Below are 53,870 nucleotides of genomic sequence, written 5' to 3'. Positions count from 1 at the left end.
GTTGACAAGCCCCGGATCGCGTCGCCGCGGAGGCGTCTCAGTGGGTGTGGATCCGCTCGCCCGACGCGCTGAAGATGCTGACGACCTCTGCCGGTCCGGCTTCGCTCGCGCAGATGCTGTGCGGGATGCGCGTGTCGAACTCCGCCGCTTCGCCGGCGGCGATGTGGTGCTCGACGCCGTCGAGGCGCAGCCGGATCACTCCGCTCAGTACGAAGAACCACTCCGATCCGTCGTGCGTGCGGGGCTCGGGCGCCGTCGCGCGAGGCGGGAAGGTGATCTTGTAGGTCTGCACCGGCGAATCCGCGAGCGTCAACGGAGCGACGACCATGCCCTTCCGCCGCTCGATCGCCCGGCGCACCCGGGGATCCGCGGGCTCGGGCCGCACGAGGTCGTCGATGCGCACACCGAGGAGGCGTGTCAGCGGGACGAGCAGTTCGAGCGACGCCTGCCTCCTCCCCGACTCGAGTCTCGAGAGGGTGCTGATGGACATGCCCGCCCGCGACGCGAGGTCGGCGAGCGTCCACCCGTGATCCTGCCGCGCTGTGCGCAGACGGGGGCCGATCCGATCCAGGTTCGAGGTCATGGATGCCAGTTTGCCATTACTGCAAACCTGTTTGCTATGAGTGGACTCCGGCGCGCACGCTGGAGCCATGACACCGGAGACCTGGGACGCGATCATCATCGGCGGCGGCACGGCGGGGCTGAGCGCTGCGCAGATGCTCGGACGGGCGAGGCGCCGCACGCTCGTCATCGATGCCGGCGACCCGCGGAATCGATTCGCCGAGCACATGCACGGCGTCCTCGGCCACGACGGGAAGACCCCCGCCGAGCTCCTCGAGATCGGCCGCCGGGAAGCCCGCGCGTACGGCGTGACGGTCGAGCCCGGACGGGTGGTCGGGGTCGCCGACCTCGGCGAACGCCTCGAGGTCGAGTTCGACACCGGACGACGGGACACCGCGCGGGCGCTCCTGCTCGCGACGGGGGTGTCCGACGACCTGCCCGACATCCCCGGCATGCGCGAGCAGTGGGGCACCGGCGTTCTCCACTGTCCCTACTGCCACGGCTTCGAGGTCGCCGGGCGGCGCCTCGGCGTGCTGGCGACCTCACCTGCCGGCATCCACCAGATCGAGCTCGTCCGACAGTGGACCGACGACCTCACCGCCTTCACCGCGGCCGCTGAGCCGCTCGATGCCGCTGTGCGCGAGAGGCTCGACGCCCGCGGCATCCGGATCGTCGATTCCCCCGCGACCGCGCTGACGACGGCGGCGGGCGTGCTCAGCGGACTGACTACCGCCGACGGCGCCCATCACCCGCTGGACGCGCTGTTCACTGCGCCCGTGCCCCGCCTCCGCGTGGACCACGTCGCCGCGCTCGACCTCGCGCGCAGCGACCAGCCCGGCTCGCCCCTCGCCGCCGACGCGCTCGGCGCGACCAGCCACCCGCGGGTGTGGGCCGCCGGCAACCTCGTGGCTCCGTACGGCAACGTCCCGCTCTCGATGGGGCAGGGCTCCTTCGCCGGCGCCGCGATCAATGCGGCGCTGGTGATGGAGGACGCCGCGCGCGCCGCCGCGGCTCGGAGATCAGCCGCCGGCTGAGGCGGCGGCCGCGGCAGCCCGCGCCACCCACGACGGCGTGGTCCCGTACTTCTGGAACGACACGAGGCCGCCGGCGGCGCAGGCCGCGACGAGCTCTGCGAGCCGTCGCTCCCTCGTCTCCTCGCGTTTCGCGCTGTTGACCCAGTGCGTCACGGCGCGGCGGTACGACGGGATCGCCGCCTCCCAGAACGCCTGAGCCGCCGGATCCGCCGCGAGCACCGCCGCCTGAGCGGGCGCCAGCTCGCCCGGCCGCTCGTGCGAGTAGACCCCGGTGCGCTCCGGCGTGCGGCGCTCGTACGCCGCGATCCCCGCCGGTCGCATCCGGCCCTCGGCGAGCAGCCGCTCGACGTGCGCGACGTTGACGGCGCTCCAGATCGACCCGGGCCTCCGGGGCGTCCACCGCTGGCGTCTCGAGTTCTCGTCGATGCCCTTCGCGATCGAGTCGATCCATCCGAAGCAGAGCGCCTCGGGCACGGCCTCCGCCCAGGTCAGCCCCTGGCGTGGATCCCCCTTGCGGTAGAACCCCATCCAGAGCTCGGTCGCCGTCTCGTGGTTCGCGTCGAGCCAGGCGCGGAACGCCGCGGCATCCGCGAAGAACACCACCTCCGGCTCGCCCGCCCCATCGCTCATGCCCGCGACGCTAGCACCGCCCGCCGACGCGGCCGCGCCCCCCTTGCGCCACGCATGGCATGCGGGGCTAGCGTGACGGGGTGGACGGTTTCGCGGCGGTCGACTTCGAGTTCGCGCGGCAGGTGCTGCAGCGGGGCATCGCGGTCCTCTACGTCGTCGCGTTCGTGTCGTCCTTCCGTCAGTTCCCCGCTCTGCTCGGCGAGCGCGGCCTGCTGCCGGCACCGCGGCTGCTGGAATGGGCTCGTCACGCTGCACGGACCCGCCGCCTGCTGCGCCCCACCGTGTTCACCCGCATCCGGTTCACCGACCGACGGCTGCGGATCCTGTGCGCCGGCGGGGCGACGCTGGGCGTCCTGCTCGTGGCAGGCGTCCCGCAGGCCGGCCCGCCCTGGGTCCCGATGCTCTGCTTCCTGGCGCTGTGGTTCGGCTACATGTCGATCGTGAGCATCGGGCAGACGTTCTACGGGTTCGGGTGGGAGATGCTGCTGCTCGAGGCGGGCTTCCTCGTCGCCTTCCTCGGCTCCGATGACCAGCCGCCGCCGACCGTGGTGATCGTGCTCCTGTGGTGGCTGCTGTTCCGCCTCGAGTTCGGCGCCGGGATGATCAAGATCCGGGGCGGCCGGGAGTGGCGCGACCTCACCGCCATGGCGTATCACCACGAGACCCAGCCGATGCCGGGTCCGCTCAGCCGGCAGGCCCACCTGCTCCCCCGGTGGTTCCACCGCGCGGAGGTGGTCGGCAACCACGTCGCGCAGCTGCTCGTGCCGTGGCTCCTGTTCGCGCCGCTGCTGTCGCTGTGGGTCCCCGGGCCGTGGCCGCTGTGGGTCGGTGCGGGCGCGGGCGCCGTGATCATCGGCACCCAGCTGTGGCTCGTCCTCACCGGCAACTTCGCGTGGCTCAACGTCGCGACGATCGTGCTGGCGTTCTCGGCGGTGGGACTGCCCGCATCCGGTCACCCGACGGTCACCGACCCGCCATGGGTCGTCCAGGGCCTGCCGCTCGCATGGCTCGCCGTCACCGCTGCGCTCGGTGCGGTGCTCGTCGTGGTCAGCGTCCCTGCCGCGAGGAACCTCGTCGCGCGCCGGCAGCTCATGAACGCGTCGTTCAACCGGTGGCAGCTCGGCAACGCCTACGGCGCGTTCGGCACCGTCACGCAGGAGCGGATCGAGTACATCATCGAGGGCACCCGCGATGCGGACCCCGACACCGCGGACTGGCAGGAGTACGGGTTCCACGGCAAGCCCGGCGACGTGCGGCGGCGGCCGCCGCAGGTGGCGCCGTACCACCTGCGGCTCGATTGGCTGATGTGGTTCCTGCCGCTCGGACCCTCGCTCGAGGACTGGTTCGCGGTGTTCCTGACGCGCCTCCTCAACGCGGATGCGGCGACGCTCGCCCTCCTGCGCGACGACCCGTTCGACGGCGAGCCGCCGCGCTGGATCCGCGTCGTCGGCTACCGGTACCGCTTCGCGACGCGCACCGAGGGGCGACAGCACGGGGTCCACTGGATGCGCGAGTCGCCGCGCGTGATCGTGCCGCCCCTGACGCGGAGGGGCTGAGCGTCAGCGCAGGTCGAGGTGATTCCAGACCCCGGCCTCCACCAGCTCGCCGTAGACGACGTCCGCGTGCGAGCCGGCGACGGATGCCGCGCACACGAGCAGCGACAGGGTCGGGTACCCGTGCGCCCGGTTGTCGCGGATGATGGCGCGATCGTCGGTCGGCGCCACCGCGGTCGTCTCCTCGAGCGCCGTGAGCCAGGGCTCCCACCACCGCGGCCCGTCGGCGGGCGCGCCGAACGCGTCCCGCCATGCCGCGATGCGGGCGGTGTCGGGGTCGTCGACGTCGCCGTGGGCGATCATGTGCACGCCGGGGCCGAGGGGGACGGTGCGGACGGCCGCCCCGTCCCAGTGGTGCACCCGGGCCGTGCCGCCGCCGATCTCGACCAGGTTGAACCCGTGCGTCCGCGGCTCGTCGGGGAGCTCCCGTCCGGCGACGGCGTCCAGGACGATGTGCCCCCGGGACCCCGTGGCCACCTTCTCGGGCAGCAGGTCCGCCCGGTTGAGCACGACGGCGAGGCGCCCGGCATCCGTGTCCGCAGCCAGCCACGCGCCGCCGGCTCGGCTGTCACGGACCCCGACGACGTCCGGAAGCTCGGGCCACCAGCGCCCGAGCGGGTCCCAGGCGCGGCCCGGGTCCTCGTCACGCACGGCGAGGACGCGGATCGGGTCGTCGGGGCTCTCGGGCACGGAGACGATGACGGTGCACATCGTCGGCCTCGCCTTCCGGGTCCGCCGCCGTGGCAGGATCGGACCATGTTCGTCGTCGTGGGCGTCTCGGGCGGCATCGCCGCGTACAAGACGGTGCAGGTGGTGCGTGCGCTGGTGACCAACGGGCACGAGGTGCACGTTGTTCCCACGCCGGACGCGCTGAGATTCGTCGGCACGGCCACATGGGAGGCGGTCAGCCGCAATCCTGTCACGACCAGCGTGCACGATTACGTCGACGAGGTGCGTCACGTCGCGCTCGGCACGCACGCCGACCTGGTCATCGTCGCCCCGGCGACCGCGAACACGCTCGCGAAGATGGCGGCGGGGATCTCGGACAACCTGCTCGGCGTGACGCTGCTGGCGACCACCGCACCGGTCGTCGTCGCCCCGGCCATGCACACCGCCATGTGGGAGCACCCGGCGACGCAGCGGAACATCGGAGTGCTGCGGGAGCGCGGCGTCCACGTGGTCGGTCCGGCGGACGGCCCGCTCACGGGCGGCGACTCCGGCCCCGGCCGCATGGCCGAGCCGGACGAGATCGTCGCGGCCGCCCTGGCCGTCGTCGCCGGCGGCGCCGGCGGATCGGATGCCGGCCCCGCCGGCGACCTCGCCGGCCTGAGCGTCGCCGTCTCGACCGGCGGCACGCGCGAGCCGATCGACCCGGTCCGCTTCCTCGGCAACCGGTCCAGTGGACGACAGGGCGCCGAGGTCGCGCTCGCGGCCGCGGAGCGCGGCGCGCGGGTGCATCTCGTCGCCGCGCACGTCGACGACGGCGTGCTGGCGGACGCGGCGCGGCATCCGTCGGTCACCGTCGAGCGCGTGAGCACGGCCGCGGAACTCGACGCCGCGATGGGCGAGGCCGCGGCGGCCGCGGACGTCGTCGTCATGGTCGCGGCGGTCGCGGACTTCCGGGTCGCCGAGGTCTCGCACGAGAAGATCCGCAAAGAGGACGGCGCCGCGCGCCTGGACCTCGTGGAGAACGCCGACATCCTCGCGCGGCTCGTGGCATCCCGACGGGACCGGCAGACCGTCATCGGCTTCGCCGCCGAGACGGCGCGCGACGACGCGGAGCTGCGCGAGCGTGGCATCCGCAAGCGCGCCCGCAAGGGCGTCGACCTGCTGGCCGTGAACCGCGTGGCGTGGGATGCGGGGTTCGAGACGGCCGACAACGCCGTCCTGCTCGTCGACGGGACCGACGCCGTCGTCGGCGAGGTCGCCGGCAGCAAGCGCGCCGTCGCCGATGCGCTCTGGGACGCCGTCCGCGCCCTGCGCTGAGCGCCCTCCGCCGCCGGCCGGCCCGGCGACTGCTCGAACGGACGCACGACCGGTGGTGCCGGTGTCATCCCCTGTGGCCGGTGTGGCACCGATCCGGCGGTCGGTCGTGCGGCCGTGCGGTCGGTCGTGCGGCTGGGCGGTCGGTCGTGCGGTCGTGCGGCCGTGCGGCCGTGAGGCCACGCGGCGCGCGAGGCGGCTAGGCGGACGGGCGCGCGCCGCGGTCAGCCGGCGAGGAGCTCGGCGGTGGATGCGACCGTCGCGAACTCGCCGTGCAGGTTGGCGGCCGTCACGGCCGTCAGCGTCGCGGCCGGGACCACCTCCCGGTCGGGCCCCACCCGGTCGAAGGTGGCCGTCGCGTCGAGCGCGAAGTACGTGTCGTAGCCGAGGTTCCCGGCGATCCGCGCCGTCGTCTCACAGCAGTGGTTGGTGGTGATGCCGGCGATCACCACCTGCCTGACGCCCTCCTCACGCAGCCACGCGTCGAGGTCGGGCGTCCCGTGGAAGGCGGAGTTGACGCTCTTGGTCACGAGGAGATCGGGGACGCCCGTGATCACCGGCGCGAAGTCGTTGCCCGGAGTGCCGGGAGCCAGCGGCGATCCCGGCGACGCCGAGTCGTGCCGCACGAACACGAGCGGCCAGCCCCGGTCGCGCCAGCGCCCGATGAGCGCCGCGATGTTCTGCTCGCAGTCGGGGTTGTTCCGCGGGCCCCAGTACGCGGCGTCGTCGAAGCCCGCCTGCACGTCGACGACGACGAGGGCGGGCCGGTCGAGCAGGAGGTCGGATGCCATGACTCGAGCCTGACACGCCCCGCCGCCGCAGGACGGTCGGATGTCGACGGGATCCTGCCGGTCAGTCCGCGAGCCGCGCTCCCAGCGCGAGCGCGTCGTGCGGTGCGAAGCCGCGCGCGTCGTTGTCGAAGTAGACGTACACGTCGGGCGGGATGCCGTCTGCCGCGCCGGCCTGCCAGCCCCGGATCCGATCCGCCCAGGCGTCCAGCTGCTCCGCCGAGTAGCCGCTCGCGTACAGGTCCTCCGCGCCGTGCAGCCGGACGTACGTGTACGCGGCCGTCTGCTCGCCGAACGCCGGGAACCGTCCCGCCGTGTCGGCGACCACGAGGGCGACATCGTGACGGCGCAGGATGTCGGCGGCCGCGGGGTCCTCGAACGAGGTCGAACGCGGCTCGAGGGCGTGTCGGATCGGCCGGTCCTCGTCGATCTCGAGCCAGGCCCGGCCGTCCAGCCGCGCGTCGTGCGCCGACGCGATCGTGAGCGCCTCCGCCGTCGTGCGGGGCAGGGCCCCCAGGAACGCGTCGAGCTCGTCCGCATCGAAGGCCACCCGCTCGGGCAGCTGCCACAGCATCGGCCCGAGCTTCGGGCCGAGCGCCAGCACACCCGAGGCGAGGAAGTTCGCGAGGGCCGTCTCGATGCCGCGCAGCCGGAGCATGTGGGTGATGTACCGCGATCCTTTGACGGCGAAGACGAAGTCATCCGGCACCGCATCACTCCAGCGCCGGTAGCTCTCGGGCCGCTGCAGCGAGTAGAACGAGCCGTTGAGCTCGACCGTCGGCATCCGCTCGCCGACGTACTCGAGCTCACGACGCTGGACGAGGCCGGGCGGGTAGAAGTCGCCGCGCCAGCTCGCGTAGCGCCACCCGGAGATCCCGACGCGCACACGACCCGACATGGCCCCAGACTAAGCGGCTGTCAAGGGTGTCCGGCACGTCCGCGCTGCCGACGATGCTGGACGCATGAACGAGCACGAGACGTCCTCCGCACCGGGCGAGGGTCACGAGACCGCAGCAGCACAGGGCGGCGGCGCACTGGACGGCGACGACTTCACGGCGCAGATGAACGAGAACGAGGCCGAGGCGGACGAGGCGAGCGGCGCCACGCACGGTGGCCGGGTGGCCGACGAGTGACGGGGGTCGCGTCGGCGCCCGTCGCCGACCGGTCCGAGATCCGTCGCGTCGCGCACGCCGCCTTCGGCCTGGACGATCTGCGCCCCGAGCAGGTGGAGGCGATCGAGGCGTCCGCGCAGGGCCGTGACGTGCTCGTCGTGTGGGCGACGGGATCGGGGAAGTCCGCCGTCTACCAGGTGGCGGGTGCGGTGCGGCCGGGCATCACCGTCGTCGTGTCGCCGCTCATCGCGCTGCAGGAGGACCAGCTCTCGGGCCTCGACGAGGCGCCGAACGCCCCGAAGGCCGTCGCGCTCAACTCGAACCGGGGCGTGCGCGCCCGCGCCGAGGCCTGGCGCCGGCTGCGGGAGGGCGAGGCGACTTACGTGCTGCTGGCGCCCGAGCAGCTCGCGAACGACGAGGTGGTCGCCGACCTGGCCGAGCTCGACATCGCGTTGCTCGTCATCGACGAAGCGCACTGCATCACGTCGTGGGGTCACGACTTCCGACCCGACTACCTCGGGATCGGCGCGGTGGCACAGCGGCTCGGTCGTCCGCCGATCATCGCGCTGACCGCCACGGCATCGACCCCGGTGCGCACCGAGATCGCGGAACGGCTCGGACTGACGGACCCTGCCGTGCTGCTCGGCGACGTCGACCGTCCCGGCATCCGTCTGGACGTCCGCCGGCACCAGGAGGACTCCGGCAAGCGGGCGGCGGTGCTCGAGGAGGTGGTGTCGCTTCCGGGTCCGGGACTCGTGTACGTCGCGACCCGGCGGTCGGCCGAGGAGTACGCCGCGCAGCTCGCCGAGCGGAATCTGCGCAGCCGCGCGTATCACGCCGGACTCGGGCGGAAGGAGCGCGCGGCCGTCCATGAGGCGTTCCTCGACGATGAGCTCGACGTCGTCGTCGCGACGTCGGCGTTCGGGATGGGGATCGACAAGGAGAACGTGCGATTCGTCGTGCACGCCGACATCCCCGATTCGGTCGACGCCTACTACCAGGAGCTGGGACGCGCCGGCCGTGACGGCGGCGCGGCTCAGGCGACGCTGCACTACCGTCCCGAGGACCTCGCTCTCCGCCGGTACTTCGCGACCAAGAATCCGGATGCCGCGGAGTTCCGTTCGGTCGTGACCGCGATCCAGGGCGGTGCGAAGCGGAAGGCAGAGCTCAGCGAGGCGACGGGCCTGTCGCCGCGACGCGTCACGGCGCTTCTCGCACTGCTGGTCGACACCGCGTCGGTGCGCCTGAACCGCACCGGCGCCGTGCTGCGGCGCGGTGTCGATCCCCGGACGGCGGCCGAGGCGGCGATGGCGCGCGCCGAGGAGCGAGAGCGCATCGACCGTTCCCGCATCGACACGATGCGGGAGTACGCCGAGACCCGGCGCTGCCGTCGCCAGGTGCTGCTGGGCTACTTCGGCCAGGAGGTCGCGGAGCCGTGCGGCCACTGCGACACCTGTGCGGACGGCTCGGCGTACGGGCCGGTCGCGGCGGAGGCGTCCGACAGTCCGTTCGCGGTCGACGACCATGTCACGCACCGCGAATGGGGCGACGGCACGGTCGTGTCGGTGGAGGACGACCGGATGCGCGTGTTCTTCGAGTCCGAGGGCTACAAGGTGCTCTCGATCGAGATCGTGGCGGCGGAGGGGCTGCTCACTCCCGCGGGGTGAGCAGCCCGCCTGCTCAGACCTCGAGGCCGACGGCGGCGGAGCAGCGGGCGAGTTCGTCCGCGCTCAGCTCGAGGTCGGCGGCCTTGGCCGAGTCGGTGATGGATGCCGCGCGCCGCGCCCCCGGGATCGGGATGACGGTGGCGCTCAGCGACAGCTCCCAGGCGAGCACGACCTGCTGCGGGCTGACGCCGTGCTCCTCGCCGATCTCGGCGAAGGCCGCGAATCGGGAGCCGACGTCGCGGGCGCCGCCGCCGGTGCCGCCGAGCGGGCTCCACGGCAGGAAGGCGATGCCGCGGTCGGCGCAGTACTGCAGCTCGTCGTAGCTGCCCGGGTGCCGCGGCGAGAACTCGTTCTGCACACTGACGAGGCCGCCGTCGCCCAGGACCTGCTCGGCGATCTCGATCTCCTCGACGCTGGCGTTCGAGATCCCGACGGCGCGGATCTTGCCCTCCTCCTGCAGCGTCTTCAGGTTGTCCATGATCTCGCCGTAGACCATCCACCGGTCCGGCCGGTGGTACTGGTACAGGTCGATCGCGTCCACCTGCAGGTTCCGGAGCGACGACTCGACGGCGCTGCGGAGGTAGGCCAGCGAGCCGTCGCGGCCCCACTTCTCCCCTTCGGAGCGGGTGATCCCGCCCTTCGTCGTGACGACGACCGAGCCGCGGTCACCGCCCCATCCCGCCAGCGCGTCGGCCACGATCTTCTCGTTGTGGCCCATCGTGTCCCAGCTCGGCGCGTAGATGTCGGCCGTGTCGATGAGGGTCACGCCGGCATCCAGCGCCGCCCGGACCGTGGCGACGGCCTCGTCGTGGTCGGGGTAGGCCTTGTCGTTGTTCATCGACACCGGCATCGCGCCGAGGCCGATGGCGGAGACGGTGTACGGGCCGAGGGTGCGCTGCTGCATTGTTCTCCTTCGAAGGTGCGGATGTTCGCGGGATCCACCCTGCCACCGGTTCCGTGCCCTCGGAGCGGGCTTGACAGCATCCGCTGCCGGGTCGGTCAGCGCGCGGCGACCCGGTCGCGGACCTCGCGCCGCAGCACCTTGCCGATCTGCGAACGCGGCAGGTCCTCGACCGGCACGACCCGCTTGGGGACCTTGTACGAGGCGAGGTGCGCTTTGGCGAAGTCCTTGAGCGCCGAGGCGTCGAAGACGGCGCCCGGCGCCGTCACGACGGCCGCGACCACGTCCTCGCCGCCGGCGGAGCGGGGCACGCCCACGACCGCCGCCGCCTCGACATCGGGATGCAGGACCAGCACCTGCTCCACCTCGCTCGGGCTCACGTTGAACCCGCCGGTGATGATGAGCTCCTTGACCCGGTCGATCACGGTGACGAAGCCGTCCGGCGACACCGTGACGATGTCGCCCGTGCGCAGCCAGCCGTCGTCGAGCATCACCGCGGCCGTCTCGTCGGGGCGGCGCCAGTACCCCTGGAAGACCTGCGGGCCGCGGATCAGCAGCTCACCCGGCTCGCCGGCCGGACGGTCCACGGTCGGCGCATCGGGGTCGACGACACGGATCTCGGTGCTCGGGAACGGCACTCCCACGGTTCCCGGCCGCCGCGTCGGCCCCATCGGGTTGCCGAGGGCGACCGGCGAGGTCTCTGTCATCCCGTACCCCTCGACGAGAAGCCCGCCGGTCGCCTGCTCCCAGCGGTCGACGGTCTTGACCGACAGGCTCATGGCTCCCGAGATGGAGAAGCGGATCCGGGACAGGTCGACGCCTTTGCGGGTGCTCGCGCGCGACAGGGCGTCGTAGATCGGCGGCACGCCGGGGAGGAAGGTGGGCGGAGAGGTCCGGGCGGCGGCGACCGTCATGTCGACGTCGAACTTCGGGAACAGCACGACCCTCGCGCCGATGGAGACGGCGAAGGTGAGGCAGAGGGTCAGCCCATACGCGTGGAACAGCGGGAGGACCGCGTAGAACGTCTCCTTGCCCTCCTGCAGGCCGGGCACCCAGGCCCTGCCCTGCGCGGCGTTGGAGCGGAGGTTCCGGTGCGAGAGGATCGCCGCCTTCGGCGTGCCCGTCGTGCCGCTGGTGAGCTGCAGCAGCGCGGTGTCGTCGAGGCCGGGCGCCGGGTGCTTTCGCGGCAGGCGCCGGCTCTCGACGAGCTGGTTCCAGCGGATGAGGCCCTTGGACGTCGGGGTGCCGGTCATCGCCTCGCGCGTCGCGCGCGCGGCGGGGACGGGCAGATGCAGAGCGAGTCGCTTCGTCCACGGCAGGGCGTCCGGCATCCGCACCGAGACGATCGCGGCGGGCGCGATGTCGGCGGGGAACCCGGCGACGATGTCCGCCACCTTGTCCCAGACGATCGCGACGACCGCTTCGTGCACCTCGAACTGGTGACGCAGTTCCCGTGCCGTGTACGTCGGGTTGTGCTCGACGACGATCGCGCCGAGCCGCAGGACCGCGTAGAACGCGATGACGTGCTGCGGGCAGTTCGGGAGGATGAGGGCGACGCGGTCGCCCTTCTCGACCCCGAGCCTGCGCAGCGCGTTCGCCGCGCGCGAGACCTGGTCGCCGAGCTCGGCGTAGGTCGTCTCGGCCCCGAAGAACTCGCACGCGACCTTGCCGCCGTACTTCCTGACGGACCCCTCGAGCAATCCCACGAGCGTCTCGGTGACCGGCGTGATCTCATGCGGCACGCCGTCGGCGTACGAGTTCAGCCACGGCCGGCTCTGGAGCCAGGATGCGTCGTCGGTCGGGGTCGTGCTCATCGGTGTGTGCCTCCAGGATCGCTGCATCTCAGCGTAGGACGGCGATCCGATGCGGCTCCTGAACACGGCCGGGACTTGACGAGGACGCGGGCGCTGTGCACGGATGCCGGCTGTCAAGTCCCTCCGGGCCCTCCGGGAGACGGTTCTAGCCTCGCCGCATGAGCATCGAACTGAACCGTCCCGCCCTCGAGCAGGCGCGTGCCCTGGTGCGCCGAGGAGACGTCGTCCGCGACGAACGCGACGACTGGTCGGAAGCCGCGCCCGCGGCATCCGACGAGAACGAATTCATCGAGAAGCACGGCTGGACCGAGTTCTCGCACTGGCACCTGGGAATCGATAGGGACGAGAACCCCGAGACCAAGGGCGCCTACAGCTTCCCGTACGGGGACTTCGAGAAGGTGCGGCGCTCCGGCGTCATCTCGGGCGAGAGCCGGGCGGGCCAGTACGACCACGACGAGATCCGCGACGAGCTGCGGAAGCTGCTCGAGCTGATCGACGACGAGTGACATCGACCGCGACCGGCCGCCCGGTTCGGATCAGACGGTGAGCAGCACTTTGGTGGCGCGGCGCTCGTCCATGGCCTTGTAGCCCTCGGCGGCATCCTCGAGCGGCAGGGCCAGGTCGAACACGGCACCCGGGTCGATCCTGCGGTCCCAGATCAGCTGGATGAGTTCCGGCAGGAACCGGCGCACCGGCGCGGGACCGCCGTGCAGGTGCACGCCGGAGAAGAACAGCTCCAGCCCTTCCAGGGACACGTCGTGGGAGACGCCGACGAAGCCGACGTGGCCGCCGGGGCGGGCGGAACGGATCGCCTGCTCCATGGACGCCTGGGTGCCGACGGCCTCGATGACGGAGTGCGCCCCGAGTCCGTCGGTGAGCTCCTTGATGCGTGCCACGCCCTCGTCGCCGCGCTCTTCGACGATGTCGGTCGCCCCGAACCGGCGGGCGAGAGCCTGGCGGTCGGCGTGCCGGGACATCGCGATGATCCGCTCCGCGCCGAGTTCCCGGGCCGCGAGGATGCCGAGGAGGCCCACGGCACCGTCGCCGACGACGACGACCGTCTTTCCGGGGCCCGCTTCGGCGGCGACCGCGGCGAACCAGCCGGTGCCGAGGACATCCGATGCGGCCAGCAGCGACGGAATCAGGTCGGCGTCGGGCTGGCCGGGGGTGGCGACGAGGGTGCCATCGGCGTGCGGGATGCGGGCGTACTCCGCCTGCGTGCCGATCTCGCCCATCAGGGCCCGGTGCACGCAGTGCGACTGGTAGCCGGCCCGGCAGATCTCGCAGGTGTTGTCGGAGGCGAAGAACGACCCCACGACGAAGTCGCCGACGGCGATGGTGGTCACCTCCGCGCCGATCTCGGTCACGACGCCGGCGTACTCGTGGCCCATCGGCGCGTCCTGGACCGGTTCGGCGCCCCGGTACGGCCAGAGGTCGGACCCGCAGATGCAGGACGCAGCCAGCTTGATGATGGCGTCGGTGGGCTCGAGGATGGTCGGGTTGTCCCGGTCCTCGACCCGGACGTCGCCGGGGGCGTACATGATGACTCCACGCATGATGGTGTCCTTTCCTTCGGTGTGGGGTATCAGGAGACCGATGCGGTTTCCGATGGGGTGGCCGCCGCCGCGGGGGCCGTGACGGGCGGGCGGCGGTGGATCAGGAGGAGGCTGGCTGCTGCGGCGAGAGCGACCGAGACGACGGTGACCAGCCCCAGCGGCAGGATGCTGAGGGCCCCGGCGACGCCGACGAGCGGTGCGGCGATCCCGCCGAACCCGAATCGCACCATGCCGAGCAGGGACGAGGCGGTGCCCGCCATCTGCGGGTAGTCGGACATCGCGAGGGTGGTCGCCGGGGGTGCCGTGATCGCCACACCGCTGGACAGGGCGAACAGCGAGAGGATGACCATCCACAGCGGCATCGGAGTCAGCCCGGCCACCAGCAGGCCGAGCGCGCCGACACCGGTCACGACGACGCCGACGGTGAGCGTGCCGAAGACGCTCCACCGCTCGGCGGTGCGCCCCGCGAGGTAGCCGGCGACCATGTGGCCGGCGGAGTTCAGCCCGAAGGCGGCGGCGTACCACTGCGGCGACAGCCCGTAGACGTCCTGCAGCACGAACGTCGACCCGGCGAGGTACGCGAACAGCGCCGCGTAGAGGAACCCCTGATTGAGGACCGCGCCGAGGAAGACGCGGTCGCCGAGCAGGGTGCGGTAGTCGCGGAGCGTCTGACCGAATCCCCCGCGGGTGCGCCGGTCGGCCGGCAGCGTCTCACCGAAGATCGCGAGGGTGAGCGCGAGGATGACGGCGCCGATGACGGCGAGGAAGACGAACAGGCCCCGCCAGTCGGTGACGGTGTTCAGCATCCCGCCGAGGAGGGGGCCGACGATCGCCGCGAGCCCGCCGATCACTGTCAGGCTGCCGTAGAACCGGATCAGCTTGCGGCCGGTGAAGATGTCTCGTCCGGCCGCCGTGGCGATGACGATCCCCACGCCGCCGGCCAGTCCCTGCACCACGCGGCCGAGGATGAGCACCTCGATGCGAGGGCTCAGCGCGCAGAGCGCTGACGTGACGATGTAGGCGACGATCCCGACGAGAAGGATGCCGCGCCGCCCGTACCGGTCGGACAGCGGCCCGGCGATCAGCTGGCCTACGGCGAGTCCGAGGAGGCAGGCCGTGACCGTCAGCTGCGCGACCGAGGTGGCCGCACCCATCTCTCCGGCCAGCGCGGGAAGCGCCGGCAGATACAGGTCCATCGAGATCGGGCCGAACACGGTCAGCACCAGCAGCAGCGCCGGCAGTGCCCGGCGTGCGGCGGGAGCGATCGGAGTGGGAGCGGTCATCCATCCAGGCTCCCCTGCTCCCCGCCGGCGCGGGAGTCCCTGAGGAGAGGTGTACCGACAGGGAACCCCTCATCGGGGTGCCGGCGGCTTCGCGTCGAAGGGTGCCCTCGCAGCGCCTCCCTCATCCGGCACCGCGGATCTAGCCTCGTCGTATGGACAACCGAGCTGATGTGCGCGAGTTCCTGATGAGCCGCCGCGCCCGCGTCACTCCCGACGCGGCGGGCATCGCGGTCGGCAGCAACCGCCGCGTCGCCGGCCTGCGTCGCAGCGAGGTCGCGGCCCTGGCGGGAGTGAGCGTCGAGTATTACGCCAAGCTCGAGCGTGGCGCGATCGCCGGCGCGTCGGCATCCGTCCTCGACGCCGTCGCCCGGGCGCTGCAGCTCGACGAGACCGAGACGGCTCACCTGCTGGACCTGGCGCGCACCGCCGACGGCATCCCCACCAGCGGCCGCGCACGCAAGCGCAGCGGCAGACCCGCCGCACCGCGACAGAGCCTGGAGTGGGCACTCTCCTCCATCACCGAGGGGATCGCATTCGTCCGCGACCCGCGGCAGAACCTGCTCGCCGTGAACGATCTGGGTCGCGCGTTCTACTCGCCGGTGATCGGCGACGGCGGCCGCACACCGAACCTGGCGCGGTTCCAGTTCCTGGACCCCGCCGCCCGCGAGTTCTACCCGGACTGGGAGATATTCGCGGACATGTGCGTCGCCATCATGCGCGCCGAAGCCGGCCGTGATCCTCACGACAAGGGCCTGCAGGACCTCGTCGGGGAGCTCTCCACCCGCAGCGAGCACTTCCGGCGGCTGTGGGCAGCACACAACGTCCGCACCCACGGTGCCGGTACCAAACGTTTCCAGCATCCCGTCGTCGGCGAGCTGACCCTCGCATACGAGGAACTCGCCCTCACCGCCGAGCCCGGCAACGTCATGCTCATCTACACCGCGGAACCCGGCTCGCCCTCCGCGGAGCGGCTCCGGCTGCTCGCGTCATGGAGCGCGGAACACCCTGCCGAGACGGCGAACGCTGTCACGCTGTCGGCTCCCGACGGGGGCGACGGCGCCCGCGCCGGCGAGCCCTGATCCGGAGGTCTGCGGCTCCCCGCCGGAACATCACAGATTCATAACAAGAAATCCTTGCCACCGTTATCTGGTCGTTATAGAGTCTCAGCACGGTAGATGTTTTGCTGTGGCACCTACCGACATGTGATTGCAGGACACTCTTGGTGCAAGGGACAAGGGCCGGCTGGATGCCTCTCCAGCCGGCCCTTACTTTCGCCCTCAGCGAGGTGTTCGGCGCAGTCCTCTCCACAGGTGGCCCTGCGGGCGGGTTGTCCACAGGAACCCGCGCTGATCTGGGGTTGTGTCGGGTCGATGTCGGACCCCCTGGTCACAATAGGGGGTATGGCAGCACTGGTTCCGGAGCCCGGTTCGGGGGCTCGGCGTCTCGCGGAGATCGTCGACGCGGTCGCGGCGGAGCGTCGGGAGATCGCGCGTCGTCAGGCGGCGGAGGCGGCGCTGCTGTCCGAGGCGATGGATGTCGCGTTGGGGCAGATGGGTCCGCCGTCGCGGGACCTGGATGCGCCGTATGACGTTCCGGTCCGGTCGGCGGCGGCGCAGATCGCGGTCGCGGTGCGGGTGTCGGATCGGACGGTGCAGGCGTGGATGGATGCCGCACACACGCTGTGCGACCGGTTCCCGGCAACCCACGCGGCGCTGGGTGAGGGCCGGATCGAGCGGTCGCATGCGCAGGTGATCGCCGAGGCCGGGGTGAACATCCTCGACGGGGAGTCGCGGGCGGAGTTCGAGGGGGCGGTGCTGCCGGTCGCGGAACGGGAGTCCGCGAACAGGTTGCGGCCGATCGCACGGTTGCTGGCGCAGCGGATCCACCCGATCCCCCTCGCGGACCGGCACCGGGCGGCCGCGACCCGCCGCGGCGTGTGGCTGCGGGAAGGCGTCGACGGGATGGGGGAGCTCGGGTTCAGCGGGCCGATGGTCCAGGTCACAGCGATCAAATCCCGCCTCGACCTCCTGGCCCGGGAGGTCATCGACGCCCGGCACGGACGGTCGGGTGGTGATCCCGGTGATGCGCTCGAGGGACTGAACGAGCCGTGCTCGCGAGATACCCGGTCGATGGGTGAGGTCCGGTTCGACGTCGCGGCAGATCTGCTCCTCACCGGGCACGCCACCGCCCAGGACGCCGAGAACTCCATCCCGGCAGCCGATGCGATCCGTGCGCGGGTGCAGATCACGATCCCGGTGCTGACCCTGCTGGGCCAGTCCACCGAACCTGCGGAACTCGCCGGGCACGGACCGATCGACCTCAACACCGCCCGCGACCTCGCCGGCCACGCGCCCGGATGGGACCGGGTCCTCACGCACCCGGTCACCGGGTGCGTGCTCGCGGTCGACCGGTACCGGCCCACCGCCGAGCAGCGTCGCTTGCTCGCGGTCCGGGACGAGCACTGCCGGTTCCCCGGCTGCCGGCAACCCGCGCACCGGTGCGACATCGACCACACCATCCCCGCCGAACACGACGGCCCCACCGAGATCTGCAACCTCGCCCACCTCTGCCGCAGACACCACACCCTCAAACACCACTCCGCCTGGCGGGTGAGACAACACCCCACCGGGGTCCTCGAATGGACCAGCCCGAGCGGCCACACCGTGCCCGACACCCCGGCCCGCACCCTCGTCTTCACCGCGGTGGATCCGCCACCGTTCTGACCCACCGGTGACCGGCGGCCGCGATCAGCAGCCGCCGGAGGTCAGGACCCGCCGACGCGGACGCCGCGGAGGTCGCAAGCCGCCGACGGTCAGACGCCGCCGCCTCCCCCACCGCCACCGCCGCCCCCCGCGGAGCCACCGCCGGTCGAGCCGCCCGTCGGCGAAGACGAGGCGGTCGCCGCCGACAGCGAGCCGATCCCCGACGAGAAGGCCGCCGCGTTGAAGGCGCCCGACCCGACGTACCACGACGGTCCGGCGACCCGGTTGTCCTCGTAGAGGACCGCGAGGCGCTTCGACCACTCGCTCTCCTGTCCGAACACCACGGCGTACGGCAGCAGGGCCTCATACAGTCTCAGCATCTGCCGCGGGTCGTCCACGTCGACGGCGACCCGCTCGGCACCGGCCGGTGACTGCAGGGTCCGGATGCGGTCCGCCTCTGCCCACTCGATGAACACCCGCAGCCCTGCCAGGTGGTCCCGCAACTCCGCACCCGCCGCGGTCAGCGGGCTCTTCGCGAGCACCACGATGACGGCCACGACGAGCATGAGCCCCAGGACCAGCGCGATGACCGGCCAGAGTGGGTCGATGGCGGCATCCAGCATGACGATGCCCGCCAACAGGACGAGAGCCCCCAGCACGACCGAGAGGAGCCCCGGAACGAGCCTGGTGCCCAACCGCACCGACCGCCGGAGGCCCCTCTTCCCGAGCGCCGATCCGGCGCTCGACAGGATCTTCTGCGCCGCCTTCGACAGGCGCGTGTCCGAGCTGCCGAACTCGTACCTCTCGCCGGGCCGCCCACTCGGGAACAGGCCCTCGAGGAGCATCCGGCCGTCGCCGTCCGCCCGGGACGGATCTACCAACTCGGCCACGAGCTTCGCCGAGCCCCAGCGGGGCTTGTCTCCCTCGGAGATCCGGATCGACCCGACGACCGCCTGCTCGAGCACCTCGGCGGGGATCGCCTTGGCCGGCTTGGAGAGGAACACCGCCGCTTCGAGGGCATCGATTCCGGCGGGCGGGGAGTACTCCGCGATCACCGTCGGGCGCCCCGCGGCATCCGCCAACCGCGTCCTCCGCACCGCCACCGCCCAGCCGAGGACCGCGATCATCGCGGCCAGCGCCGCAAGCTGGATCCACGCCCACACGGACCCGAGGTACGACGTGTCGAGCGGCTCGAACGTGTCGTCCGTGAACCCGACCGCGAACGTGAGCGTCTCATGCGGAGCGAGCTGCTCCTGCTCGACCGTGAGGACCGGTCCGGTTCCGGCCGCGGTCTCCTCGATCCGGTCGCAGGCGACTGTCGAGTCGGATCGCCCGGCATAGCAGGCGCTCGCGCCGACGGCATGCCTCAGTTCGGGCGCCACGTTGAGGCGCGCCGTCACGCGGCCGAACGGCTGCTCCCAGTCGAGCCCGTTGACCTGCCAGTAGAGCTCGGCGCCGGTGTCGGAGAACTCCCGAACGACGTTGTCGAGGCTGTAGCGGAAGACGAACGTCTGCCGCCCGTGCAGGTAGTCGTCGGAGCGAGCGACCACCTCGAGACCGGCGTCGCCGTCGTCGGTCTCGACCTCCCACTCGTCCCCATCCCCATCGACGACCGTGTCCACCGACGGACGCACCGGCTGGCCGCGGAACTCGGTCGCGATGACCCGCCGCATGCCGCGGTTCTGGTCGGCGTCCGGGAACACCGCGACGAACGTCTCGACGACGTCCATCCGGCTCACGCCGCTCGCATCGCGCGTCAGGGTGAAGTCCACGTCGAGGCTCTCGAAGACGAAATCGTCGACGTCGGCCGAGGCCGCCAGCGGCGGCGCGATCACCGCCATCAGGACCACCAGTGCAGCTGCCGCCACTGCGCGTGCTGTGCGTCTCGAAGTCCTCACGCTCCCACCCTACGAGCGGCGATACAGTGGACGCCATGACAGACCGCCGCCTCGCCATCGCCGCGTGGGAGAGTCTGTTCCGCGCTCAGCACGAGCTCATGGAGGAATTGTCGGTCGACTTCTCGGCCGACGGCGACCTCACTCAGGCCGAGTACGACGTCCTGCTCACCGTCACCCGCGGCGAAGACCGCTCCGCACGCCTCCGCGACGTCACCGCGAACGCGCTCATCAGCCAGCCGAGCGTCTCGCGACTGGTCGACCGGATGGTCTCGCGGGGACTGCTGACCAAGTGCCCCGACCCCTCCGACGGCCGCGGCGCCATCGTCCGCGCGACCGATGAGGGGGCGGCCGCCTTCCGCCGCGTCGCCACGGTCCACGGCCGCACGATCTCGCAGCGCATGTCGGTCCTCTCCGACGCCGAGCTGGCAGAGCTCAAGGCCATCACGGCCAAGCTCCGCGGCGTCTGATCCCCCTGGCGCGCGGAACCGCCCCGCATCCGAGCGGACGCGGGGCGGTTCTCAGCGGTCAGCGCCGGCCGGCGGTGGCGATCACTGGTCGATCGGCTGCGGCTGGTCGCTCTCGGATGCGGTGATCGTCGACGGCGACCCGTCGGCGACGACCTCGATCTTCCGCGGCTTCGCCTTCTCGCTCACCGGGATCATGACGCTCAGCACTCCGTTGCTGTAGTTCGCGGTGATGCCGTCCGTCGCGATGCCCTGGCCCAGGTTGAGCTGGCGCAGGAAGCTCGCCGCTTCGCGTTCGCGGGTGATCCACTTCACGCCCTCGCCCGACGACAGCGTGCGCTCGGCACGGATCGTCAGCAGCTGGCCGTCCACGTCGATGTCGACGGAGCCCGGGTCGATGCCGGGAAGATCCGCGGTCAGGACGTAGTGGTCGCCATCGCGGTACAGGTCCATCGGCATCCGACGGGGTCCGCGGCGGGTGTCGAAGAGGGTCGACGCAAGGCGGTCGATCTCACGGAACGGGTCATACGTGGCCATGATTCTCTCCTTGGTGGATGGTGGTCTCAAACTTGAGCCGGTATGACTCAAGTACCTTCAGATTAGCACTCTGCCTATGCGAGTGCCAACGATTCTCCGTAGGCGAACACCGTCGGATCCCGGCCTAGGCTGGCGGGATGACGCCCCGCGAGATCGCCGTTGAACCCGCCGACCCGTTCCGCTGGCTCGAGGAGATCTCATCTCCGGAAGCGCTCGACTGGGCAGCCGTGCGGACGGCGGAGACCGAGGCGCGCTTCGCGGGCGGAGACCGCGACCGGCTCGAGGCCCGGCTCAAGGAGATCCTCGACGACCCCGATCGCCTCATCGTCCCGAGTCGCCACGGCGACCTCATGTACGACTTCCGGCGCGACGCGGAGAATCCGCGCGGGCTCTGGCGGCGCACCACCCGCGCCGCGTTCGCCGCCGGAGCGCCCGAGTGGGAGGTCCTCCTCGACGTCGACGCGCTCGGTCACGCGGAGGGGACGGCGTGGACGTTCGCCGGAGCCACGCACGGACCCGCCGGAAGCGGCCGCGCCCTGGTGCGCCTGAGCCCGGACGGCGGCGACGCCGCGGTCGTGCGCGAGTTCGATCTCGACGCGGTGCGCTTCGTCGACCACGACGCCTTCCGTCTGAACGCGCACAAGCACCGCCTCGCCTGGCTGGATGACGACACGCTCCTCGTCGCCACGGCACTCGAGGGCGGCGACGTCACCGACTCGGGCTATCCGCTCACCGCACGCGCCTGGCGCCGCGGAACGCCCCTCGCGGATGCCCCGCCGATCATCGAGGGCGTCGCATCCGACGTCGGCGTGTTCGTCGCCGTCGATCGCACCGAGGGGCGGGTCACGCCGATCGTCGTCGTCGCGCACGACTTCCACGCCTCCGAGCAGTACGTCTGGCGCGGTGGCGAACCCCAGCTGATCGCGGCACCGCAGGACGCGGTCGTGGACGTGCACGGCGACCTCGTCGCGGTTCGGACGACCACGCCGTGGCGCGTCGACGGCGTCACGCACCCCGCCGGCACACTGCTCGTCGGGCCGCTCGAGACGCTCACGACCGGCGACGGGACCGACCTGCGTGTCGCGTACGCGCCCACCGACGTCGCGGTGCTCGAGTCCTGGGCGTGGACGCGAACCCGGCTCGTCCTCACGGTCCTCGAGAGCGTGCAGAGCCGCATCCTGTCCGTCGACCTCGAGACCGGCAGCGCGGTGGAGCTCGACCTGGCGCTCAGCGCGGACGACCTCTTCACGGCGAGCGTGGCGACCCTCGACGCCGAGGAGGACGACGAGATCTGGATCGTGGCGCGGGGCTTCCTCACCCCGCCGACGCTCCTCGTGACGGATGCCGCCTCCCCCGCGGTCCGGCTGGTCGGCCACGGCCCGACCGCGTTCGACGCGACCGGCCTCGTCGCGTCGCAGCACTGGGCGACCTCGGCGGACGGCACCCGCGTGCCGTACTTCCAGATCGGTCCGCGTAGCCGCTCCGGCGCCTCGCCCGTGCTCATGAGCGGCTACGGCGGCTTCGAGCATGCACTCACGCCGGAGTACCCCGCGATCGTCGGACCCGCGTGGCTCGAGAAGGGCCGGATCCTCGTCGTCGCGAACATCCGCGGCGGCGGCGAGTTCGGCCCGGCCTGGCATCTCGCCGCCCTGCGCGAGAACCGGCACCGCGCCTACGAGGACTTCGCCGCCGTCGCCCGCGACCTCGTCGCGCGCGGGGTCTCGACGCCGGATCGCATCGCATGCCACGGGCGGAGCAACGGCGGTCTGCTGGTGGGCAACATGCTCACGCAGTACCCCGACGACTTCGGCGCGATCGTCTGCGGCGTCCCCCTGCTCGACATGCGCCGCTACACGCGCCTGTCGGCGGGGGCGAGCTGGATCGCCGAGTACGGCGACCCCGACGACCCGGCCGACTGGGAGTTCCTCCGGACGTTCTCCCCGTACCACCTGATCGAGCCGGGGCGCGCCTACCCGCCGTCACTGATCTACGCGGCCGCCAGCGACGACCGGGTCGGTCCCGTGCAGGCGCGGAAGATGGCGGCACGGCTGGCCGACGAGACGGATGCCGCAGTGCACTACCTGGAGCCCGTCGAAGGCGGCCACGCCGGCACGATCGACTCGGCCGCGACCGCCGCGCTGCACGCCACCATCCACGCTTTCCTCGACGCGACGGTGGCCCGGGGCGACTGAGCGCGGGTCAGGGCTTCTGGAACGCGATGAGGCCGATCGTGTTCCCTTCGCTGTCCCGGATGAACGACTGCCACTCCTCCCGCCCGGCCGGAACGAGCCGGTCGTCGGGGTGCGTGTAGGCGATGTGCGGCTCCGTGATGACCTCGGCGAGCCCGTCGAGTCGTTCCAGGCTCTCGTGGACGTTGTCGACCTTGAGGAAGATGAGCGACGAGGGCGCCCCGCGATCGAGCATCAGGCGGGCGCCGTCGAGGTCGAAGTACAGCAGCCCGGGCGGATCGATGCGGGCGAGCGGACCGCGCCCGAGCAGGACCGTGTAGAAGTCCTCCGCGCGGTCGAGGTCCTCGGCGTGCTGTGCGATCTGGAGGAGGTTCATGGCCGTTCTTCTTCCGTCGTCGGCGAAGGGGGGTGGTGGCCGCCCGGGATCCCGGCGCGAGCCTGCCTCTAGTCTGAGGTGCAGGGAGGGTGAACACCATGAGCAGCATCGGCACGGTCGAGGACGACCGCGGGGCCGTCCTCGACGCATTGGTCTCGGCCGCTCATCCCGACGACACCTTCCTCGCCCGGCTCGATGAGCACTTCCCCGATCTGCACGCCGCGGCAGCGGACGCGCACGTCGGGACCGAGCAGCTGCAGGCGATGGTCGTCGCGGCATCCGCGGCGTGGAGCTCGCGATCGCTCGACCTGAAGGTGCACGGGCAGCGCCGCGCTGCCGGCAACGTGCTCGCGTCCCCCGCGACACTGGGCGCCTCGTGCTTCGCGGACCGGTTCGCCGGCAACCTGGCGGGACTGCGCGACGAGATCCCCTACCTCCGCGAGCTCGGTGTCACCCTGCTGCACGTCCAGTCCCCGTTCGCGACCGCCGACGACGGGACACCCGACCTCCGCCGGATCGACCCGGGCCTCGGGCGCCTCGACCGGCTGAGCGACGTCGCCGCGGCGCTGCGCCTGGCCGGCATCGCCCTCGCGGTCGACGTCGACGTCGCAGGAAGCGGAGACCCGGTCGCGTTGGTGACGGATCTCTTCTTCCTCGCCAATCACGGGGTGGAGGCGTTCCTCGTCGCCGACCGCGCGGTGGCGGCCCTCCTCGATCCTCTCCTCGCGGTCGCGACGCCCGGCGTCGCGGTGCTCCCGGAGCCATCGGGGTCGACGGAGCTCTGGCGGTCCCTCGCCACGGCGGATGCCGGCCCGTTGCAGCGCGCGGTCGAGGCGCGCGACGGATCGCTCACGGTCACGGCCGTGCGGGATGCCGACGCGCTGCGCTGGGCGGACGAGGACGACGCCGATCGGCTCACCGCCTTCTACACCGACGGGTCGAGCTTCGGCCGCGGCGTCCCGGTCGCCGGCGGCGTCGCGGGCACCACCGCCTCGCTCGCCGGCATCGAGGCCGGTGACCCGCTCGGCGAGTCGCGCGTGGTGCTGGCGCACGCGCTCGCCTTGAGCCTCCCGGGCGTCCCGCTCCTCTGGCTCGGCGACGACGTCGCGCAGCTCAACGACCCCACCTCCTCCGACGACCCCGGCCGACGAGACGACCCGCGCTGGATCCACCGCGGCCAGAAGCCCCGCGACCGCTACGCGCAGCGGACGGATGCCGGGACGCCAGCCGGGCGGACGTTCGCCGCGCTCACGAAGCTGATCGCCGTGCGGCAGGCGACGCCGGAGTTCGGCGGCACGCGCGTGATCGGGTTCGACGTGCCGCAACCGTCGATCGTCGGCTACCAGCGACCGGGCGACGTCGCCCTGGTCCTCGTGCTCGGGAACGTCGCCACCACCCCGGCACCCGTCGATGCGGACACCTTGTCGGGATTCATGGCGATCGCGCACGACCTGGTCGACGACGTCGAGGTCGACCTGTCCGGCGGGCTCGTCCTGCCTCCGTGCGGGTTCCGCTGGGTGCGCGTCACGCCGCGGGCCTGAGCCGCGGTTCAGGCCGGGAGCACCGTCCGAGCCCACCCGTCGCCGGCTCGTTCGTACACGACCCGGGTGTGACGCCGGTCGGGCGCGCCCTGCCAGAACTCGACGCGGTCCGCGGCGATCCACCACCGCACCCACTCGCCCGGCGCGATGCCGTGCCGGGCAGCCGCGGAGCGCTGGGCGAGATCGGCGGCGCTCTCCGCAGCCGGGGCTTCGACGACCGGGCCGCGCACGCGGACGCCGCGGACCACCGGCTGCCACCAGAAGGTGAGCGCCGCGGCCGGGTTCGTCGCGAGCTGCGCGGCCTTGGCCGAGGACCGCGGGCCCGCCACCGCCCACCCGCGCCTCCCCACGTCCTTCAGGATGAGGGTGCGAGCATCCGGAAGCCCGTGGGCGTCGACGGTCGACAGCGTCGCGGTGTGGGGCTCCGGAACCCCCGCGTCAGCCGCCTCGCGCATCCACGCGACGAAGAGCTCGGCCGGGTCCGCCGGGAGCGCCTCGAGGTCGAGCGGGGGTGCGGATCCCGACAGCGACGGCTGCTCGCGCAGCCAGGGGGCGAAGCCGTCCGCGGTCATGCGGCCATCATGTCAGAGACGCTCCTGGCCGTTGCCGCCGCCGGCGGGCGGCCTATCACCTTCTGAGTCACTTCGAGCTGTTCCGTGAACACCGTCGACGGGGATTGGTCACCTTGCGAAAGTGCTAGCGCGAGCGGGGTCAGGACAGAAGCGAAGAATCAGCCAGTCAGCGACGTCCTTCGCGACCTGATAAAGCGCCAGGGTCCGCTGAGTGCCAAGGCCCTCGTTCGTCCCATGGGCGATCGCGTGGCGCTTTGTGACAAGTGCGCCTAGGTCGCGGGCGAGCTGATTGTCATTGGCCGAGAGCATCGCTTCGAACTCGTCCGCGAAGCCTTGGTCGAACCGTCCGAGCGTATCGCCGATGTTCTTGACCGACGGGTTGATGCTTCGACCGAGCCACGAGAGCGAGTACGAACGAGCGGTCCCGCCAGACTTCTGCTCCAGGTGATCAATTGAGCATCGGTACATGACCTGCTCGACGTAGCCACATGCCCTTACGACGAGGAAGTGGGTTAGCCAAACCTGCTCGTCGTCCGATCGCTCCTGTGGGCGGTCCCGAACTGCGACGGCAAGTTCGTCGAGTGCGCTTTCAAGCCTCCGAAGCTCTGCTGGGGGCCACCTCATGTTCCCCGTCATCTACTGAGTGAACACCGCCGTCGCGATGCGTAGGCGGGTACGCACATTCTCTTCCGTGTCTGCCTGGGTGGATGTAGCCCGGTCGAATTCCGGATCCGCCTTCAGGACATCGAGTGCATGCCTGACCACCTCCTCGTCAATTGGCTTCCCAGTTGCGACACGACGCATGGCGCCAACTACCACTGCGTCAAACGTCGCTACGTTCAGGCGCTGCCTTGGGGGTCTCAGGTACTCGCGGCCGTCAGCGGCGTCGAGCGCGGTGATTGCCGCCGCGAAGTACCCGCGGAGGTCATCAGCGGGAAGCTTGTCCATCCGTCGATGCCGCCCCAGGAAGGTGTTCAGGAACCGCTTCAACGGACGGAAGTACTCGGCAGAACTCACATACAGCGCGATCACGCGGAGCAAGAGCTCGTGATCGCGTACGCGAGGTGAAACCGCGCCGTAGATGTTCCGCCAGGCCGGGATCTCGTTCAGCTCGCCCAAGAAGTCGACGAACGGGCCGGGGTACAGCGCAATTCGGATCTCGTGGGGTGTGAGTTGCGTCCCTCCCGAGTTGAGTCGCTCGAAGATCTGATAGACCGAGTCCTGGGAGCCCTCGCTCCCGTCCGTCTTCACGATCGTGGCCTGAATGAAGGTGTTGTCCAGCGTTCGGCGCCGTTCGGGCGTCAACGTCTTGTACGTCAGGCCACGAAACTCTTCGGCGACATTGTCCAGCGCGAAAACCCGGTCGCGATGCACTCCCTCGTAGAACGCCTGAAGCGTGCGCAGGCGCTGCTGGCCATCCAACACGAGGTACCGCTTGTCAGCTTGCTGAACGAGCATGATGCCTGGGATGGGGAAGCCGAGCAGCAACGACTCGATAAAGCGATCCATCTGCGGCTTTGTCCAGACGAAGCTGCGCTGGAACGACGCGAGCTCAACGTCCCGGTTTCCATGCCCGAAACTCGGGATAAGGATGTCCCCGCGATCCAGCCGCCGCACTAAACCTTCCGCGTCAAAGTCGGTTCCCTGGTAGCCGACGGGTTCCGCGTCACCCTCGGCTTCTAGCGCCGCCTCTTCCTCTTCCGGAGTCAGAAGTCCCGGCTCGTCGATGTCGATCTGGTCAACAGGCGAGCCCAGATTGGCTGTCGGCGAACTGTTGGTCGATGTTGAGGGCGTGTCGGTCACGAAGTCAAGCTACAGCCTCGGGGGTGCAACCCCATACGGACACGACGGCACCATCAGGCCGCAGCTGCGCGTTGGCCGGTCGAGCATCGTTCGCTCAATCCGCTGCGCTGCATGGTCCGGCTTGCCGGCGATTCCGTGCCCGTAGAGCCCGTCCGATCTTGCGCCCGATGAGGGCGCGACGATCGAGCACCTTCGTGGCCATCGACTCCACGCCGATTAGTGCACACCTGCGCTCTGATCGGGCTTGAGTAGGGGGGCCCTTGAGCTCGCGGGCCGCGAAATCACACACACATGGAGCATTCGGGCGTCGATACCGGAATCAGACGACGCCACTTCCCCAGAAACCACGAAAACCCGCGGAGATCCGCGGGTTTTCGATCGGTTACTGTCTCAACACAGTGTGCGCCCGAAGGGACTCGAACCCCTAACCTTCTGATCCGTAGTCAGATGCTCTATCCATTGAGCTACGGGCGCCCGGCCCGTCTTCCGGGCCAAGGACCAGAATACAGCACGTCGGGCCGGACCAGAAATCGAGGTGTCACTCCAGTTCGTCGAGCTGGACGGCGACGGGATCGGCGTTCTCGACCGGGGGAGCTTCCGTCCCGTCGGCGCGCAGCGCCTGCTGCTTCGCGACGCTGCGTCGGTGCGCCCGCAGCTTCGGCAGGTCGACAAGACGCAGCGCCTGCATCCTCGCACCCCGCATCCGCTCGTAGTCGGCGTCAAGGTCGGGACGGGCGGCGGCGATCCGCAGCGATCGGTCGATGTTCTTCGAGACCTCCGCCCATGCGGCATCCCGTGCATCCGCGATGAGCTTGCGCAGCTCCTCGGTGTCCTCGGCGCGCTCCCGCAGCTCCCGGGCGACGTGCAGCGACTGCTTCTGGCGCTGCTTGAGGTTGCGCACGTCGCGACGCCGGTAGTCGTGGGTGCCGCTGGAATCCGAGTAGCGGTTCCGCGCCGCCTTGCGCTCGCGCTCGGTGCGCTCCGCGTCGGCCTCGGCCTCCGCCGCGAGCGTCAGCAGCGTCTCGCGGGCATCGCCGACGAAGTGATCGGGATCGAAGTCGTCGCCCTCGGCCAGGATGTGGATGAGGATGCGGTTCTTCAACGCCAAACGCGTCGCCGCCGACGCGATGTAGAGCCCCTCGGCGACGACGTCCCGGGTTCGTACCCGCTTATTCTCCGTCACTCTGACACCTCGCCCCGAGTCTAGCCGGGGCCCGCCGACGGAGCCCAGGGGCTTTTCGGCATCGACCGGTCAGGGACGTGACGGCAGGGCGTGCCCGGCGGGACCGTCGCCACGGAGCGGCGGGAACCGCCAGTGGAGCCGCGCCGGCCCGCGAGGTCCGACCTCGACCTCCAGTGTGTGCGGGGTCTGGATCATCCGCAGCTGCGCACGCCAGGTGCCGTCCGCGCCCACCCCTCCGGCGCAGCGGAAGGGCACCGGGTCGAGACCGGCCGCCGGGGCGGGCCACTCCCCCGCCGCCCAGGCGCCGCGCCCGACGGGGAGGGTGACGTCGAGGTCGGCGCCGGTCAGGCGGAGTGACCAGCCGGTGGCCGTCTCCGCCACCTCGAGGCGGTCGGCGCCCGGGACCGGGCCGCCGCTCGTGAACGGTCCGGGCGGCAGCGCCGGGGCGAGGATGTCGGCGTCCCGGGCGAAGGGGGCGGTGGTGTCGCCGGGCAGCGGCAGGGCGAGCCGCGCGAGCCGGTCGGCGAGCACCTCGTCGGCCTGGGGGGAACCGCCGCCCGCCATCGCCGGGACGAGGTGCCCGGTCAGCAGGTCGAGCAGGCCCGCCATGTCGACCGTCTCGGCGGTCGTCACGACGACGACGTCCTCCTCGGGCCACACGAGGACGAACTGGCCGTACGCGCCGTCGCCGCGGTAGCCGTGCCGGCTGTTCCAGTACTGGAACCCGTACCCCTGCCGCCAGTCGATCGGCTCGGCGCCGCCCGCCGCCCGGTCGCCGGTGTCGTTCGGGGTCTGGACCGAGGTCGCTACGTCCACCCAGTCCGGGTCGAGCAGCTGCTCGCCGCCCCACTGGCCGCGGTCGAGCATGAGCTGACCGGTCTTCGCGAGCGACTCCGTACGCACGTGGAGACCCGAGAAGCCCATCTCGACGTCGTCGATCATCATCCACTGCGCCTCGTCGATCCCGAGCGGGCCGAGCAGTCGCGGCCCCAGGTAGTCGAGCAGGCCTTCGCCGCTCGTGCGGGCGACGAGCCGCGCCACGCCGAAGATCGTCGGCTGGTTGTAGCAGAAGACGGTTCCCGGTTCGCGGTCCGGCGGGATCGCGAAGAAACCCGCGAGGAGGTCACCGCCGTGCGCGGGCGCCGCGGCGGCCGCGCGGTCGAGCGTCTCCTGCTCGTGCCCGCTCGCCATCGAGAGGGCATGGCGGACGAGATACCGGGAGTACTTCTCGTCGGTGGCATCCGTCACCAGGTCCGGGAAGTGGTCGACCATCCGGTCGTCGAGCGCGAAGCGCCCCTCGCCGATCGCGAGGCCCGCCGCGGCCGAGGTGAACGTCTTCGAGAGCGAGTACACGAGATGCGGCAGGTCGGGCGCGTACGGCGCCCACCATCCCTCCGCGACCACATGCCCGTGGCGGAGCACCATGAGACTGTGGAGCTCGATGCCCGCCGCGGCGACCGCGTCGAGCAGCCGGCTGACGCCCCCGGCATCAACCCCCTGCGCGGACGGAGCGGACCGGGGCAGGGCGGAGGACGACGGCGTCATCGTCCCATCGTACGAACCGTCAGGCGAGGATCGCCCCGATGCGCCAGGACGCCGCGACCTCGCCGCCCGGCTCGATCGTGAGAAGGCCGGTGTCGAAGTCGTACTCCGCCGTGTTGAACGCGTCCGGAGCGCACGTCATCGGCTCGACGGCCATGCCTCGGCGATGCGCGGGGTTCGCGGCCCCGTCGGGCTTGTCGCCCGTGTACACCTGCACCCAGGTGCACTCCGCACCCCAGCTCACCTCGACGCCCACGCCCGAGGGGTCGGTCACGCGCAGCACGGCGGTGCCGGTGGCATCGCGCTCGATCCCGCTGAACGCGTGGTCGAGCTGGACGTCGCCGATCGGCCGCGGGCTGCGGCGGTCGAAGCGGTCGGGATCGTGATCGGTCACCCGGTGGAGGGCGACCGGGCTGAGGCGGTCGGCCGTGACTTCGAGGACGGATGCCGCGGGCAGCGTCAGCGTCCACTCGTCCAGCGGGGCGGGGCCGGCCACGAGGTACGGATGCGGACCGGTGCCGTACGGCGCGGCGCTCGCGCTCTCATTGCGGGCCCGGACCGTCTGCGTCAGCCCGTCGGCGGACAGGGCGAAGGTCGTCTCGACGCGGACCCGCCACGGGTACCCGGTCTGCGGCTCGATCGTGGCGGCGAGGGTCACGGCGCTCTCGGACCGCTCGACCAGCGCGAAGTCGAGCCAGGCCGCGAGGCCGTGCAGGGCCTGCGAGCGCTCGGGCTCGGTCAGCGCGGTCGCGTACTCGGCGCCGGCGAAGGTGTAGGTCCCGTCCACGATGCGGTTGGGCCACGGCGCGAGGGTCGAGCCGCGGTAGTCCGGGCGCACCTCGTCCGCGTCGAAGGAGAGGATCAGGTCGCGGCCGTCGTGCCGCAGCGCGCGGAGGGTCGCCCCGACGGAGGCGATCTCGGCCTCGTAGGCGCCGGAGCGGATCGGATACGGGGTGCCCGAGGCGGGCCGAGGGGAAGAGGTCACGGGCGGAGCATCACTTTCAGGGCAGCGCGGTCGTCCATCAGGCGGTACCCGGTGGCGGCGTCATCGAGGGGCAGCTCACGGTCGAAGACGGCCCCGGGATCGACCGTACCGTCCAGAACGCCCGGGAGCAGATCGTCGATGTACGCGCGGACGGGCGCGACGCCGCCGGTGATCGTGACGTTGCGGCCGAACTGCTCGCGCCCGATCGGTCCGTCGGAGTACTGCGGCACGCCGACCCGGGCGACCGTGCCGCCCGCGCGCACAACGCCGAGCGCCTGCTCGAACGCCGGCAGGTGGCCGACCGCGTCGATGACCACGTGGGCGCCGTCGCCCCCGGTGAGATCGCGGACGGCCTCGACGCCGGCGTCGCCCCGCGCGGCGACCACGTCGGTCGCGCCGTACCGGCGGCCGAGGTCGGTCCGAGCCTCGTGCCGACCCATGAGGATGATCCGCTCGGCGCCGAGCCGACGTGCCGACAGCACGGCGAGCAGCCCGACCGCGCCGTCGCCGACGACGACGACGTCCTTCCCCGGTGCCGCACCGCCGGTCACGGCGGCATGATGGCCGGTCCCGTACACGTCGCTGAGCGTCAGCAGGCCCGGCATCCGCTCGTCGTCGACCGCGACGTCGACCCGATAGAGGGTGCCATCGGCGAACGGGATGCGGCGGTACTGCGCCTGCGCGCCGCCGGCACCGGTCGGGACCGTCAGGCCGGCGACCCGGCAGGAGGTCTGCAGGCCCTCGCGGCAGAAGTCGCAGACGCCGCAGGAGAACACGAACGGCACGATCACGACGTCCCCCGGTGCCACGGTGGTCACCTCGGCGCCGATCTCCTCGACGACGCCGACCATCTCGTGGCCCATCGCCCGGCCGTGCTCACTCGGCTGCGCGGAGTGGTACGGGTGCAGGTCGCTCCCGCAGACGCACGCGACGAGCGTGCGGAGGACGGCGTCGGTCGGCTGCTCGATCCGGGGTTCGGGAGCATCGATCACGCGGACGTCGCCGGGTCCGAACAGGTAGGTGGCTCGCATCCTCCGATTCAACTACGGATGCGGTCAGGGGGCATCGCCGGTCGCGACCGGACGGTCCGGGTGATTCGCCCACTGGCTCCACGAGCCCGGGTACAGCGCCGCCTCGACCCCCGCGATCCGGAGGGCGACCACGGTCTGCGCGGCGGACACGCCGGAGCCGCACGAGACCCCGACGGCGGCGCCCGGCGAGATCCCGAGCTCCGTGTACCGGGCGCGGAGCTCGTCGGCCGGGCGGAACCGGCCGGCCTCCGTCACGTTGCCGTCCGTCGGCGCGTTCACGGCGCCGGGGATGTGACCGGCGCGGGGATCGAGCGGCTCGACCTCGCCGCGGTAGCGCTCGGGGGCACGGACGTCGAGCAGCGTCCCCGTCTCGGGCAGCGACGCGGCCTCGTCCATGTCGATGCGCGTCAGGTGACCGGGGGTGAGGGCGACGTCTCCCCGCGCGGGGACGGTGGCGCCGGTCTCGAGCGGCAGGCCGGCCTCTCGCCAGGCGGCGAGGCCGCCGTCCAGGATGCGGACGTCGGCGATGCCGGCATCCGTCAGCACCCACCACGCGCGCGCCGCGCCGAACGTGCGCCAGTCGTCGTAGACCACGACCGTCTGACCCCGATCGATCCCCCAGCGCCGCGCCGCGGTCTGCAGGTCGGCGAGCGCGGGAAGCGGATGCCGCCCGTCCGCGGGCTCGCCGTGCGCGGCGAGCTCGTCGTCGAGGCTCACGTACACGGCGGTGGGGACGTGCCCGGCCTCGTAGTCCGACCTCCCGTCGGGCTGATCCAGCCGCCAGCGCACATCGAGCACGGCGACACCGCCGCTCCGGAGCAGGGCCGCCAGGTCGACGGGCGAGACGAGGGGCGAGGATCCGTCGGTCATCCTCCGAGCCTACGGTTTCACTCCCGGCCATTGCGGGCGGCGAAACCGGCGGTATTGAATGGCGAGCATGCCCCGACCTGTGACGACCGCACCCGACGCACCGATCGACGGGCGCGTCTGCCCGGCGAGCGACGCATGAGCGGCCATTCGACGGTCTTCGAGCGGCACGCACCCGCTGCGGCCGTCGTCGATCAGAGCCTCGACGGCAGCCGGCACGCGGTGTTCTGGACGGAGGACCTTCCGGCGGAGCTCCGGCCGGACCGGCCGCCGCTGCGCAGGACGGTCACGACCGACCTCGTCATCGTCGGCGCCGGTTACACGGGCCTGTGGACCGCCCTGCTGGCGGTCACCCGCGATCCGGGGCGCCGCGTCGTGGTGGTCGAGGCGAACCGCGTCGGCTGGGCGGCGTCAGGCCGCAACGGCGGGTTCTGCGAGGCGAGCCTGACCCACGGCGCCGAGAACGGCACCGCCCGGTGGCCCGACGAGATGCCGACCCTCGAGCGCCTCGGTCGCGCCAACCTCGACGCCATCGGCGCCGCCGAGGCCGAGTACGGCATCGACGTGCAGTTCGAGCGCACGGGTCAGCTCGCGCCGGCCGTCGAACCGCATCAGCTCGCCTGGCTGGCGGAGTGGGCGGCGGAGGGCGACCGGGGGATCGTGCTTCTGGACGAAGCCGCCGTGCGGCGGGAGGTCGACTCCCCCACCTACCTCGGCGGGGTGTGGGAGAAGGACTCGTCGGCGCTCGTGCACCCGGCACGGCTCGCGGCGGAACTGGCCCGGGCGTGCGAGGAGCGCGGCGTCGAGATCGTCGAGCGCTCGCGTGCGACCGGGATCGAGACACCGGCCTCGGGCGGGGTCACGGTCGTCACCGAGCACGGCCGCGTCGAGGCCGACCATGCCGTCCTCGCGACCAACGTCTTCCCGTCGCTGCTCGGGCGGAATCGGCTCATGACGGTGCCGGTGTACGACTACGTCCTCATGACCGAGCCCCTCACGGCGGAGCAGTGGGCCGCGATCGGCTGGGAGAACCGGCAGGGCATCGGCGACCTGGCGAACCAGTTCCACTACTACCGGCCGACCCGGGACGGACGCATCCTGTTCGGCGGCTATGACGCGGTCTACCACTACGGTCGTCGCGTCGACCCCGCCTACGAGGACCGCCCCGCCTCGTGGCGGCGACTGGCGTCGCACTTCTTCACGACGTTCCCGCAGCTGGAGGGGCTCCGCTTCACGCACCGCTGGGCCGGCGCCATCGACACCTCGACGCAGTTCACCGCCTTCTTCGGCACCGCCCGGCGCGGGCGGGTGGCGTATGCGGCCGGCTTCACCGGGCTCGGCGTGGGCTCCACCCGGTTCGCGGCCGACGTCATGCTCGACCTGCTGACCGGCGAGCAGACCGAACGCACCGAGCTCGAGATGGTGCGGCGGCGGCCGCTGCCCTTCCCGCCCGAGCCGCTGGCGGCGGTCGGCATCCAGGCGACGCGCTGGTCCCTGGACCGGGCCGACCACCGGGGCGGACGCCGCAACGCGCTGCTCAAGACGCTCGACGCGCTCGGGCTCGGGTTCGACTCGTGATGCTGCATCCGGGCACCACGGTGGATGCCGCGCAGCTCGAGATCCCGCTCGCCCCGGTTCCCGCCGAGCAGGTGGTCGACGGGGCGCCCGAGGCCGGCTGGGTCGACCTGGTCGACGGCATCGGCGTCTGGGAGCACACGGCCGGCGTCTCGACGGACATCGAGGCGGACGAGGTCTTCGTCGTCCTCTCCGGCAGCGCGACGGTGACCTTCCCGGATGGATCGCAGCCGCCCCTCGTCCTGCGGCCGGGCACGATCGGCCGGCTGGCGGCGGGGACCGCCACGGTGTGGGCGGTGCACGAGACCCTGCGCAAGGTTTACGTGAGCGGGAGCGAGTGCACCTCGCCTGTCGCCCGCATCGCCGACCTCATCGCCGGCCGCTGACCCCGCCGACGCGACACAAACGGCATCCATTCCATCGGGATGACCGCCGTTCCCGTCGGGTCGAGACGTCGCAGCGGGTCGCGCGCGATGGGGCGTTCTCCCCATGGTGGTCGGGGGTGTGCCTCACTACTGTCGACGGCGGAGGTGGTACCCGTGGGGATGATGTTGCCCAATGAGCTGATCTGGATCATGGACAAGATGGGGCTGGAATGGCCCGACATCGACGAAGACGAGGTCCACAAGGCGGCCGACCTCGTGCGCGGCTACCGCGACGACATGGAGTCGATCATCCAGACCGTCGACAGCCGTGTGAACGGCGACCTCGCCACCGCACTGCAGGGCAACGCCGGCACGGCGCAGGTCGAGGGGTGGAACCGCAACCGCTCCGACAACATGCAGAAGCTCCTCGATGTGCTCGGCCCCGCAGCGACAGGGATCGACATCGCCGGTGGCATCGTCCTCGCGATGAAGATCAAGGTCATCGCCGAGGTCACCCTGACCCTCATGCAGCTCGTCCCCCTGCTCGCCGCGGGGCCCTTCGGCGCGGGCGGCGCGGCGGTGCTGCTGCTCGCACGGAAGAAGCTCCTCTCCATGGCCATGGAGGCGACGATCGAGCAGGTGATCAACGAGGTGCTGCCTCTCGCTGTCGAGCCGCTCGCCGAGCAGGTCCCGGTGATCGTCATGGCCCTCCTGGACGCTCCCGTCGTGGAGGGCGCCATCGGCGACGTGGATGAGTTCGAGGCCGACCTCGACGCGCTGGAGGCCGCGGCCGACGAGATGGACGCGCAAGCCGCAGGCATCGAGGACCGCACCGACCGCCTCCTCGCCGATCTCGCCAACCTGCAGATCTCGGGGGACTGACATGACCATGAAGAAGCTCATGCGCGACATCGTCGATGCCGTCGACGGCGCGGGCCGCGAGTTCAAGAAGGGGTTCGGAGGCGCGTTCCGCAAGCGCGGCGGCAAGCACCGCGCCGACGCCGAGCGGATCCGGGGCACGGACCGACGCAACACCGCCGACGCCGGGCGGCACCGGCGCGACGCACCGGTCACCAGCCACGCGAAGAAGTACGACATGCTGACGGACGTCACGCGCGGACTCGAGCAGCTCGGCCGCACCGGCCGCCACGCCGCGCCGGACTACAACGTCGCACAGGACCTCGGGGCCTCGGTCGGACAAGCGGTGCGGGAGACCCCGCGGGAGATCCTGGATGACGTGCTCGGCACCCCGAAGAAGATCCCCGGGCAGATCGTCGAGGAGCTCTACGAGGACGCCATCGGCCAGGACGACCCGGACGCGTACGGGCAGACGAGCAGCGGCGACATGGAGTTCCTCGCGCCCGCCGGCGAGGCGGCGGAGCTGCGCCGACTGAGCCGGGGCGCCCTCGAGGAGCGCTTCGACCTCCCGCCCGGCACGCTGGACGGGGCGACGTTCGAGGTCCGCCCCGTTCCCGGCACCAACTTCGTCACCCTCGACATCTCGCGCCCCGACTGACCGCCGATGAGCCGGCGACCCGACGCAGGCGGCATCCATCCCGCTCGGATACCAGCGGTTCGGGTCGAGGCGACGGCGACGGCGCGGGGGTCAGGTGCGCAGCGCGTGGGCGGGGACGTTGAGCAGCGCGGCGATCGCGCGGCGGGTGAGGTCTGTCCGGGACGGGTCGGCGCGCCACCGGACGAGTCCCTGGGCGCCGAGGCCGTCGATGATCGCGAGCAGGTGCCAGGCGATCGCGTCGGCGTCGACGGCGCCGAACTCGCCGCGCTCGCGCCCGCGGTCGATCTCCGCGGCGAGCGCGCGCTGCCACGCGTCCATCTCGGCACGCACGCGCACGGCGAGCTCCTCGTTGCGGGTGCCGAGCGCCCAGCCCTGCACCCAGACGAGGGTGACGGCGCTCGGCTCCTCGCCGAAGACGGTGTCGAGCAGGATGCCGAGACGTGTCGCCGCGGCATCCGCCACCCGCATCGCGGCCAGCACGGCGCGGAGCTCCTCGGCGACGACATCGCCGAAGGCCTCGGCCACGAGCGCGTCCATGCCGTCCGCGTGGTGGGCGACGAGGCCGGGCGCGACGCCGACGCGCGCCGCGACGGCCCGCAGGGTCACCGCGTCGAGGCCGTCCTCGAGCGCGATCTCCCGCGCCGCGGCCGCGATCTCGTCGCGGCGTTCGGCCGGCGTCTTGCGGGTCCGGCGGACGGTTGACGTCTGTGTCATCGCGTCGATAGCCTTCCGTTGTTGATCAAACGATCAATAAGCTACCCGACACCCGAGGGGGACGCCATGGCCTGGCGGATGCCGAGCGAGACCGCCCCGCACGAGCGCACCTGGATGGCGTTCCCCCGCGAAGGCATCACCCTTGGCGAGACCGCCGCCGACCGCGACGAGGGCTACGCGACCTGGGCGGCCGTCGCTGCCGCCGTCGCCCGCTTCGAGCCGGTCACGATGGTCGTCGACCCGAGCGAGACCGCCCGAGCCCGCCGGATGCTGCCCGGCGAGGTGCCCCTCCTCGAGGCGCCCGTCGACGAGTACTGGATGCGGGACCACGGCCCCACCTTCGTCGTCGACGACGAGCGACCCGGCGTCCTGGGCGCCGTGGACTGGATCTTCAACGGCTGGGGTGCCCCGGACTGGGCGCAGTGGCAGGACTCCGCCGCGCACGCCCGCCTCATCGCCGCCGAGGTGAGCGCCGAGCTCGTCTCATCCGTCCTCGTCAACGAGGGCGGCGGCATCCACGTCGACGGTGAGGGCACGGTGCTGCTCACCGAGACCGTGCAGCTCGACCCCCGCCGCAACCCGTTCGCCGACCGCACGCGCGTCGAGGCCGAGATGGCCCGCACGCTCGGCGCGACGCGCGCCGTCTGGCTGAGCCGTGGCCTGACCCGCGACTACGACGACTTCGGCACGAACGGACACGTCGACATCGTCGCGACGATCCCCTCGCCCGGCCGCATCCTGCTCCACGACCAGCGCGACCCCGCGCACCCCGACCACGCCGTCACCGCCCAGCTCCGCACCGAGCTCGAGGGCCAGACGGACGCCGCCGGTCGCCGCTTCGAGATCGTCGCCCTCCCCGCGCCCGAGACCCTGACCGACGCGCACGGCCCGGTGGACTGGAGCTACGTGAACCACCTCGTTGTGGACGGCGGCGTCATCGCGTGCGGCTTCGGCGAGGAGAAGGCCGATGCACAGGCCCGCGCGATCCTCGCCGAGGCCTATCCCGGCCGCGAAGTCGTGACGGTCGACGCACGCCCCCTGTTCGCCCGCGGCGGCGGCATCCACTGCATCACCCAGCAGCAGCCGGCGGTGACCGCGTGACCGCGACGCCGGGCGCCGCGGCCACGGGCCGGGGCGAGGCGGCGCCGTGATCGAGGTCGCCGACGCGTCGATCGCTGACCTGCGTGCTGCCCTGGAGACGGGACAGGCGACCGCCGTCGACCTCGTCGACGCCTATCTCGCCCGGATGGCCGCCTATGACGAGCCGGGCTCGTCGACCGCTCTGAACGCCGTGATCGTCCGCAACCCGGGCGCCCGAGCGGAGGCGGCGGCATCCGATGCCCGACGCGCGCGCGGCGACGTCCGCGGTCCCCTCGACGGGATCCCGTACACGGCGAAGGACAGCTATCTGGTGCGCGGGCTCACCGCCGCGGCGGGGTCGCCGGCGTTCGCCGACCTGGTCGCGCAGCGAGACGCGTTCACGATCGAGCGGCTCCGGGATGCCGGGGCGATCTGCCTCGGCCTGACGAACATGCCGCCGATGGCCAATGGCGGCATGCAGCGCGGTCTCTACGGCCGGGCCGAGAGTCCGTACGACGCCGGCTACCTGACCGCGCCGTTCGCCTCGGGGTCGTCGAACGGCTCCGGCACCGCCACCGCGGCGAGCTTCGCCGCGTTCGGGCTCGGCGAGGAGACGTGGTCGAGCGGCCGCGGCCCCGCGTCGAACAACGGCCTCTGCGCCTACACCCCCTCGCGGGGCGTCATCTCGGTGCGCGGCAACTGGCCGCTCGTGCCGACCATGGACGTCGTCGTCCCGCACACCCGCACCATGGCGGACCTGCTCGAAGTGCTCGATGTCATCGTCGCGGACGATCCCGAGGTCCGCGGCGACTTCTGGCGCCGGCAGCCGTGGATCGAGGTCCCCGCCGCATCCGCCGTCCGTCCGATCTCGTACCCGGCGCTGGCGGCCGACGCCGATCTCGACGGCCTCCGTATCGGCGTCCCGCGCATGTACATCGGCCGGGATCCGGATGCCGGCACCGGAACCGGCATCGGCGGCCCGACCGGCGAGCGCATCCGGACGCGCGCGTCGATCCTCGACCTATGGCGGGTCGCGCACGCCGATCTCGAGGCCGCCGGCGCGACCGTCGTCGAGGTCGACTTCCCGGTGATCACCAACTACGAGGGCGATCGCGCCGACGCGCCCACCGTCGCCACACGCGGGCTCGTCCCGCCCGCGTACCTGCGCCGCGAGATCGTCGACCTGTCCGCGTGGGCGTGGGAGGACTTCCTGCAGGCGAACGGCGACCCCGCGCTCGATACGCTCGCCGCCGTCGACGGCGCGGCGATCTTCCCGCCGCCGCCGGGCGCACTGCCCGACCGCTACACCGGCTTCGACGACGACATCGCCGACTACCCGGACTGGATCAGGCGGCATCCGGGTGCCACCCTCGACGACATGCCGGAACTGGCGGACGGACTGCGGGGACTCGAGCGCACCCGACGCGTCGACCTCGAGGAGTGGATGGACGGGCTCGGCCTCGACGCCGTGGTCTTCCCCGCGGTCGCCGACATCGCCCCCGCCGACATGGACGTGGAGCCCGCCTCCGCCGATGCCGGCTGGCGCAACGGGGTGTGGGTGGCGAACGGCAACCTCGCGATCCGGCACCTCGGCATCCCGACCGTCACGGTCCCGCTCGGCATGATGGCCGACACCCGGATGCCGGTCGGGCTCACCTTCGCCGGCCGCGCCTACACCGACACCCCGCTGCTGCGGTGGGCCGCCGCCTTCGAGCGCCTGCGGCCGCGCCGCTGCCCACCGCCGCGGACACCGCCCCTCCCCCGGAAAGAAGTGACCTCATGACCTCCCAGCCCGCCCGCATGCACGCCGTGACCGACGAGACGCGCCAGATCGTCGACCTCGTCCTCGACTACTCGCGCGAGCGCCTGCTCGCGGAGGACGTCCCGCTCGACAAGCCGCTGCTTCCGGCCGAGCTGTCGCGGCTCGCCGGACGCACCGTCAGCGAGGAGGGCATCGGCGCTCGGAAGGCCCTCGGCGTCTTCGAGCACGTGCTCGCGCCGGCCTGCATCACGACCGACGACCCGCGGTACCTGTCGTTCATCCCGAGCGCGCCGTCGAAGGCCGCCGCCGCCTTCGACCTGGTCGTCTCGGCGAGCGCGCTCTACGGCGGGTCGTGGCTCGAGGGCGCCGGCGCCGTGCACGCGGAGAACGAGGTGCTGCGCTGGCTCGCCGCCGAGTTCGGTCTGCCCGGGGGCGCGGGCGGCGTCTTCGTGCAGGGCGGCACCCTCGGCAACCTCTCCGCCCTGGTCGCCGCACGCGAGACGGCGCGGGAGCGCGGCATCCGCCCCGATCGGTGGCGGGTCGTCTGCTCGGCCGAGGCCCACTCGTCCATCGCCTCCGCCGCGCGGGTGATGGACGTCGAGATCGTGCTCGTCGCGCCGGATGCCGGTGGCGTGCTGCACGGCGACGCCGTCCGCGCCGCGCTGCACGAGCACGGCGACAGCGTGTTCGCGGTCGTCGCGACGGCCGGGTCGACCAATTTCGGGATCGTCGACGACCTCGCATCCATCGCCGAGGTGACACGCGCCGCGGGCGTCTGGCTGCACGTGGACGGCGCCTACGGGCTCGCCGCGATGCTCTCGCCCGTCGCCCGCCCGTTCTTCGCCGGGGTGGAGCACGCCGACTCGCTCATCGTCGACCCGCACAAGTGGCTGTTCGCGCCGTTCGACGCCTGCGCACTGATCTACCGCGATCCGGAGCTGGGGCGGCGTGCCCACACGCAGCACGCCGAATACCTCGACACGCTCACCGAGACGAGCGATTGGAGCCCCTCCGACTTCGCGGCCCACCTGACCCGTCGCGCCCGCGGACTGCCGCTGTGGTTCTCCCTCGCGACCTACGGCGCAGCCGTGTACCGGGACGCCATCACGGCCTCCATCGAACTGGCATCGCGCATCGCCGAGGAGATCGACTCCCGCGACGAGCTCGAGCTCGTCCGGCGGCCGCAGCTCGGGGTGGTCGTGTTCGAGCGCCGCGGATGGGACAGGGCGGAGTACGCCCGCTGGTCCCAGCGGCTGCTCGACGACCAGTACGCGTTCGTGACCCCCTCGAGCCATGCCGGGCGGACGAACGCCCGTTTCGCGATCCTCAATCCGCGGACGTCGTTCGCCGACCTCGTCGGCGTCCTCGACACGATGCGCTGACCTCGTCGTCCCGGCGCACGCGACAGCGCCGGGGTCCCGGTGCGGTCGAACCGCGGGACCCCGGCGCTGGTCGGGAGGCGTGACAGACGGTCCGCCTCCCCGCGGGCGATCAGTCGCCGAGGATGCCGTCCACCAGGTCGTTCACGTCGGACGAGACATCGCCCACGGCGTCGTCGACGTCGGTCGTCACATCGGTCACGATGTCGCCGGTCTCGGCGCCCAGGTCGCCCGTCACGTCGCCGACCTCGGCGCCCACGTCACCGACGTTCGCCTCGGCGTCGTTGCCCGAGCCGACCTCGTTGCCCGAGCCGACCTCGTTGCCCGAGTTCACCGGAGCGTCGACGGAGGTCTCGTTGCCCGAGCCGAGGGGCGCGGTCACGTCGTTGCCCGAGCCGAGGGGGGCCTGGTTGCCGGAGCCGATCGGAGCGTCGTTGCCGGAGCCGATGTCACCCGTGGAGATGTCGCCGACGAGCGGGCCGTCGACCAGGCCGCCGACGTCGACGCCGCCGGTCGAGACGTCGCCGCCCTCGGTGTCGCCCGAGGCGACGTCACGGGCGTCGAGAGTGTCCGTCACCCAGGTCTGGAGGGCGTCCTGGGAGTTCAGGAAGTCCGTGAACGCCTCGGTGGCGGTCGCGGTGTCTGTGGTCGTGGTCTCGGTGTCGGCAGCGCTCGCCGGCAGGGCGAAGCCCGCGGTGAGGGCCACGGCGGCGAGGCCGGTCGAGCCGATGACGAGGTTCCGCTTCAGGTTGGTACGCATGAGTGTCTTCCTTCCTTCAGTGCGGCTTTCGCACGATGGGTTGTCCGGAAGGGGCGCGGGATCGGATTGGACGCGCGCTGCGGATCGGGCATCGAGCGGCGCGGTGCACGGCCCGGCATCCGCGTCGTCCCGCGGATGCCAGGCCGCACCTGGAAAGTTCCTGAAAGACGCGAACCCGGGGTCAGGCGATGGCCGTCCGCCGGGTCAGGTCGGGGGCGCGCGGCGCGACCAGCCACGACACGGCGGCGACGACGACGGGGAGGCCGACGGCCAGGATGCCCAGCGCGAGCCACGGCGCGTCCGCCCAGAAGCGCATGGAGGCGGTGGTGTGCGCGATGCCCCACATCGGGATCTGCCCGGCGATCGTCCCCACGACCGCACCGATGCCCACGATGATCGCTCCCTGCCACGCGTTGATGCTGCGGCGCATCGCCCGACTGCCGCCCACGGCGGTGAGGGTCGCGTCGTCCGGGCGCCGCTCGAACCTCGCGAGCCCGAGACAGACCGCTCCGGCACCGATCACGAGCACGACCGTCGCACCGGCGATGAGCCAGAGCCAGGGGTCGGCGGGCGCCGGACCGCGTTCGATGGAGACCCAGACGCCGCTCTCCGCGGAGTCCGTGGCCTCCGCATCCGCCACGAGGCGGTCGTACACGGCATCGGGCTGGATCTCGTCGAACGTCGCGACGAGCGTCGACACGGCGAGGTCGATGCCAGCCGCTCCGCCGTCGCCGGGGCGATGAGCACGCCGTAGGCGGTCGGACGACCGCCGTCCAGACGCACAGCCGGCAGCGTGTGCACCGCGTCGGGATCCGGCAGCGCGGAGTCGATCTGCGCCGGCGTGAGGTCGGGACGACTGTAGAGGGAGTCCATCGCCGCGTAGTACGCGTCCTGGGCATCGGCGCGCCACGTCGTGATCTGCAGCGTCCCGCCCGGTGTGACGACGGCCATGTCGGGGTCGGCGACGAGCGCACTGCCCTCGGCGTACGACGCGAGGACGCCGTCGGGAAGGTCCTGATCGAGGAGCGTCTCGACCCCTTCCGCCGATACGACGAAGAACTGCCCGTTCATCAGCTCCATCGCACCGCCGCACGACGGGCATGCCTCCGACGGCTGGCCCGCGACGAAGGAGACCGGAGCGCCGGGGTCCGCGTAGTCCTGCGCGGCGTCATCCCACTCGGGAGGAACGGGGGCCGACACGGCGATCACGTCGTCGGCCTTCGCCTCGTCGGCCAGCGACCGCGCACGCTCGATCGCGGCATCCAGTCCGTCCTGCTCGCCCCAGACCCCGATCGACGCGCCGCCGAGCGGTGCCCCCCAGGAGTAGGTGCGCGCCTGCCCCGCGGTGCTCAGCGCCACCGCGGACATGCCGAAGGACGCCAGGAACACGCAGGCGGCGATCGCGGCGAACGCCGGCACCACTCGCGACGGGTTGGCGGCGGCATCCCGGCTCGCTATCCGCGCGGGCAGCGAGAGCCGCGACACGAGCCGCGCGATGACCGTGATGATCCAGTGGCCCGCCATGAGCACGCCGAGCTGGAAGACGATCGGCCCGAGGACGATCGCGAACTGCGCGGGAACGCGCAGCGGATGCTCGTAGTCGACGACCTCGGCCCCGTCGAGAGCGAGGAGCGCGGCCGCCCCGGCGATCGCGGCGCCCACGCCGCCGATCATCAGGACCAGTCCCCAGAGCGGCCGCTTCGTGTCGAGGCGCAGCGGCCGGCGGGCTCCGCGCAGCGCGCCCAGCACATCGCCGCGCGTCGCCGCTCGCGCGGGCGCGATCGCGGAGAGCGTGCCGACGACCACGGCGAACACCAGGATGCCGACGATCAGGGGCCAGGGCACGTTGTAGCCCCAGACCCCCCAGAACGTGTTGACGGCGCCCCGGTCGGTGACGGCTGCGGCGAGCGCGGCCAATCCGAAGCCGATCCCCGCTCCGAGGATCCCGCCGAGCCCGCCGAGGACGGTGCCCTGCAGCACCACCACCCGGAAGATGTCCGAGCGCGACGCGCCGACGCTCGCAGCGACGGCGAGGGACCGCTGCTGCCGCCGAGCCGCGACGGCGAACGCCGCTCCCGCGAGGAGCACCACGAGGTAGCCGCTGAAGACGGCGACGATGGACCCGGTCGCGAGCATGGCCCAGCCCTGCTGCGAGTCGCTGCGATACTCGTACACCCGCGCGCCGTCCGGCGGATCCAGCACGAGGTCGCGTGCATAGACGACGAACCCCTGCACATTCATGTCCTGCAGGGTGCTGACGTCCGGTTGCCAGTCCTCCACGAACCAGGTCCGTGTGCCGTCGATCAGCCCGCTCGCGTCGGCAGGCAGGAACAGCTGCTGGTCCGAGGACAGCATGTCGCCACGACGCAGGGTGCCGGTGATCGTGAAGCTCTGGGCGGGCTCACCCTGCGCTCCGGCGACGACGACCGCGTCTCCGATCGCCACCCCGAGCCGCTCCAGCATGCCCGGCGTCGCCATCGCCTCGTCGTCGGACGTCGGCCGCTCCCCGTCGAGGAGCCGGAAGCGACCGGCGAACGCCGGGTCCCAGACCTGACCCGCGGTCGCTCCCACCTGTGCGACGCCGCCCGAGGTCTCGGCGCGGATCGATCCGTGCTCGGTCACCGGGAAGACGGCGCTGCCGGCCGGGATGACCGCGTCAGGCGTCTCCGGAGCGGCCGATTCCGGATTCACCGGCGTTCCGTCGTTCAATCGCGCGACTCCCCAGTCCCACGACTGGTCGACGCTCTGCCACCGGGTCGGGTCGACTCCGCCGACGATCTCGATGCGCGCCTGCATGTCGCCGAGCTCGAAGGAGACCTCCTGCGCGCGGGTGGGGACGTGACTCTGCCAGAACACCGCCGCACCGACCATCGCCGCGACCGGCAGGGCGACCAGGAGGAGGACGAGCGCGCTCGACCCCCGCGTGCGCCAGACCTGCCGCCGCGCGAGCCGCACGTCCACGCGCAGCCGCGCCGACATCCGTCGCGGCCCGAGCGGCTCCGTCGCCGGTGGTGCCGCCGACACCGTCTCCACGTCGAGCGTCATCGGCCCGTGGCCGCTCGCGCGCCGGTCAGCAGCGCATCGGCGCCGGCACGCTGGGACTCGTCGACGATCCGCCCGTCGCGCAGGAACACGATCCGGTCGGCCCAGGCCGCGTGGCGTGCCTCGTGCGTGACGAGGATGCCGGCGGCGCCCTGGTCGACGCGTGTCCGCAGCATCCTCATGACCTGCTCGCCCGTCACCGAGTCGAGCGCGCCCGTCGGCTCGTCGGCGAGGATCAGCCGTCGCCCGCCGACGACGGCGCGCGCGATCGCCACCCGCTGCTGCTGGCCGCCCGACAGGTCGTCGGGGAACGACGCGAGCTTGTCCTCGAGCCCCACCGAGGCGAGCGCATCCCGACCCGCGCGGCGTGCGGCCCGGGCTCGGAAGCCGTCGAGCTCCAGCGGCAGCGTCACGTTCTCGAGGGCCGTGAGGGTCGGGATGAGATTGAAGTCCTGGAACACGAATCCCAGGGAGCGACGCCGCAGCCGCGCCAGATCGCGAGCGGATGCCGTGGACAGGTAGGTCCCCTCGACGACCACCTCGCCGGTCGTCGGCTTCTGCAGACCGCCCGCGATGGACAGCAGCGTCGACTTGCCCGAACCCGACGCGCCCATGATGGCGACGAGCTCGCCCCGATGGACGGTCAGGTCCACACCCGACAGCGCGGAGATGCTGGTCTCGCCCTCGCCGTACTGCTGCGTCACTCCGACGAGGTGGAGGACCGGCGCGCTCACGTCGCGACCTCCATCGTGCCGGCGTCCGCTTTCGCGGGTCGGCCGCGCCGGGGCGTCTCGGTCGAGAGCGACAGGCCCATCGTGCGCTGCGGATGCCGGGCGAGCCGCTGCTCGGTGTGGTCGAGCCACCGCGCCTCCGCCTCGGCCGCGAAGATCATCGAATCCACGACCAGCGACCACGCCAGCTCCTCGGGCCCGTCCGGATTGGCACCGGCGTACTTCGCGCGGTTGAGCTCCTGCAGCTGCCGCAGCGATGCGCGGCGCTGCGTCTGGATCACCGCGGACAGGTCGATCCCCGGCAGCGTCGCGGCGATCGCGAGCTTGATCGCCAGCTCGTCTCGGGTGCCCTGCGCGCGCTCGACGGGGGCGTCGAGCCAGGCGCGGACCTCGGTCGACCCGGCATCCGTGATCTGCCAGTACACGTGGCCCTGCTCGTCGACGTCGCCCTTCTCGACGAGGCCGTCCCGCTCCAGCCGGTCGAGCGTGTTGTAGATCTGACCGACATTGAGGGGCCACGTCGATCCGGTGCGACGGTCGAACTCCGCCCTCAGCTGATAGCCGTAGCACGGCCCCTGATCCAGGATGGCCAACAGGCTCTGGCGTACCGACATCGAAGCTCCTCACTGCATACCGAGTATGTGTTTTCCGAGTATATGCATACCGGGCAACGCCGACGCAACCCGGATCGGCTTTACGCTGGATGAATGGCCGAAGACCCCCGGGTCGAGGCGGCCCGCTATCGGGTCGATCGACTGCAGCGCGAGCTCGAGGACGCCGGCGAGATCGAGCCGGATCCGCCGTCGGAGACTCCCCTGCTCCCCGACCGCTCCGGCGGCACGCCGACCGCCACCGATCGCGCCGCGTACGTCGAGACGGTCATCCAGCAGGCGATCCGCCGCGGCGAGTTCGACGGCCTTCCCGGCTCGGGCAAGCCGCTCACCGACCTCGGCGCCTCTCACGACCCGGACTGGTGGATCCGCCGCAAGATCCGTGAGGAGCGCCTCACCGGGCTGGGTCCGCCCGCGCTGCGGCTGCGCGTCGAGCATGCCGAGTTCGAGGCGCACGTCGACGGGATGAGCCGTGAGGACGACGTGCGCGAGTACACCGAGGACTTCACGCGCCGCGTGATCGAGGCGCGACGGCAGCTCCAGGGCGGGCCGCCGGTCGTGACTCCGACCCGCGACCCCGACGCCGAGGTCGCGGCGTGGCGCGAGCGCCGGTCGGCGCGTCTGTCGGCATCCCCTCCCCCGCCCGAGCCGCGGCGGTGGCCGTGGCGGCGGCGGCGCTGACGCCGGTCAGCCCAGCGCGCGGCGCCAGTCGGCCAGCAGCCGGGCCGTGGCCCGCGTCTCGTCCCACGGCATCTCGGGCGCCTCGGTGCGCCCGTCCCGCAGGGCGAGGATCGTGGCATCCGCCTCGGCCGCCATCGGCGACACCGTCGCTGTCTCGATCTGCTCGACCGACCCGTCGGGGCGACGCAGGATCGCGGATGCCGTGCTCTCGGACCTGCTGCCCCACACGTTCGGCACCTCGAGCGTTCCCCCGGTTCCGACGATCCGCGCCGCGCGGGGCAGGTCCGCGACGATCGACGTGCGGACGCGCGCGCGGATGCCGTCGAGGTCGAGGACGGCAGCAGCCGACTCGTCGACTCCCGTCTCGCCGATCGCACCGGTCGCGGAGACGACGCGGACGGAGCCCGGATCATGCCCCGCCCAGCCCGCGACGCCGACCGCCAGCGACACCGGGTAGCAGCCGGCGTCGAGGATCGCGCCGCCCGCGGTCGCCGGGTCGAAGAGCCGCCCCTCGCGGGTGGGGGCCGTGAAGCCGATCGTCGTCTCGATGTCTGTGATCTCACCGAGGCCGCCCCCGGACACGAGGTCGCGCAGCAGCTCGGGGAAGGGTCCGAAGCGGTACTTGAACGCCTCGATCAGCGGCAGTCCGGCCTCGTCGGCGGCGAACAGGGCGGCATCCGTCTCGATCGGGTCGATGCCGAGCGGCTTCTCGCACAGCACCGCTTTGCCGGCCTCGAGCGCGGCCAGCACCAGCTCCACGTGCGTCGTGTGGACCGTGCCGATGTAGACCGCGTCGATGTCGTCGCGGCTGAGGACGTCGTCGTACGTGCCGGCGATCTCCGCGCCGTGCTCGGCGGCGAACCCCGACGCGCGACCCGTGTCGCGGGCGCCGACCGCGTGCAGGCGGCCGAGCTCCGACTGCGGCAGGGCGCGGGCGAAGAACCCGCTGATGTCACCGGCTCCGAGGATCCCCCAGCGTGCGTGCGTCATGGCCCCACCGTAGCGGGACCATGACGCGTCAGGCCTGGAGCGCCTGCTCGATGTCGGCGAGCAGGTCGGCTTCGGACTCGATGCCGACCGACAGGCGGACGACCTCGACGGGCACGGCGAGCTCGGTCCCCCGCACGGACGCGTGCGTCATGGCGTCGGGGTAGTTGACGAGGGACTCGACTCCGCCGAGCGATTCGGCGAGCGTGAACAGGCGCAGCGCCTCGGCGAACCGGCGCGCCGCGTCACCCGACTCGAGAGCCACCGAGACGATGCCGCCGAACCCGGACATCTGCCGCGCCGCGAGCTCGTGACCCGGGTGCGAGGCGAGGCCCGGGTAGTAGACGCGCTGGACGCGCTCGTGCGATTCTAGGAAGGACGCCACCGCCGATCCGTTCTCGCTGTGTCGCTGCATGCGGACGGCCAGGGTCTTGATGCCGCGGGTGGTGAGCCACGCGTCGAGCGGCCCGGACACGGCGCCGACGGCGAACTGGATGAAGCGGATCTTCTCCGCCAGGGCGTCGTCGTTGAGCACGAGCGCACCGCCGACCACGTCGGAGTGACCGCCGAGGTACTTGGTCGTCGAGTGGACGACGACGTCCGCGCCGAGCGACAGCGGCTGCTGCAGCGCCGGCGTCGCGAACGTGTTGTCCACGACGACGAGCGCACCGGCGGCATGGCCCATCTCGGCGAGACCGGCGATGTCGGTGATGCGCAGCAGCGGATTCGACGGCGTCTCGACCCACAGGATGCGCGGCGTGCTCTCCGCCAGCGCCGCGCGGACCGCATCGGGCTCGCTCATGTCGACGACTCGGAGCGTCACGCCCCAGTCGCCGAGCACGCGCGAGATCAGGCGGTAGGTGCCGCCGTAGACGTCGTTGCCGAGCAGCACCTCGTCGCCGGGGCGGAGCACCGCCCGCAGCAGCGCGTCCTCGGCGGCGAGGCCCGAGGCGAACGACACGGCGTGGGCGCCGCCCTCGATCGCCGCGAGCTGCGCCTGCAGCGCGTTGCGGGTCGGGTTGCCGCTGCGGCCGTACTCGTAGCCGCCGCGCAGGCCGCCGATGCCGTCCTGCGCATAGGTGGTGGAGAAGTGCACGGGCGGGATGACCGCGCCGGTGGCGGGGTCGAACTCCTGACCGGCGTGGACGGCGAGGCTCGCGAAGTCGCGAGCCGAGGACTGCGCGCTCATGCGTGGCTCCCGGTGGTGTCGATGTCGGTCGTGGCGAAGCCGTGGTCCTGCATCCAGGCATCGTCGTAGATCTTGCTGAGGTATCCGCGCCCGTGATCCGGCAGCAGGACCACCACGACGGCGTCCGCCGGCAGGCCCCGCGCGACGCGGAGAGCGGCGGCGACGGCCATCCCGGACGAGCCGCCGACGAGCAGACCCTCCTCGCGGGCGAGCCGGCGCGCCATCGCGAAGGACTCGGCGTCGCTGATCCGCTCGTAGCCGTCGACGACGGTCGGGTCGAAGGTCGCGGGAAGGAAGTCCTCCCCCACTCCCTCGACGAGGTAGCTGTGGATCTCACCGGAGTAGATGGAGCCGGCCGGGTCGGCGCCGACGACGACGACCTCGCCGGCGCTGGCCTCCTTGAGGAACCGGCCCGTGCCGCTGATCGTGCCGCCCGTGCCGATGCCCGCGACGAAGTGCGTGACCGCACCGTCGGTGTCGCGCCAGATCTCCGGTCCGGTCGTCTCGTAATGGCCGCGCGGACCGTTCAGGTTGGCGAACTGGTTCGGCTTGAAGGCGCCGGGGATCTCGGCGGCGAGACGGTCCGAGACGGAGTAGTACGAGTCCGGGTGCTCCGGCGGGACGCTCGCCGGCGTCATCACGATCTCGGCCCCGTAGGCCTTCAGGACCGCGACCTTCTCGCCGGCGAACTTGTCGGGCACGACGAAGACCATCCGGTAGCCGCGCTGCTGCGCGATCAGGGCCAGCCCGACGCCGGTGTTGCCGCTCGTCGGCTCGACGATCGTGCCGCCGGGCTGCAGCAGGCCGTCCCGCTCCGCCGCCTCGATGATGTTGCGGGCGATCCGGTCCTTCGCGGAGCTGCCGGGGTTGAAGTACTCGACCTTCGCGAGCACGGTCGCCGAGATGCCCTCGGTGACGGTGTTCAGCTTGACGAGCGGGGTGTTGCCGACGAGGTCGGCGATGGAGTTGGCGTAGCGCACGGGTTCTTCCTGACGGGATGCCGCGCTCGCAGAGGCGCGGGCGTTGAGGGGAGTCGCGGGAGGTGCCGGAGAGGCACTCAGCGACAACAGCAACGACGGGTCAGCACCCAGCCAGCGTACCCGAGCGCACGCATCCGCGTCGACCGCCGCAGCCCGTATGACTCCCGGTGCGTGTCCGTGACGCCCCATGACGCCGGACGGCGCCGAGCGCGGGGAACGTCGCTATCGTCGCCGGACATGGGCTTCTCCTCCGCATCCGCTGCTCCCGTCGCCCGGCCGCGATCACTCGGCGCGTCGCTCACGGCCGAGGAGTTCAAGGCCGTGTTCCGCGGCCACCCGGGCGGTGTCGCGGTCATCACCGCCGACGCCGGCGACGGCCCGGTCGCCCTGACAGCGACCTCGGTGTCCTCCGTGAGCGCGGAACCGCCGCTCCTCATCTTCTCGGTGTCGGCGCAGTCGTCCGCATCGGCGGTCCTCGCCCGCGCCGAGACGGTCGTCGTGCATCTGCTCGACGCGCACGACATCCAGATCGCGCAGCTGGGCGCGACGAGCGGGATCGACCGGTTCGCCGACGCCCACCGCTGGTCGCGCCTGGTCACGGGCGAGCCGGTGTACTCGGGGGTGCGCGCCTGGGTGCGCTGCGCCGTGATCGATCGCATGGATGCCGGCGGCTCCACCGTCGTCGCCGCCCACGCCCTGCAATCGCGCGTGGAGCGGGACGTCGCCGGCGGGGAGCACGGCGATGCGCTCGTCTACCACAACCGGACGTGGCACCGGCTGGGGGCGCACAGCGCGCTCTGACCACCGCGCCGCCTCCGGCGCCGCCGTCAGGATCGCGTCGCGAGCTCGTCGAGCGTCTGGGCGATGCGGCGGATCACCTTCGCGGTGACGACCAGTTCGTCCTCATCGAGCTGATCGATGACGGAGACGACGGCGCCGTGGTGACCGCCGTAGACCTCGTCCACGAGGGCGGTGGCGGCGTCGGTCGGCACGAGATAGTGGGCGCGCCGATCGGTCGGGTGCTGCTGGCGCATGACGTATCCCTTGCCCACCAGCCGCTCGATGACGTTCGTCACCGTCGCGCTCGACGTGCCGAGCATGACGATGAGGTCCTTGGGGCTGACCTCTCGGGTCTCGCGCCGAGCCTGGACGAGATAGCGGAGAGCGGAGAGGTCGATGCCGCCGAGTCCGGAGATGCGCTGCGAGCGGTCCGCCTGGACCTGCTCGGCATGGCGGAGCTCGAGGATCGCGTTGCTGAGGTCCCGTCCGGCCTCTGTCTGCGGTTCTGCCGCATAGAGGTGGACGTGCTCATGCCGAACGATTGATTGAGGCATCTCAGTTCCCCGGCTCGGCGTCTCGCTCACTCAGAGCAGCGCGAGCCTCCGCTGCATCCGAGTACTTCCCCACCCGCACACCGGCATGATCTCGGGCGATATAGCCGGCTGTGCCGGATTCCACGGTTCCGAGGAATCGGCCAGGGGTGTTGCCGACCCAGAAGCCCTTCTCGACCTCGTGCCACGTCGCGGATTCGCCGCCCGCGCGCACTCGGTCCTGAGATTCGAGCATCGTCATCGACATCACCACACCATACCCCTTCGTTTCTAAGAAAGTTCGTTGCTTTCTCAGAATCAATGATAGACAAGAGATGTGAAAACCACTAGATGTATTACTTAGCTAGTGATTTAGGAGCGAAGCAATGACCCCCACCCCGACTTACCGACCGGTGAGCGCCCCCTTCGCGGATCTGGGCGTCGCACTCGTCCCCACTCCGCGCGAGTGGTGGCGAGGCGGACTCCTCGACGCGATCTCCCGGCGCCCGCGCCGGACGACGGCCCAGCCGTCGCACATCTGACCCCCCCACGAACCCCGCCACAAGCGCACACACCAGGAGGAACACCATGGGAAGCCTGTACTACGGAAACGTCGATGAGCCCATCGTGATGCCCGACCGCGTCCTCGCCCATCTTGCGGCCGTCGCGACCACCAAGCTCCGCCGCAGCGAGAGCTTCGTCGTGTCCTGGAAGGGCACCGAGGCCGACGGACAGGGCCGCACGACGCTGTGGCTGCAGCCGGCCATCCCGCTCCGCTTCGTCTACGACCAGGCCGAGGCGATGCCGCTCAACCCGGCGACGCTGCGCGAGATGGCAGACCAGGCGACGTCCAACGGCGGCCTGATCCTCGACGCCGACATCGACATCCCCGAGATCTCCGCTGCTCGTCCGCAGCGGGCGCGCAGCGAGGTGGCTGCGTGAGCGAGACGGATCTCCTCGACGAGGCGGATGCTTACGAGGACGCCCTCGCCGCCGAGTTCGCCGAGACCTTCGGCACCGCTCCGCTGCTCGTCTGAACCCAGCCCCACACGTGAGACTCCGGTCTCCGGAGGCGTCCCCGCGCCTCTCGGTCGGCGATCCCCAACGCCGGCCCCCCGCTTGCCGCAACACGCGCTCTCTCCCCAGCCGAGCGCGGGTTGCGGCAAGTCACGTCTCGGGGGTCTTCTCGACGATCTCGAGCAGCAGTCCGAGGGCCGCCGCGACCGCGGCGTCCAGCACTTCGACCGGATCGCCGTTGAACTCGAGCAACCGGTGGCCGGCGCCCTCGGGGGTCGCCCAGCCCAGATAGACCGTGCCGGCCTCGTGTCCGTCCTGCGGGTCGGGGCCACCGACTCCGGTCGTGGACACGGCGACGTCCGCGCCCAGCACGTCCCTGACGCCGCGGGCGAGCTGCTCGGCGCACTCGGCCGAGCACGGATCGGTGCCCGGCTCGAGACCCAGGACCCGCTCCTTCACGCGCGTCTGGTAGGCGACGATGCCACCGGCGAACCACTCCTGGGCGTTGGAGCCGCGCCCCACCTCGGCGGCGAGCTTGCCGCTGGTGAGGGACTCGACGACGGCGCAGGTCGTTCCGGTGCGTTCTACGGCCTCTGTGAGGCGCTCGATCAGATCAGGCAGATGCCTCACCCTCTCCCACGTCGGCCGGTTCGGGCACCAGGTGGAGCCCCGCCGGCGAGTTGGCGGTGTACATCAGGGCTTCGGACCAGGCGCGGTTGATGCGCGACTGGCGGCTGCCGTAGTACTTGAAGACGAGTGACGCGTGCGGATGCAGCCAGACCGAGGTCCGACCCTCGCCGATGCTCTTGTCGTCACGCCACGTGAAATGGAACGACTCGCCCCGGCGCAGCTTGTTCCCGATCACCTGCTGCAGGTGAGCGAGAGTGCGGTCTTCGAAGTCGACCTTGATGGAATCCTCGTAGATGAACTTTCCCACCGGAATCCTCTCTGTCTCGACGACGGCGTCGCCGGCATCCTCCCATTATGGTGGGGCCATGGGTCTGATCTACTACGGCGGCTCGGCGATGCCCATCCGCATCGAGGACCGTGCCCTGGCACACCTCAAGATCGTCATCGCGACCAAGCTGCGGCGCTCGGAGAGCTTCACCGTGTCGTGGCGGCATCCGGACGACTCCCCGCGGGGGCGCACCACCATCTGGCTGCACCCCTCGATCCCGCTGCGATTCGTCTTCGACGAGCCGGTCGCCCCCGAGCTGGATCGGCAGTGGATCGAGGAGCTCGCGACCTCGGCGAACTCGTCGGGAGGGATCCAGCTCTCGCCTCGCCTGCTCGAGGTCGAGGACCCCGACGTCAGCTCGGACTGAAGGGCACGTGGTCGTCGGTCGACGCGGTATCCGGTATCGGGATCAGCGCGATCGGGACGCCCGCAGTCACGAGCAGCCGTGCGGGGCGTGGCGCCCCTTCGCCGTTGTTGACCTGGATCCAGCCGTGTCCGGATTCGATCGCGGTGCGGATCTCCGCCGTGATCTCCTCGACCGTCCGCTCTCCGACGCTGTACAGCTCTCCGCCGTAGTTGATCTCGATCCGCTTCACCGGGTCGCCTCCGTCGCTGCGAGCGCCGTTTCGAGCCGGCTGCTC

The 53,870-nt window shown here is 71.7% G+C and carries 58 protein-coding genes and 1 tRNA gene (1 of these 59 only partly in view); 23 read left to right on the top strand and 36 right to left on the bottom strand.

Annotated features, from left to right (window positions below):
• Positions 1–37 precede the first annotated feature (37 nt).
• On the bottom strand, positions 38–583 hold the full coding sequence (locus tag AB3M83_RS04000) for a helix-turn-helix domain-containing protein (protein ID WP_412945309.1): 546 nt from the start codon (positions 581–583) through the stop codon (positions 38–40).
• A gap of 67 nt (positions 584–650) precedes the next feature.
• On the opposite strand from AB3M83_RS04000, the gene AB3M83_RS03995 reads away from it, so the two are divergent.
• Positions 651–1,595 (top strand): NAD(P)/FAD-dependent oxidoreductase, encoded by a 945-nt coding sequence (locus tag AB3M83_RS03995; RefSeq protein ID WP_412945308.1) that lies wholly within the window; start codon positions 651–653, stop codon positions 1,593–1,595.
• On the opposite strand, the gene AB3M83_RS03990 is transcribed toward AB3M83_RS03995, so the two are convergent.
• Positions 1,581–2,225, bottom strand: a complete 645-nt coding sequence (locus tag AB3M83_RS03990; RefSeq protein ID WP_412945307.1) for a YdeI/OmpD-associated family protein — start codon at positions 2,223–2,225, stop codon at positions 1,581–1,583. The genes AB3M83_RS03995 and AB3M83_RS03990 overlap by 15 nt on opposite strands.
• A gap of 80 nt (positions 2,226–2,305) precedes the next feature.
• Between AB3M83_RS03990 and AB3M83_RS03985 the strand changes: the two genes are divergently transcribed.
• On the top strand, positions 2,306–3,781 hold the full coding sequence (locus tag AB3M83_RS03985) for a lipase maturation factor family protein (protein ID WP_412945306.1): 1,476 nt from the start codon (positions 2,306–2,308) through the stop codon (positions 3,779–3,781).
• A gap of 3 nt (positions 3,782–3,784) precedes the next feature.
• Here AB3M83_RS03985 and AB3M83_RS03980 read toward each other — a convergent pair whose 3' ends face one another.
• The gene (locus AB3M83_RS03980; protein ID WP_412945304.1) at positions 3,785–4,489 is read right to left on the bottom strand and encodes an NRDE family protein; all 705 of its coding nucleotides are present in this window, start codon (positions 4,487–4,489) and stop codon (positions 3,785–3,787) included.
• A 45-nt stretch (positions 4,490–4,534) separates the two neighbouring features.
• Here AB3M83_RS03980 and coaBC point away from each other — a divergent pair, with 45 nt between their 5' ends.
• Complete coding sequence (gene coaBC / locus AB3M83_RS03975; RefSeq protein ID WP_412945303.1) at positions 4,535–5,764, top strand: bifunctional phosphopantothenoylcysteine decarboxylase/phosphopantothenate--cysteine ligase CoaBC; 1,230 nt, start codon at positions 4,535–4,537, stop codon at positions 5,762–5,764.
• 221 nt (positions 5,765–5,985) lie between these two features.
• Here the strand turns inward: coaBC and AB3M83_RS03970 are convergent, their stop codons facing one another.
• Positions 5,986–6,552, bottom strand: a complete 567-nt coding sequence (locus AB3M83_RS03970; protein ID WP_412945301.1) for a cysteine hydrolase family protein — start codon at positions 6,550–6,552, stop codon at positions 5,986–5,988.
• Between the two features lie 61 nt (positions 6,553–6,613).
• Complete coding sequence (locus AB3M83_RS03965) at positions 6,614–7,447, bottom strand: DUF72 domain-containing protein (protein ID WP_412945299.1); 834 nt, start codon at positions 7,445–7,447, stop codon at positions 6,614–6,616.
• 64 nt (positions 7,448–7,511) lie between these two features.
• Here AB3M83_RS03965 and AB3M83_RS03960 point away from each other — a divergent pair, with 64 nt between their 5' ends.
• Complete coding sequence (locus tag AB3M83_RS03960; protein ID WP_412945297.1) at positions 7,512–7,682, top strand: hypothetical protein; 171 nt, start codon at positions 7,512–7,514, stop codon at positions 7,680–7,682.
• Complete coding sequence (locus AB3M83_RS03955) at positions 7,679–9,328, top strand: RecQ family ATP-dependent DNA helicase (RefSeq protein ID WP_412945295.1); 1,650 nt, start codon at positions 7,679–7,681, stop codon at positions 9,326–9,328. Before AB3M83_RS03960 ends, AB3M83_RS03955 begins: the two co-directional genes overlap by 4 nt.
• Before the next feature lie 13 nt (positions 9,329–9,341).
• Here the strand turns inward: AB3M83_RS03955 and AB3M83_RS03950 are convergent, their stop codons facing one another.
• Both AB3M83_RS03950 and AB3M83_RS03945 read right to left on the bottom strand, forming a co-directional pair.
• Positions 9,342–10,232, bottom strand: a complete 891-nt coding sequence (locus AB3M83_RS03950) for an aldo/keto reductase (protein ID WP_412945294.1) — start codon at positions 10,230–10,232, stop codon at positions 9,342–9,344.
• Between the two features lie 95 nt (positions 10,233–10,327).
• Positions 10,328–12,043 (bottom strand): long-chain-fatty-acid--CoA ligase, encoded by a 1,716-nt coding sequence (locus AB3M83_RS03945; RefSeq protein ID WP_412945292.1) that lies wholly within the window; start codon positions 12,041–12,043, stop codon positions 10,328–10,330.
• 158 nt (positions 12,044–12,201) lie between these two features.
• Between AB3M83_RS03945 and AB3M83_RS03940 the strand changes: the two genes are divergently transcribed.
• Entirely contained in the window at positions 12,202–12,549 is a 348-nt protein-coding gene (locus tag AB3M83_RS03940; RefSeq protein WP_412945291.1) for a hypothetical protein, read from the top strand.
• Between the two features lie 30 nt (positions 12,550–12,579).
• On the opposite strand, the gene AB3M83_RS03935 is transcribed toward AB3M83_RS03940, so the two are convergent.
• A complete protein-coding gene (locus AB3M83_RS03935) occupies positions 12,580–13,599 on the bottom strand; it encodes a zinc-dependent alcohol dehydrogenase family protein (protein ID WP_412945290.1) in 1,020 nt (339 codons plus the stop codon).
• Between the two features lie 29 nt (positions 13,600–13,628).
• Positions 13,629–14,882: a multidrug effflux MFS transporter gene (locus tag AB3M83_RS03930; protein ID WP_412945289.1), complete on the bottom strand. Its 1,254-nt coding sequence runs from the start codon at positions 14,880–14,882 to the stop codon at positions 13,629–13,631.
• Between the two features lie 152 nt (positions 14,883–15,034).
• Here AB3M83_RS03930 and AB3M83_RS03925 point away from each other — a divergent pair, with 152 nt between their 5' ends.
• Both AB3M83_RS03925 and AB3M83_RS03920 read left to right on the top strand, forming a co-directional pair.
• Entirely contained in the window at positions 15,035–15,961 is a 927-nt protein-coding gene (locus tag AB3M83_RS03925; protein WP_412945288.1) for a helix-turn-helix transcriptional regulator, read from the top strand.
• A 321-nt stretch (positions 15,962–16,282) separates the two neighbouring features.
• Positions 16,283–17,605 (top strand): HNH endonuclease signature motif containing protein, encoded by a 1,323-nt coding sequence (locus AB3M83_RS03920; RefSeq protein ID WP_412945287.1) that lies wholly within the window; start codon positions 16,283–16,285, stop codon positions 17,603–17,605.
• A gap of 89 nt (positions 17,606–17,694) precedes the next feature.
• Here AB3M83_RS03920 and AB3M83_RS03915 read toward each other — a convergent pair whose 3' ends face one another.
• Positions 17,695–19,452 carry a DUF2207 domain-containing protein gene (locus AB3M83_RS03915; RefSeq protein WP_412945286.1) on the bottom strand — a complete coding sequence of 586 codons (1,758 nt, stop codon included), beginning with the start codon at positions 19,450–19,452 and terminating at the stop codon, positions 17,695–17,697.
• A gap of 65 nt (positions 19,453–19,517) precedes the next feature.
• Here AB3M83_RS03915 and AB3M83_RS03910 point away from each other — a divergent pair, with 65 nt between their 5' ends.
• Positions 19,518–19,949: a MarR family winged helix-turn-helix transcriptional regulator gene (locus AB3M83_RS03910; RefSeq protein ID WP_412945284.1), complete on the top strand. Its 432-nt coding sequence runs from the start codon at positions 19,518–19,520 to the stop codon at positions 19,947–19,949.
• An 81-nt stretch (positions 19,950–20,030) separates the two neighbouring features.
• Here the strand turns inward: AB3M83_RS03910 and AB3M83_RS03905 are convergent, their stop codons facing one another.
• The gene (locus AB3M83_RS03905; protein ID WP_412945283.1) at positions 20,031–20,483 is read right to left on the bottom strand and encodes an Hsp20/alpha crystallin family protein; all 453 of its coding nucleotides are present in this window, start codon (positions 20,481–20,483) and stop codon (positions 20,031–20,033) included.
• 137 nt (positions 20,484–20,620) lie between these two features.
• Here AB3M83_RS03905 and AB3M83_RS03900 point away from each other — a divergent pair, with 137 nt between their 5' ends.
• Entirely contained in the window at positions 20,621–22,675 is a 2,055-nt protein-coding gene (locus tag AB3M83_RS03900) for a prolyl oligopeptidase family serine peptidase (protein WP_412945281.1), read from the top strand.
• 7 nt (positions 22,676–22,682) lie between these two features.
• Here AB3M83_RS03900 and AB3M83_RS03895 read toward each other — a convergent pair whose 3' ends face one another.
• Positions 22,683–23,048 (bottom strand): VOC family protein, encoded by a 366-nt coding sequence (locus AB3M83_RS03895; RefSeq protein ID WP_412945279.1) that lies wholly within the window; start codon positions 23,046–23,048, stop codon positions 22,683–22,685.
• 98 nt (positions 23,049–23,146) lie between these two features.
• Between AB3M83_RS03895 and AB3M83_RS03890 the strand changes: the two genes are divergently transcribed.
• Positions 23,147–24,589 (top strand): alpha-amylase family protein, encoded by a 1,443-nt coding sequence (locus tag AB3M83_RS03890; RefSeq protein ID WP_412945278.1) that lies wholly within the window; start codon positions 23,147–23,149, stop codon positions 24,587–24,589.
• Between the two features lie 8 nt (positions 24,590–24,597).
• Here AB3M83_RS03890 and AB3M83_RS03885 read toward each other — a convergent pair whose 3' ends face one another.
• The 9 genes from AB3M83_RS03885 to AB3M83_RS03845 all read right to left on the bottom strand — a co-directional run bounded on the left by AB3M83_RS03885 (position 24,598) and on the right by AB3M83_RS03845 (position 32,575).
• The gene (locus tag AB3M83_RS03885) at positions 24,598–25,161 is read right to left on the bottom strand and encodes a pyridoxine/pyridoxamine 5'-phosphate oxidase (protein WP_412945277.1); all 564 of its coding nucleotides are present in this window, start codon (positions 25,159–25,161) and stop codon (positions 24,598–24,600) included.
• A gap of 108 nt (positions 25,162–25,269) precedes the next feature.
• On the bottom strand, positions 25,270–25,797 hold the full coding sequence (locus AB3M83_RS03880) for a HEPN domain-containing protein (protein ID WP_412945276.1): 528 nt from the start codon (positions 25,795–25,797) through the stop codon (positions 25,270–25,272).
• Positions 25,798–26,964, bottom strand: coding sequence for a DUF262 domain-containing protein (locus tag AB3M83_RS03875; RefSeq protein WP_412945275.1), 1,167 nt, complete (start codon positions 26,962–26,964; stop codon positions 25,798–25,800). It lies immediately after the preceding gene.
• 401 nt (positions 26,965–27,365) lie between these two features.
• Positions 27,366–27,438, bottom strand: a tRNA-Arg gene (locus tag AB3M83_RS03870).
• 64 nt (positions 27,439–27,502) lie between these two features.
• Positions 27,503–28,147, bottom strand: coding sequence for an asparagine synthase (locus tag AB3M83_RS03865; protein WP_412945274.1), 645 nt, complete (start codon positions 28,145–28,147; stop codon positions 27,503–27,505).
• A 69-nt stretch (positions 28,148–28,216) separates the two neighbouring features.
• Positions 28,217–29,692: a serine hydrolase domain-containing protein gene (locus AB3M83_RS03860; protein WP_412945273.1), complete on the bottom strand. Its 1,476-nt coding sequence runs from the start codon at positions 29,690–29,692 to the stop codon at positions 28,217–28,219.
• 19 nt (positions 29,693–29,711) lie between these two features.
• Positions 29,712–30,674 (bottom strand): aldose 1-epimerase family protein, encoded by a 963-nt coding sequence (locus tag AB3M83_RS03855; protein WP_412945271.1) that lies wholly within the window; start codon positions 30,672–30,674, stop codon positions 29,712–29,714.
• Positions 30,671–31,705 carry a zinc-binding dehydrogenase gene (locus AB3M83_RS03850; protein WP_412945270.1) on the bottom strand — a complete coding sequence of 345 codons (1,035 nt, stop codon included), beginning with the start codon at positions 31,703–31,705 and terminating at the stop codon, positions 30,671–30,673. The genes AB3M83_RS03855 and AB3M83_RS03850 overlap by 4 nt, the downstream gene beginning before the upstream one ends.
• Positions 31,706–31,729: 24 nt before the next feature.
• Positions 31,730–32,575, bottom strand: coding sequence for a sulfurtransferase (locus AB3M83_RS03845; RefSeq protein WP_412945268.1), 846 nt, complete (start codon positions 32,573–32,575; stop codon positions 31,730–31,732).
• A gap of 135 nt (positions 32,576–32,710) precedes the next feature.
• On the opposite strand from AB3M83_RS03845, the gene AB3M83_RS03840 reads away from it, so the two are divergent.
• The 4 genes from AB3M83_RS03840 (at position 32,711) to AB3M83_RS03825 (ending at position 36,028) form a co-directional block, all read left to right on the top strand.
• A complete protein-coding gene (locus tag AB3M83_RS03840) occupies positions 32,711–34,150 on the top strand; it encodes an NAD(P)/FAD-dependent oxidoreductase (protein ID WP_412945266.1) in 1,440 nt (479 codons plus the stop codon).
• Entirely contained in the window at positions 34,150–34,533 is a 384-nt protein-coding gene (locus AB3M83_RS03835) for a cupin domain-containing protein (RefSeq protein WP_412945976.1), read from the top strand. The genes AB3M83_RS03840 and AB3M83_RS03835 overlap by 1 nt, the downstream gene beginning before the upstream one ends.
• A 159-nt stretch (positions 34,534–34,692) precedes the next feature.
• Positions 34,693–35,394, top strand: a complete 702-nt coding sequence (locus AB3M83_RS03830; protein WP_412945265.1) for a WXG100-like domain-containing protein — start codon at positions 34,693–34,695, stop codon at positions 35,392–35,394.
• 1 nt (position 35,395) lies between these two features.
• Positions 35,396–36,028 (top strand): hypothetical protein, encoded by a 633-nt coding sequence (locus AB3M83_RS03825; RefSeq protein ID WP_412945264.1) that lies wholly within the window; start codon positions 35,396–35,398, stop codon positions 36,026–36,028.
• Between the two features lie 90 nt (positions 36,029–36,118).
• Here AB3M83_RS03825 and AB3M83_RS03820 read toward each other — a convergent pair whose 3' ends face one another.
• Positions 36,119–36,742, bottom strand: coding sequence for a TetR/AcrR family transcriptional regulator (locus AB3M83_RS03820; protein WP_412945262.1), 624 nt, complete (start codon positions 36,740–36,742; stop codon positions 36,119–36,121).
• Between the two features lie 66 nt (positions 36,743–36,808).
• Between AB3M83_RS03820 and AB3M83_RS03815 the strand changes: the two genes are divergently transcribed.
• From AB3M83_RS03815 to AB3M83_RS03805, 3 genes are read left to right on the top strand one after another with little or no spacing between them, the layout of a single operon-like run.
• Positions 36,809–37,843, top strand: a complete 1,035-nt coding sequence (locus tag AB3M83_RS03815) for an agmatine deiminase family protein (RefSeq protein WP_412945975.1) — start codon at positions 36,809–36,811, stop codon at positions 37,841–37,843.
• A 46-nt stretch (positions 37,844–37,889) separates the two neighbouring features.
• Positions 37,890–39,605, top strand: a complete 1,716-nt coding sequence (locus tag AB3M83_RS03810) for an amidase (RefSeq protein WP_412945260.1) — start codon at positions 37,890–37,892, stop codon at positions 39,603–39,605.
• A complete protein-coding gene (locus AB3M83_RS03805) occupies positions 39,602–40,966 on the top strand; it encodes a pyridoxal phosphate-dependent decarboxylase family protein (RefSeq protein ID WP_412945258.1) in 1,365 nt (454 codons plus the stop codon). The genes AB3M83_RS03810 and AB3M83_RS03805 overlap by 4 nt, the downstream gene beginning before the upstream one ends.
• Before the next feature lie 109 nt (positions 40,967–41,075).
• Here AB3M83_RS03805 and AB3M83_RS03800 read toward each other — a convergent pair whose 3' ends face one another.
• From AB3M83_RS03800 to AB3M83_RS03780, 5 genes are all read right to left on the bottom strand, one after another.
• Entirely contained in the window at positions 41,076–41,723 is a 648-nt protein-coding gene (locus tag AB3M83_RS03800) for a hypothetical protein (RefSeq protein WP_412945257.1), read from the bottom strand.
• A gap of 181 nt (positions 41,724–41,904) precedes the next feature.
• Entirely contained in the window at positions 41,905–42,246 is a 342-nt protein-coding gene (locus AB3M83_RS03795) for an ABC transporter permease family protein (protein WP_412945255.1), read from the bottom strand.
• Positions 42,243–44,768 carry an FtsX-like permease family protein gene (locus AB3M83_RS03790; protein WP_412945254.1) on the bottom strand — a complete coding sequence of 842 codons (2,526 nt, stop codon included), beginning with the start codon at positions 44,766–44,768 and terminating at the stop codon, positions 42,243–42,245. The genes AB3M83_RS03795 and AB3M83_RS03790 overlap by 4 nt, the downstream gene beginning before the upstream one ends.
• Complete coding sequence (locus tag AB3M83_RS03785) at positions 44,765–45,499, bottom strand: ABC transporter ATP-binding protein (protein ID WP_412945252.1); 735 nt, start codon at positions 45,497–45,499, stop codon at positions 44,765–44,767. Before AB3M83_RS03785 ends, AB3M83_RS03790 begins: the two co-directional genes overlap by 4 nt.
• Positions 45,496–46,110, bottom strand: a complete 615-nt coding sequence (locus AB3M83_RS03780) for a PadR family transcriptional regulator (protein WP_412945250.1) — start codon at positions 46,108–46,110, stop codon at positions 45,496–45,498. The genes AB3M83_RS03785 and AB3M83_RS03780 overlap by 4 nt, the downstream gene beginning before the upstream one ends.
• Before the next feature lie 93 nt (positions 46,111–46,203).
• Between AB3M83_RS03780 and AB3M83_RS03775 the strand changes: the two genes are divergently transcribed.
• Positions 46,204–46,788 (top strand): DnaJ family domain-containing protein, encoded by a 585-nt coding sequence (locus AB3M83_RS03775; RefSeq protein WP_412945248.1) that lies wholly within the window; start codon positions 46,204–46,206, stop codon positions 46,786–46,788.
• Positions 46,789–46,794: 6 nt separating this feature from the next.
• Here the strand turns inward: AB3M83_RS03775 and AB3M83_RS03770 are convergent, their stop codons facing one another.
• Genes AB3M83_RS03770 through AB3M83_RS03760 form a run of 3 tightly spaced genes read right to left on the bottom strand, consistent with a single transcriptional unit; the run spans position 46,795 to position 49,944 of the window.
• Positions 46,795–47,778 carry a Gfo/Idh/MocA family protein gene (locus AB3M83_RS03770; protein WP_412945246.1) on the bottom strand — a complete coding sequence of 328 codons (984 nt, stop codon included), beginning with the start codon at positions 47,776–47,778 and terminating at the stop codon, positions 46,795–46,797.
• Positions 47,779–47,806: 28 nt separating this feature from the next.
• Positions 47,807–48,964: a cystathionine gamma-synthase gene (locus tag AB3M83_RS03765; protein WP_412945245.1), complete on the bottom strand. Its 1,158-nt coding sequence runs from the start codon at positions 48,962–48,964 to the stop codon at positions 47,807–47,809.
• Positions 48,961–49,944: a pyridoxal-phosphate dependent enzyme gene (locus AB3M83_RS03760; protein WP_412945244.1), complete on the bottom strand. Its 984-nt coding sequence runs from the start codon at positions 49,942–49,944 to the stop codon at positions 48,961–48,963. The genes AB3M83_RS03765 and AB3M83_RS03760 overlap by 4 nt, the downstream gene beginning before the upstream one ends.
• A gap of 237 nt (positions 49,945–50,181) precedes the next feature.
• Here AB3M83_RS03760 and AB3M83_RS03755 point away from each other — a divergent pair, with 237 nt between their 5' ends.
• The gene (locus tag AB3M83_RS03755; RefSeq protein ID WP_412945243.1) at positions 50,182–50,745 is read left to right on the top strand and encodes a flavin reductase family protein; all 564 of its coding nucleotides are present in this window, start codon (positions 50,182–50,184) and stop codon (positions 50,743–50,745) included.
• A gap of 26 nt (positions 50,746–50,771) precedes the next feature.
• Here the strand turns inward: AB3M83_RS03755 and AB3M83_RS03750 are convergent, their stop codons facing one another.
• On the bottom strand, positions 50,772–51,278 hold the full coding sequence (locus tag AB3M83_RS03750; RefSeq protein WP_412945242.1) for a MarR family winged helix-turn-helix transcriptional regulator: 507 nt from the start codon (positions 51,276–51,278) through the stop codon (positions 50,772–50,774).
• A gap of 1 nt (position 51,279) precedes the next feature.
• Positions 51,280–51,522, bottom strand: a complete 243-nt coding sequence (locus tag AB3M83_RS03745) for a hypothetical protein (protein WP_412945241.1) — start codon at positions 51,520–51,522, stop codon at positions 51,280–51,282.
• A 118-nt stretch (positions 51,523–51,640) separates the two neighbouring features.
• On the opposite strand from AB3M83_RS03745, the gene AB3M83_RS03740 reads away from it, so the two are divergent.
• Both AB3M83_RS03740 and AB3M83_RS03735 read left to right on the top strand, forming a co-directional pair.
• A complete protein-coding gene (locus AB3M83_RS03740; RefSeq protein ID WP_412945238.1) occupies positions 51,641–51,796 on the top strand; it encodes a hypothetical protein in 156 nt (51 codons plus the stop codon).
• A 46-nt stretch (positions 51,797–51,842) separates the two neighbouring features.
• Positions 51,843–52,196 carry a DUF7882 family protein gene (locus AB3M83_RS03735; protein WP_412945236.1) on the top strand — a complete coding sequence of 118 codons (354 nt, stop codon included), beginning with the start codon at positions 51,843–51,845 and terminating at the stop codon, positions 52,194–52,196.
• A gap of 225 nt (positions 52,197–52,421) precedes the next feature.
• Here AB3M83_RS03735 and AB3M83_RS03730 read toward each other — a convergent pair whose 3' ends face one another.
• Entirely contained in the window at positions 52,422–52,901 is a 480-nt protein-coding gene (locus tag AB3M83_RS03730) for a CinA family protein (protein ID WP_412945234.1), read from the bottom strand.
• Positions 52,885–53,208, bottom strand: a complete 324-nt coding sequence (locus AB3M83_RS03725) for a DUF7882 family protein (protein WP_412945233.1) — start codon at positions 53,206–53,208, stop codon at positions 52,885–52,887. The genes AB3M83_RS03730 and AB3M83_RS03725 overlap by 17 nt, the downstream gene beginning before the upstream one ends.
• A 58-nt stretch (positions 53,209–53,266) precedes the next feature.
• On the opposite strand from AB3M83_RS03725, the gene AB3M83_RS03720 reads away from it, so the two are divergent.
• Positions 53,267–53,596 carry a DUF7882 family protein gene (locus AB3M83_RS03720; RefSeq protein ID WP_412945231.1) on the top strand — a complete coding sequence of 110 codons (330 nt, stop codon included), beginning with the start codon at positions 53,267–53,269 and terminating at the stop codon, positions 53,594–53,596.
• Here AB3M83_RS03720 and AB3M83_RS03715 read toward each other — a convergent pair.
• Together AB3M83_RS03715 and AB3M83_RS03710 are read right to left on the bottom strand one after the other, a co-directional pair.
• On the bottom strand, positions 53,583–53,825 hold the full coding sequence (locus AB3M83_RS03715; protein WP_412945229.1) for a hypothetical protein: 243 nt from the start codon (positions 53,823–53,825) through the stop codon (positions 53,583–53,585). The genes AB3M83_RS03720 and AB3M83_RS03715 overlap by 14 nt on opposite strands.
• 43 nt (positions 53,826–53,868) lie before the next feature.
• Positions 53,869–53,870, bottom strand: partial view of a hypothetical protein gene (locus tag AB3M83_RS03710; RefSeq protein ID WP_412945227.1) — a 2-nt sliver only. 331 nt of this gene lie beyond the right edge of the window; just 2 of its 333 coding nucleotides fall inside the window; its start codon lies beyond the right edge, outside the window; its stop codon straddles the right edge of the window (only 2 of its three bases are visible, at positions 53,869–53,870).

This window comes from Microbacterium pasadenense, assembly GCF_047246565.1.
In the GTDB taxonomy this organism is placed as follows: domain Bacteria; phylum Actinomycetota; class Actinomycetes; order Actinomycetales; family Microbacteriaceae; genus Microbacterium.
Note: the sequence above shows the minus strand (reverse complement) of the source record. Positions and strands in the feature narration are given on the sequence as shown.

What these genes read in the sequence shown, in the direction of transcription:
- AB3M83_RS04000 (WP_412945309.1), bottom strand. Translation starts at nt 583, where the DNA reads ATGACCTCGAACCTGGATCGGATCGGCCCCCGTCTGCGCACAGCGCGG.
- AB3M83_RS03995 (WP_412945308.1), top strand. Translation starts at nt 651, where the DNA reads ATGACACCGGAGACCTGGGACGCGATCATCATCGGCGGCGGCACGGCG.
- AB3M83_RS03990 (WP_412945307.1), bottom strand. Translation starts at nt 2,225, where the DNA reads ATGAGCGATGGGGCGGGCGAGCCGGAGGTGGTGTTCTTCGCGGATGCC.
- AB3M83_RS03980 (WP_412945304.1), bottom strand. Translation starts at nt 4,489, where the DNA reads ATGTGCACCGTCATCGTCTCCGTGCCCGAGAGCCCCGACGACCCGATC.
- coaBC (WP_412945303.1), top strand. Translation starts at nt 4,535, where the DNA reads ATGTTCGTCGTCGTGGGCGTCTCGGGCGGCATCGCCGCGTACAAGACG.
- AB3M83_RS03970 (WP_412945301.1), bottom strand. Translation starts at nt 6,552, where the DNA reads ATGGCATCCGACCTCCTGCTCGACCGGCCCGCCCTCGTCGTCGTCGAC.
- AB3M83_RS03965 (WP_412945299.1), bottom strand. Translation starts at nt 7,447, where the DNA reads ATGTCGGGTCGTGTGCGCGTCGGGATCTCCGGGTGGCGCTACGCGAGC.
- AB3M83_RS03960 (WP_412945297.1), top strand. Translation starts at nt 7,512, where the DNA reads ATGAACGAGCACGAGACGTCCTCCGCACCGGGCGAGGGTCACGAGACC.
- AB3M83_RS03950 (WP_412945294.1), bottom strand. Translation starts at nt 10,232, where the DNA reads ATGCAGCAGCGCACCCTCGGCCCGTACACCGTCTCCGCCATCGGCCTC.
- AB3M83_RS03945 (WP_412945292.1), bottom strand. Translation starts at nt 12,043, where the DNA reads ATGAGCACGACCCCGACCGACGACGCATCCTGGCTCCAGAGCCGGCCG.
- AB3M83_RS03940 (WP_412945291.1), top strand. Translation starts at nt 12,202, where the DNA reads ATGAGCATCGAACTGAACCGTCCCGCCCTCGAGCAGGCGCGTGCCCTG.
- AB3M83_RS03935 (WP_412945290.1), bottom strand. Translation starts at nt 13,599, where the DNA reads ATGCGTGGAGTCATCATGTACGCCCCCGGCGACGTCCGGGTCGAGGAC.
- AB3M83_RS03930 (WP_412945289.1), bottom strand. Translation starts at nt 14,882, where the DNA reads ATGACCGCTCCCACTCCGATCGCTCCCGCCGCACGCCGGGCACTGCCG.
- AB3M83_RS03925 (WP_412945288.1), top strand. Translation starts at nt 15,035, where the DNA reads ATGGACAACCGAGCTGATGTGCGCGAGTTCCTGATGAGCCGCCGCGCC.
- AB3M83_RS03920 (WP_412945287.1), top strand. Translation starts at nt 16,283, where the DNA reads ATGGCAGCACTGGTTCCGGAGCCCGGTTCGGGGGCTCGGCGTCTCGCG.
- AB3M83_RS03910 (WP_412945284.1), top strand. Translation starts at nt 19,518, where the DNA reads ATGACAGACCGCCGCCTCGCCATCGCCGCGTGGGAGAGTCTGTTCCGC.
- AB3M83_RS03905 (WP_412945283.1), bottom strand. Translation starts at nt 20,483, where the DNA reads ATGGCCACGTATGACCCGTTCCGTGAGATCGACCGCCTTGCGTCGACC.
- AB3M83_RS03900 (WP_412945281.1), top strand. Translation starts at nt 20,621, where the DNA reads ATGACGCCCCGCGAGATCGCCGTTGAACCCGCCGACCCGTTCCGCTGG.
- AB3M83_RS03895 (WP_412945279.1), bottom strand. Translation starts at nt 23,048, where the DNA reads ATGAACCTCCTCCAGATCGCACAGCACGCCGAGGACCTCGACCGCGCG.
- AB3M83_RS03890 (WP_412945278.1), top strand. Translation starts at nt 23,147, where the DNA reads ATGAGCAGCATCGGCACGGTCGAGGACGACCGCGGGGCCGTCCTCGAC.
- AB3M83_RS03885 (WP_412945277.1), bottom strand. Translation starts at nt 25,161, where the DNA reads ATGACCGCGGACGGCTTCGCCCCCTGGCTGCGCGAGCAGCCGTCGCTG.
- AB3M83_RS03880 (WP_412945276.1), bottom strand. Translation starts at nt 25,797, where the DNA reads ATGACGGGGAACATGAGGTGGCCCCCAGCAGAGCTTCGGAGGCTTGAA.
- AB3M83_RS03860 (WP_412945273.1), bottom strand. Translation starts at nt 29,692, where the DNA reads ATGACGCCGTCGTCCTCCGCCCTGCCCCGGTCCGCTCCGTCCGCGCAG.
- AB3M83_RS03850 (WP_412945270.1), bottom strand. Translation starts at nt 31,705, where the DNA reads ATGCGAGCCACCTACCTGTTCGGACCCGGCGACGTCCGCGTGATCGAT.
- AB3M83_RS03845 (WP_412945268.1), bottom strand. Translation starts at nt 32,575, where the DNA reads ATGACCGACGGATCCTCGCCCCTCGTCTCGCCCGTCGACCTGGCGGCC.
- AB3M83_RS03840 (WP_412945266.1), top strand. Translation starts at nt 32,711, where the DNA reads ATGAGCGGCCATTCGACGGTCTTCGAGCGGCACGCACCCGCTGCGGCC.
- AB3M83_RS03835 (WP_412945976.1), top strand. Translation starts at nt 34,150, where the DNA reads ATGCTGCATCCGGGCACCACGGTGGATGCCGCGCAGCTCGAGATCCCG.
- AB3M83_RS03830 (WP_412945265.1), top strand. Translation starts at nt 34,693, where the DNA reads ATGATGTTGCCCAATGAGCTGATCTGGATCATGGACAAGATGGGGCTG.
- AB3M83_RS03825 (WP_412945264.1), top strand. Translation starts at nt 35,396, where the DNA reads ATGACCATGAAGAAGCTCATGCGCGACATCGTCGATGCCGTCGACGGC.
- AB3M83_RS03820 (WP_412945262.1), bottom strand. Translation starts at nt 36,742, where the DNA reads ATGACACAGACGTCAACCGTCCGCCGGACCCGCAAGACGCCGGCCGAA.
- AB3M83_RS03815 (WP_412945975.1), top strand. Translation starts at nt 36,809, where the DNA reads ATGGCCTGGCGGATGCCGAGCGAGACCGCCCCGCACGAGCGCACCTGG.
- AB3M83_RS03805 (WP_412945258.1), top strand. Translation starts at nt 39,602, where the DNA reads ATGACCTCCCAGCCCGCCCGCATGCACGCCGTGACCGACGAGACGCGC.
- AB3M83_RS03800 (WP_412945257.1), bottom strand. Translation starts at nt 41,723, where the DNA reads ATGCGTACCAACCTGAAGCGGAACCTCGTCATCGGCTCGACCGGCCTC.
- AB3M83_RS03790 (WP_412945254.1), bottom strand. Translation starts at nt 44,768, where the DNA reads ATGACGCTCGACGTGGAGACGGTGTCGGCGGCACCACCGGCGACGGAG.
- AB3M83_RS03780 (WP_412945250.1), bottom strand. Translation starts at nt 46,110, where the DNA reads ATGTCGGTACGCCAGAGCCTGTTGGCCATCCTGGATCAGGGGCCGTGC.
- AB3M83_RS03775 (WP_412945248.1), top strand. Translation starts at nt 46,204, where the DNA reads ATGGCCGAAGACCCCCGGGTCGAGGCGGCCCGCTATCGGGTCGATCGA.
- AB3M83_RS03770 (WP_412945246.1), bottom strand. Translation starts at nt 47,778, where the DNA reads ATGACGCACGCACGCTGGGGGATCCTCGGAGCCGGTGACATCAGCGGG.
- AB3M83_RS03765 (WP_412945245.1), bottom strand. Translation starts at nt 48,964, where the DNA reads ATGAGCGCGCAGTCCTCGGCTCGCGACTTCGCGAGCCTCGCCGTCCAC.
- AB3M83_RS03755 (WP_412945243.1), top strand. Translation starts at nt 50,182, where the DNA reads ATGGGCTTCTCCTCCGCATCCGCTGCTCCCGTCGCCCGGCCGCGATCA.
- AB3M83_RS03750 (WP_412945242.1), bottom strand. Translation starts at nt 51,278, where the DNA reads ATGCCTCAATCAATCGTTCGGCATGAGCACGTCCACCTCTATGCGGCA.
- AB3M83_RS03745 (WP_412945241.1), bottom strand. Translation starts at nt 51,522, where the DNA reads ATGTCGATGACGATGCTCGAATCTCAGGACCGAGTGCGCGCGGGCGGC.
- AB3M83_RS03740 (WP_412945238.1), top strand. Translation starts at nt 51,641, where the DNA reads ATGACCCCCACCCCGACTTACCGACCGGTGAGCGCCCCCTTCGCGGAT.
- AB3M83_RS03735 (WP_412945236.1), top strand. Translation starts at nt 51,843, where the DNA reads ATGGGAAGCCTGTACTACGGAAACGTCGATGAGCCCATCGTGATGCCC.
- AB3M83_RS03720 (WP_412945231.1), top strand. Translation starts at nt 53,267, where the DNA reads ATGGGTCTGATCTACTACGGCGGCTCGGCGATGCCCATCCGCATCGAG.